Origin of the sequence: Brucella sp. TWI432 (assembly GCF_039674445.1) — a bacterium.
Classification (GTDB): Bacteria; Pseudomonadota; Alphaproteobacteria; order Rhizobiales; family Rhizobiaceae; genus Brucella; species Brucella chromiisoli.
This window is the reverse complement of record NZ_JBDJNL010000017.1, coordinates 1-55971: the sequence shown is the minus strand read 5'-3', so window position 1 is coordinate 55971 and position 55971 is coordinate 1. Positions and strand designations below refer to the sequence as shown.

Below are 55971 nucleotides of genomic sequence, written 5' to 3'. Positions count from 1 at the left end.
CATCCAGAAACGAGCCAAAGGTATAGGCCATCGGATTGGTCAGGAAGAAAACCGCAAGAACAGGCAGGACTGTGTAGCGGGTAAGCGCGATACGACCCGCACTGCGTGCAAGGCCATGAACGCGCTTTTCACCGACCAGCTCCGTGATCGCGTAAAATGCGGTCATCAGCACGACCAGCGTTGGGATGATCCCCGTCACAAAGCCCGAAAAAACCTCGCCACCTTTCTGGAACACACCAATGAAGTGCTTCCCGATTGAAGCCAGCCAGCCAAGCTGTTCTTCCTGTGCAACATTCTGCAAACGCTCTTTGAACTGATCGACTGAAATGCCGCCCGTGCCTGTGGCAGCCCCGGCATCAGCGGGGGCGGTCGTTGTCGCCTGAGCCAGTTGAAGCAGATCATTTCCTGCGTGTTCCGCTGCATGTTTTCCATGCAGGGCGGCATCCGAAATCATGCTTCCGGCCAAATGTATAGATTGCATTGTTGTGTCGGCATGTTGCGCCAACATTGTCACTATCGACATTGTTCCTCCTCGATTGCTTGTTTCAGGCAAGCAACTCCTATGCTCCCACTGCTTTGAGACCCGCGAGTTCGATCCCATCGGACTGATCGCTGATGCGACCGATCTGCTCCATCGCCTGTTTGGTAGCAGCCACCACTTCAGGCTTTCCTTCTCCAATTTCAGAGTTGTCCTGCAACTCGCTCAGGCGCATTCCCTCAAAACCTTCGCGTCGGATAAATTTGGCAAAAACTGTTCGTCCGCTCATTTGCAGAAAGCGCCGGACAATCTGATTACGATCAACAACAATCAAGACGATAACGCCTTTGCCGAAACGCGCGCGTACATGCCCCGCCCCCACAAAGCCGTCCGAATACTTTGAAGTGATCCCTTTCATGACATCGGAATAGTGGCGCATCTGAAACCAGACGCCCAAAGACTGAAAGCCCCAAAGCATAGCCAGGCCCAATAAGGCCCACTGCCAGATTGCCATTTTCTCCTCCTCCCACGAAGAACGAGCGGGATATTTTCCCGCTTCTTCATCCTGCAAATAGAGAACATTTGTTTTCTTGTATGTCAATATGTATAATTATTAGAGGTGACTGAAAGCGAATAGGACCTGACTTTTCAATTGGTTTCGCATAGTATCATTTGCAAACGGGAGGTCGCTCGCGACATGGATTTGCTACTCAGAGAACAAATGGCTTCAATGCCTGATCTTCGGCATCGATTGCGCCAGTTGCGCTGGTTTCGCGCGACATTCCGCAAGCATGCGAGCTTGTTGCATACGCTCTATGACGTTGAATATGAGATTGATGAAAAGAAGCTGACAGAGGCTTTTCTCAACTGGGTTGAGATTGTCGATCAAAACAAGCGCTTTGCCAAAATAGATCGCAATGATTTCATCACTTTTGCGGCGGGGCTGGTGTTGCGGGAGCTTATTCGTCTTTCACCGGCCAAAGTCATTTCACCACCACGCCATGCAACCGGCGATTCTGCCAGGATGTACGAAATTATCAGCTTCTGGCCGGAAGGGTTTCTCTATACAAATTATTGCATCTGCGCGATTGCGGCTGTTCATGAACAGGAATTCGCAACTTTGCCTGATATTGATCAATGTGCAGATGATCTTCGAACATGGTGGTCTTACAAAGAAAACGTGTCGGAAGTCCCCGCTTACGCAATTGCATTTCTGGATAAGTTTCTGGGCAGTGAACCAAATTGGAGCATGCCTGACATGGCTTCGGCACGCGCTGCTGTAAAACGCGCTCTTGGAACGAACGGCACTTTATTTGAAAAGCCTTGAAGGCCATCGTGCTTTGACGTGTTTGTAACACACTCTCAAGCTTAGCACACAAGGCCGTAATGCACGCTCATTTACTCTTGGTTATAAGGGCTAAATGCCATGAATTGATCTTCCTACAAATACGACTTGTGACGCTGACAATCTTTATCTGAAGGCTAAGCGGGAGGCATTCGAAGATGCAACCCGCCTCTGATTGAGGTTTCACAGGCAGCGTTAGCCAGAGTTTTTTTGATAAATAATCACGTCTCCGTCCTCTTTGGTGAAAGACGAAACCGGATGCTCCAATATGTCAAGAACACGCTCTAATGGACGGCAAAGTTTGGTGCCCAATGGCGTTTCCACGATTGGTCGATTGATAAGGATGGGATGCTCCATCATGAAATCGATCAGCGCATCATCCGTCCACTTCAGATCGGACAAACCCAACTCCGCATAAGGCGTGCCTTTTTCTCGAAGCAGTTGTCGTGGCGTCATCTGCATCGACCTTAACAGCTCGATCAGTCGTTCACGCGATGGCGGATTTAACAGATAGTCAATCACGACAGGCTCTTCACCACTGGCACGGATCATTGCCAGAGTATTGCGCGATGTGCCACACTTCGGATTGTGATAGATTAATACGGTCATTCGAATTTTCCTGTTTCGTTGGCGGGCTTTTGATTGGTGCCACGCTCGTACCAGCCTTTGGAACGATTAACGATCCAGACGACGGACAGCATGACGGGCACCTCAACGAGAACGCCCACAACCGTTGCAAGTGCTGCACCAGACGAGAAGCCAAACAGACTGATTGCCGCTGCTACAGCGAGTTCAAAGAAGTTAGAAGCGCCGATCAATGCGGATGGTCCGGCAACGCAGTGCTGCTCTCCCGAAAGCCGGTTCAGAACGTAAGCAAGGCCCGAATTGAAGTAGACCTGAATAAGGATCGGGACGGCCAGCATCGCGATGATCATAGGCTGCGCGATGATCTGCTCTCCCTGAAAACCAAACAGCAGAATGAGTGTGGCGAGAAGTGCAACCAGCGACAAAGGCTGTAATACTTTCAGCATTACATCGAAGGATTGCTGCCCACGCGCAAGAATAATGCGTCGCAGGATTTGCGCAATAATCACCGGAATAACGATATAGAGGAACACCGATAAAATGAGTGTGTCCCAAGGGACGGTAATTGCCGAGAGTCCAAGCAGAAGCCCAACGATGGGAGCGAAGGCCACCACCATAATCGCATCATTCAGAGCGACTTGCGAAAGCGTGAAATGCGGCTCGCCCTTTGTCAGATTGGACCAGACGAACACCATCGCAGTGCAAGGGGCAGCTGCAAGAATAATCAGGCCCGCAATATAAGAATCGATCTGACCCGCAGGCAAGTAAGGGCGAAACAGCCAGCCAATGAATAGCCAGGCGAGAAGCGCCATTGAAAAAGGTTTGACAGCCCAGTTAATGAACAGCGTGACGCCGATTCCTCGCCAATGCTTGGTAACTTGCCTCAAGGCGCTGAAATCAATCTTCAGCAACATTGGGATAATCATGAGCCAGATGAGAACGGCAACCGGAATATTCACGTTTGCGACTTCAGCAGAGCCAAGGAGGTGGAAAATTTCAGGGAATATATGCCCCAGCGCAACACCAGCGACAATGCAAAGCGCTACCCAGACGGTCAGATACCGTTCGAATGTAGACATTATTTCTCCCCTGCGTTCAAGAGTGTCGCACCGAAAATTGAACATGCGAAGTTGTCCGTGCGCAAAAAGTGCACGCTATTAACCCTATCTGTCATTTCATCAGTCCATTTATTCGAAGACCAGATTTGTGGGCTTCGTGTTACTGTTTAACCACCGTCGGTTCGCAACAATGTGTCAGGCTTTTTATGAGAGGTGCGCAGAGTTCGGCACTCCCGCCACAGCAATCCTTGATCATAAACAGCGTCAACTCCCGAAAACGCGCAAGATCAGCGCGATAGATAATTGAACGGCTCTGGCGCTCGCTACTCACCAAACCAGCACGAGACAAGATCGCTAAATGCGCAGACATCGTGTTCTGGGGAACTTCCAGCATGCGCGCAAGCTCTCCTGCAGGAATACCGTCAGGTTCATGCTTCACCAATAAACGGAATGTATCTAAGCGCGTTGACTGAGCCAGAGCGGCGAGAGCCGTTATTGCATCATTATTTTCCATATATCAATATTACTGGATATATGGAATCTGTCAACAGAGGCACTTTCGTTTTCTTTGACAGATATACCGCCTGATATCGCCATTGATATCTATTATAAATGAGGGCTGCAGGAGGCATCTCTATTCACCTTACACCGAGGTAGATTCCAGCAATTTTGAAGCTTCGAGCGGCTCCAACTTTTCCCCACTTTCCAGCATTTTCAGAAGTGCTGCATTCCTCATCTTATTTTTTGGCCTGCCTCTATATTTTTCCACGACTTAGCTTTGTTTATCCCTTGCTTCTGCCTTCGCCTGCGGTCTTCATAATTTGTCCGCGTAATAGCCGCGATTATATCCAGCAACTTGCTATTTATAGTGACGAATGCAGATGCTGCACCCGGATCGACATGACCGACAGAATGCGCCAGAAGTATCGCAAGAAAGGCATGGATAGGATTACCCCGCCCCTAAGCTCGATCCATGCAAAACGGCTCATCGCGATTAACCGCGCATCAGATCAACACTTCCCTTCAGGCCGAGCCGCTCAATCCGGACATAAAGCGTGCTCTTGGCGATGCCGAGGTCACGCGCGGCGGAGGTCAAGTTGCCTTGGTGGCGACGGATGGCGGCAAGGATGGCCTCGCTTTCGGCACGAACCAGCGTTCCTATGGCCGCAATTGGTGAGCCAATGGCAATGTCCTGCCGGTTCGCGCCAGCAAGCTCCGGTGGCAGGTGATCGGCTGCAAGGCTCGCGCCACCGCTTTCGAGCAGCATGCCTTCGAGCACGTTGCGCAACTCGCGGATATTGCCCGGCCAATCATGACGATGGAAGGCTTCCAGAACCTTCCGCTCTATACCTGGCACCGGGATCTCGTATCGGCGTGCGATTTCGGCAAGGAGATACTCCGCCAGCGCAGAAAGGTCACCCACCCGATCGCGCAGGGAAGGCAGCCGCAACGTCGTTACGGCAATCCGGTAGAAAAGGTCGGCGCGAAAACGGCCTGCCTCAACCTCGGCCCTCAAATCGCGATTGGTGGCCGCAATCAGCCGCAGCTTGACCTTGCGCGGATGGTTTTCGCCGATGCGGTAAACCTCTCCGGCTTCGAGCACGCGCAAAAGATGCGGCTGGAGATCAAGTGGCATCTCGCCGATCTCGTCGAGGAATAACGTACCGCCGTCAGCGGCTTCGATCTTACCCGTCATGCCGCCGCGCCGTGCGCCGGTGAAGGCACCCTCGGCATAGCCGAACAGCTCACTGGTCAGAAGTTCACGGGAGAAGCCACCACAATTGATGGCGACAAAGGGGCCAGATCCTTGTGCGCCATCGGCATGCAGAGCCTGCGCGAAGGCATCCTTGCCGACACCGGTTTCACCAAGCAGGAGAACCGGCACTGAACTCTTGGCCAACAGGCGGGCCCGCCGCACCGCCTCCAGATGGGACGTCGAATGGCCGATCAGACGGTCGAAGGGATCGGCACAAGCCGGAGCGCCACGTGGCAAGGCCCGCAGGCCCGCGCGGCGCACGACGGCGCTGCGACCTGGCAGAACCAGCACCGCCCCCAACCGCTCTCCTTCCAGCAGCACCGGTTCGATCCAGTCGTGATCGATCCAGTCTGGCATATTTTCGGGTGCCACGCGCCCCTCGCGCCAAGGCAGCGTCAGATCGCGGATCGCGCTCGTGGGACTGCCCCGCCCCTTGGCCAGTTCTGCCATCAGCGAGGCGGCCCGATCATTGGTTTTAATCGCCCGACCAGAGCGGTCGAAGACAATCAGACCATCGCCACTTGGCGCGCGCAGCCGCTCAAGACAATGATCGAGAAGCCGATAGCGCAGCTTCATCTCCCGCTGCCCCAAGCGGTTCTCAATCCGCCCGGAAGCGGCCACAGCCAGCGCAAGAGTGTGTCGGCTGTAGCTCTCGCTCAGGCCAGAAATATCGATCGCCCCAAGTATCGCACCGCTCACCGGATCGCGGATAACGCTCGCCGAGCAGGACCAACGCTTGATTCCGGAACAATAATGCTCCGCCGAATGAATCTGGATCGGCTGGCCGATCTGCAACGCTGTGCCAATGGCGTTGGTGCCACAGACAGCCTCGCTCCAGTTCGCGCCCGGCATAAGACGAATGCGCTCCGCCGGATCGCGCAAGATGGGATCGCCCTCCACACTCAGAACCACCCCTTCCGCATCAGTCAGCACCATGACCGTGCCGGTTTCAAACAGAAAGTCGCGTGCGGACGCCATGACCGGGGTGCTGGCTTTGACAAGGTCGCGGTTATCGCCGAGTATACCGTGCAGCGTCTCTTCGACCACTGGATCAGGCGCATGCGAACGCCCAGGATCGACAATGCCATGGCAGCGCCGCCAGGAGTCGTCGATCAGCCTTCTAAGCGCATCCGAGGCTGGGTCCTGCCCGCCCATGAAACGCTCCCAGGATGACATGATCTTGCCGTCATTTTCCGGACGTGAAAATGTCCGATGCGAACCTTGGCCGGTCATCGTCGTTATTCCTCCCATTTACAGCGGCCCCAGAGCACTCAAAAACCACCGTTCCTTCCCTGAAACAGTGGTCCCCAGCCGCCTGCTCTCCCAAGCCATGACGCCGCCGATGTGAGAGGTTAACATCAAAAAAGCGCTTATTGCATTCATTTTTTGCGGCCTTTGCCCCCCACCCGGCGCCATCACACCGGCCACTGGCCGCACACCGAACGCCAACCGTCCGATTTCCGGACGGTTCTGAAATGCGGCCTGTCAGCGATGTTCTCGCTAAGCCCTTGTTCCTGCCTCAACCTTTCCGCTGCGCGCAACGTGGCAAGAATCCTGCTTCTCTCTCATTCGGGAGGACTGACAATAATGGACAAAAAAAGCGATTTCTCCGGTGGGAATGCCTGTGGCCGGGTGCCGGTGACGATTCTGACGGGCTTTCTCGGTTCCGGCAAGACGACCCTGCTCAATGCGCTCACGGCGCGCCCGGATATGGCGGGCGTCGCCATATTCATCAATGAGTTCGGGGATGTCGGCATCGATCACCATCTCGTCGAGCGCGTGGACGACACATTGGTCATTCTCGAATCCGGCTGCCTCTGCTGCACCGTTCAGGGCGATTTGATGGGAGCCCTGATGCGGCTGCATGAGCGCATGTCGCGACGCGAGATCGCGCCGGTGAGCCGGGTGCTGATTGAAACCACCGGCCTTGCCGATCCAGCCCCTGTAGTGCGCGCACTGATGGAGGACCGGCAGGTCTCCGCCCGCTTTCGTTGTGATGGCGTGCTGACCGTGGTTGATGCGGAGCGCGCCCGCGCGCAAATTGCCCGCCACAGGGAGGCACGGGTGCAGGTCAGTCTTGCCGACCGGCTGTTGCTGTCGAAATGCGATCTCGCCAGCCGCGCCGAGCGAACCGCGCTGGAGCGGGAACTTGAAGCGCTGAACCCAACGGCACAACGCTTTGCGCTCCATCATGGCGAGGCCAGTCCAGAGGTTCTTTTTGGAGGCGGACTTTATGTTTCCGGCCAGACACCCACCGCCGTAACCGGTTGGCTTTCCGGCCAGCGCAATGCGGTCAAGAGCGTCTTCCACTGCGAGCCGCACTCCGGCAAGGTCTCGAGCTTTGTCGTTACACTGGACGAAGCGGTCGGGTGGCGTGGCTTTGCGGTGACAATGGGTGAAATCCTCACGCGCTGGGCTGGACGGCTGCTCAGGGTGAAGGGCCTCGTCTGCGTCGCCGGTCTCGATCAACCCGTTGCGGTACAATGTGTCGACGAGGCCGCCTATGCGCCAGTGCGGCTCAGCGCCTGGCCCCAATCCGGTGCTTTGGCAGATCAGCGAGGCAGGCTGGTTTTCATCGGTGAGGACCTTGACGCTCACGTCGAGGCGGACATCCGCGCGCGGCTGGCAGCCCTGCCCGGCGACCGCGAGGCGCTTCGCCGAGCCACCGTCGTGGGATTACCGACGCGCATCTGGCTTGGCGAACGCATGCCGCTCACACCCCGACCCGGCCTTGTCTCGGACGCCTTCATAATCCAGCCGCGCATGCTCGGCGAAATGCCGGCGCGGATCTGAGGGATGCGCGGCATAAACGCAATAGCCTTGAGGCAAACCGCTTCGTTGCGCATGACGCAGATCATGCAGCGCGCCATGATTATGCTCCAGATGGACAATGCGGAACTTGCTGGCGCCTTGGCCCAGGAGGCGGCGACCAATCCCTGCCTGCGGATAGAACTCCCCTTTCCCGCGCCGAAGACCGGCAGCGGTCCGCCGCGCTGGCGTCCCTCCCCGTTCAGCGCGGCGGAAGGGGAAAGCGAACGGGTGGCTACGCCAGCCGCCAGCCTCTATGGCCACGTCACCACCCAGATCGGGCTTCTGTTCCGTACCCCGCGGGAACGCACCATCGCCCTCGCCTTCGCCGAGGCACTGGAGCCAAGCGGCTGGCTTGGCATGGAGGTAGAGGGCATAGCAGCACGTGCCATCTGCTCCCCTGCCGAGGCAGCGCAAGTGCTGGCGCGTCTTCAGGAGATGGAGCCGGCCGGGCTCTTCGCCCGCTCTCTCAGCGAATGCCTCGGCCTGCAAATCGCCGATCAGGGTGCGTTGACCGAACCGATGCGAAGACTTCTCGCCCATCTTCCGCTGCTGGCGCGCGGCGACATGGCAGCGCTTGCCGATCAGTGCGGCGTGAATGCCGAGCAGCTCGGCGCGATGGTTACCAAGCTGCGCCGCCTCGATCCCAAGCCGGGCGCACGCTTCGAAACGCCATCGGATTTTCGCCGCCCGCCGGACCTCTTGATAAAACGCGACAAGAGCGGTGGGTGGCAGGTCACGCTCAACCGCGAGAGCCTGCCGAAAATCACGGTCGACCCTGAGGCCGGGCAGCGTGGATCACACGCACTTGCACAGGCGCGCTGGCTGGAACGCACCGTGGAACGCCGCAACCACATGATCCTGGAGGTCGCAGCCTTCGTCATCGACGTCCAGCAAGACTTCCTCGAACACGGCCCAGCGAGGCTTCAGCCACTGACCAATGGTGAGGTGGCCGCAGCCATCGGCTGTCACGAAACAACCGTCAGCCGGATCCGAACCGGCCTGACGGTCGAGACACCCGTGCGGGTTTTGCCGCTCTCGGCCCTCTTCGCGCGCGGCGGCACGGCGCGCCCCGATGGTGGAGGTGTGCCCGGCCCGGCGATCGCGACATTGATCGCACAGCTCATTGCGACGGAACCAAAGGACAGGCCGCTGACAGACACCGACATAACCGAGGCTCTCGATGCCAGGGGCATTCGCATTTCACGCCGGACCGTTGCCAATCGTCGCCGCGAGGCGGGGTTTCCGGGTGCGGCGGATCGTATGAAAGAGAGGAGAAAGACATGACACAACCCGCAAGCGGGAGAAAAATCTATGGCTCGGCAAAGCAGGCGCTTGATGGGCTCTTGTTCGACGGCATGACCATTGCGGCAGGCGGCTTCGGCCTGTGCGGCATTCCGGAAAATCTCATTGATGCGCTGGTCGAAAGCGGCGTGAAGGACATCATTGTTGCCTCCAATAATTGTGGGGTTGATCATTTCGGTCTTGGCAAGCTGCTCGACACCCGGCAGATCCGCCGGATGATTGCCTCCTACGTGGGCGAGAACGCCGAATTCATGCGGCAATATCTCGCTGGCGAACTGGAAATTGAGTTCAACCCACAGGGAACGCTGGCCGAGCGCATGCGCGCTGGCGGTGCCGGTATTCCCGGCTTCTACACGAAAACCGGCGTCGGCACAGTGATCGCCGAAGGCAAGGAGCACAAGCAATTCGACGATGAGACCTATATTCTGGAACGGGGTTTGGTCGCCGATCTCGCCATCGTCAAAGCCTGGAAAGCGGATGAAGCCGGAAACGCCATATTCCGCAAGACAGCGCGCAATTTCAACGCACCAGCGGCGATGTGCGGCAAGGTATGCGTGATGGAGGTCGAGGAAATCGTGCCGACCGGCAGCCTTAATCCCGATTACATCCATTTGCCCGGCGTTTATGTGCACCGCCTCATTCAGGGGGGACACGAAAAGCGCATTGAAAAACGCACGGTTCGTCAGAGGGAGGATGCTTGATGGCCTGGGACCGCAATCAGATGGCGGCACGCGCCGCGCTCGAACTTGTCGATGGGACCTATGTCAATCTCGGCATCGGCATTCCGACCTTGGTGCCGAACTTCATTCCCGAAGGCGTCTCGGTGACGCTGCAATCGGAAAATGGAATGCTTGGCATCGGACCTTTCCCCTATGCGGGCGAGGAGGATGCCGATCTCATCAATGCAGGCAAGCAGACGGTTTCGGAAATGCCGAACACGGCCTATTTCGATTCAGCCACATCCTTTGCCATGATCCGCGGCGGCAAGATCGCCATGGCGATCCTCGGGGCAATGGAGGTCAGCGAAACCGGCGACCTCGCCAACTGGATGATCCCCGGCAAGCTTGCCAAAGGCATGGGCGGGGCGATGGATCTCGTCGCCGGTGTCGGTCGCGTGGTCGTGCTGATGGATCACGCCAACAAGGAAGGCGAACCCAAGGTCCTGAAGGCGTGCACTCTGCCGCTTACAGGCACACAGGTCGTGGACCGGATCATCACCAATCTCGGCGTGCTCGACGTGGTCGAAGGCGGCTTGAAGATCGTCGAGCTTGCAGATGGCATCAGCGAGGCTGAGCTTCGCGCCGCCACTCAAGCAACCATCGTCGACTGACAAGCCGGTGCAAACACAGGAAAGCCGGGACCTTGCGGCCCCGGCTTTCCTATGCGTGTGACGCTTGAGGAAACGTCAGGCGCGCATCCGCACCAGCGCGTCGAGCACGGCTTCTGGCGGATGGCAGGGCGGAATACGGGCATAGCGGAATTGCGTAGCGCCACCTTCCGGCAGATCACCACCGGCAAAGAGCGGATCACTGACGTCCTTACCTTGCACTCCATCGCCGCCGCCGATCACCGCATCGAACAGGGTTTCTTGCCCCGGACGAACGCCGCGCCCAACCACGGCCCAACGATAGTGGCGGGCGGCATTGAACACCGGCGCATAGCGATCCGCCGGACCGGGCTCTGTTTCGGCCTCCTCGATCAGCAGGCCACCAACCGGCCGTGCGGCAACGCAGCGGACGAAATCGGCGATATACATCGCAGCATCCTCTACTGCGTCATCGTCGCGCTCTTCGGGTTCACGCCCGACCATGCGCTGCGCCTCGTCGAGCCAGACAGCAGGCGACGGCATGGCGAGAACCATGGGAACCTGTCCCTGAAGATTGGCCGCCACCGCCTCCGCCACCTCATCCAGAAGCTTGCGCGGCCCCTCCTCCTCCAACATGCGGCGGAGCGGAAAGGTTGCGCGCTTCTTGGCGGCCATCTCCATGGCCAGCCCCGGATGACGCGCAATCCATGACCGGTAAAGATCGCCAACGGGAACAACGGCGACATCATCACGCAAAAGGCCGCGCGCCTGTGAAAAAAAGGAGAGATATTTCGCCGCCCCTTCCGCCCAAGGATCTCCCTCAGGACCCAGAAGGAGCCGCCGGGCATAGCCCGACGACTCCAGCCAGACCCGCAGACGGTTTGCGCCCGGTCCTCCGGGCAGCATATCCGCAAGGCTTGTGCTCATTGCTTTTCGCCCCCCATCGCGCCAAGGGCGGCCAAACGCGACTCCAGCTCGGCAATGCGCACATCCTTAGGATGTGTCATATAGTTCGGCCTCGGCTCATCACCGCGCCGGGTCTTTTCCGGAGAGCCCATATAGAGCGTGCCAACGTCATCGCCCCAGCAACCGAAATACTGGAGATGGGCCGGCGGCTTCGGCTTGTTCCACCCCTTGACGAACTCCGAATACGGTACAGAGCGGGCGATGCGCGCCTTACGCTCGTCGGCTCGCGCTTTCTCCGTTGCATCAAAATCAATAGCCAGCGTCACCGGATCAAAGACTACCTTGTAGATCCGGGCCGCCACCTCCGGCGACATGAGACCTTCCTCGATATCGCGGATGACGCCGACCGGATCGCGCTCAAGCAAGTCGCCATAGCCTGCACCCGCGCCCTGACTGATCATGTAAAGCTCGCCCCGCTTCGAGATGTCGAAGCCCATACCCATATGATGAGTTGTATATTTCGCCCCGTCGAAGGGCCGCTCGTTCATGATCTCCTCAATTGAATGACGGAACTTCTCCGGCTCGTTCAGCAGCACGTCGTAAACGTCAACATCCTGCACTTTGCACAGCGGATAGGTGCCGCAGGCATAACCACCGAACAGACCCTGAAGCGGCGGGATCTTGGCGCCCTCAGCGGTAGTCATGAAGCCCCACTGCTCGCTGTCTTTGGTGGCAACCATCATCGTGTAACCCTGGCCGCCGCGATATTTGCCGGGCGCGATGGCGTCACGCGTCATCTTCTTGGAAACCAGCTGGAGGAAGGGCACTTCCTCCTCGTTCAGCTCCTGTTCGCCGATATCGGCCATGGTGGCAAAGATCGGCGCCAACGCGTGCTCGCCGTCACGGTCCACCCGCGCGCCGCCGCCCATGCCGTTCAGATCAGCGCAGAGATTGCCGAGCGTTTCGCCGTGCTGGCTAACCCCGCCCCAGATGAAGGTGTTGATCATGTTGAAGGTTGGGGCGTGAACCTTGGTGTACTTCGCCGGGCAGGAATACAGAAACTTCGCCACCGCATGCTGGCCAGCGGTGAAGCCGGTGAAGATCGACATCAGCGACTGTGAATTTGGCGCGTCATAGGAGCAATTGACGATCGAATGCGGGTCGGTGATGACCTCAATTGGCGCGAAAGCCGCCTGCCCGCGCGGCAAGTCGGGCCAGACGTAGCACAGGAAGACCTGCGCCAGCATGCCCTTCAGCCCGGCGACGATGGTGTTCGTAGCGCGGTTGGTGAATTCCGGCGACGATCCCCGGAAGTCGAAGATCAGCCGGTCGCCGGTCTTGGTCAGCTTGCAATTGATCTTGACCACGCAGTTTTCACGCAGTGTCGAATCCTGGATGATATAGGTTCTCACCGTCATGTCCGGCCATTCGGAAATGCGGCGTTTTACTTCGGCGCGAACATTTTCCATCGTCAGACGCAGGGTCGAGACCAGCGCTTCCGGCCCGTCGGAGTTGAGCGTCTCTTCAAGGCGCTGCTTGATGCGCAGACAGGCGAAGAGCTTCACCTTCATGTCCTCATATTGCAGCTTTGGTTCACGTACCGAATTTTGTAAGAAGGTGAGAATGTCACGCTTGATCTGATAGTTTTCGACCACCTTGAAAGGTGACATCTTCAGCCCCTCGTCGGACGGGCTTTCAGCCATAGAAGGCATGCCCCCCGGTTCGATGGCGCCGTTTTCGCCTTCGTGCACAGTCGACGCGACCCAGCAGACCAGCTTGCCCTTATGGAAGATCGGCAGGATCATCGACTGGTCGGTGTTGTGGACATTGCCATAACGGCTGTCGTTGTGGATGAAGCCGTCGCCCTCTTTCACTCCCACCGTTGGATCGTTCATCCAGTTCTTGATAATGAACTTGATCGGGTGGTGAACGAGCGCCGAGAAGATCAGCACGCCGCCCGCCGAGGCGATGGCAAGGTCCCCGGACGCAGAATAGACACCCGTGATGACGTCACCCCACTTGGCGCCGGGGGCCGCCCCCATCTGCTCAACCATCTCATAGCCTTCATCGCAGCCAGACTGGATGCGGTCGCGGATCTTGGCGACGATGTGGCTGTCGGAGACCTTTGCGATGGCCTCATTTTCCTGCGCGGTGCGCGGCATCAGGTCGTGGTTCTGCATGATCTCCGGATCGGGTCCGAGGAACAGCGTGGTGTCGTCGAGAAACTTCTTGATGAGGTTCATCTCTTCGAGTGAGGGCGTCTTGGCCCGTATGTCGATCTTGTTCATGGAATTCTCCTCCAGTCGGGTTGGGCGTTAGGCCCGGCGCTCCTCCTGCGCCGGGCTGGCCTTTCAGTGGCGGGTGACGGCGCTTTCGTTGCGCAGAAACCAAGAAGCCCCTTGCTTCGCCGTCACATAGGTCCATCCGGGATTGACGAGGAAAGTCGTGACCTCCGAGGCGACAATCGCCGGACCAGCGATTTCGATGCCGGGTTCCAGATCCTTGCGCGCCCAGACCGGTGTTTCGAATGGCCCGTCATGACCGACAAAATGACAAGTGCGATGACTTGAGGGCGCAGGTGGCGCTTTGCGCTCGGGCTTCGGAACGGGCTTGATGTCCTCGAACTGGACCGTCTCATGGCGGGCATAGGTAGCGACGCGGATCGTATTGATGCGGATGCCCGCTTCCGGTGCCTGCGAGCCTTCGCCGAAACGCTTGCCGTAGTCGGCCGAAAACTGCGAGATGATAGACAGGACATCACCCGGCCCGAACACCTCATGTTTGGGAATAACCGCCGTGGTCTGCACCAGCTGGTTGCCGTAGCGCATGTCCAGTTCCAAATCATGACGGATGTCTTCCAGCGGCACCCCCTGACGCAGCAGGTCCTGACGGCCCTTTTCCTTCAACTCAGCGACTATGGCATTGAAACGATCATAATCGTCGAAGATGTGGCGCGTGTTGCTGTCGTAGAGCACCATGTAGAGCGACTGTTCATGGATATGGAGCTGGTGCATATTGCCAGCGCCAACCGCTGAGAACACCGACGAGAGCGGCGGCGCCAGAATATTGTCGATATTGAGGTTCTGCGCGATACCGCAGCAATGCAGCGGCCCGTTGCCACCATAGGCCAGCATGGTGAAGTCCTTAGGGTCGTACCCCCTGGCTCGCAGCTCAGTGAAGAGGCCGTTTGCCATGTTGTCGTCCACCTTCTCGCGGATCAGCTTCGCTGCCTCAATGACCGAACAATCAAGTTCATCGCACAGCGTATCCTCGATGGCCGCCTTGGCGCGGCGCGGATTGAGCGGGATCGAGCCACCGGCATAATTGGCTGCATCAAGATAGCCGAGCAGAAGGTCGGCATCGGTCACGGTCGGACGCAGACCGCCACGGTCATAGCAGGCGGGGCCTGGATCAGAGCCGGCGCTTTCCGGGCCGCATTTTACCGTCTTATACATGCGATCGTAAGAAGCGATGGAACCACCGCCAGCACCGAGCGTGACGAGATGGACCATCGGCACCGACACCAGCCACCGGTCGATGACCGGATTGAAGTCGTAGTGTTTCACCCCGCCTTCGACGACAATGCCGATGTCGTAGGACGTACCGCCCATATCGGTGGCAATGACATTGCCAAGGCTTGCCTGCAGGGCAATATGCTCGGACGCACCGATGCCCGAGACTGGGCCGGAGTGGATGGTCTGGAGCGCATCGGTGGAGTTGAGCTGGGCCATGCCGCCGGAATTGTGGATGACCAGCATCGGCCTTTCGTATTTGTGTGTGCGCAGGTTCTGCTCCAGCGCCGAAAGCGCGTGGTACATGGTCGAATGCAGATAGCCGTCGACGATGGCAGAGGTGGCGCGCACATATTCGCCCTTTCGCCCAGCCACCTGATGCGACAGGATCACCGGAATGGCGCCAAGCAGATGTGAGGGATATTCCTCAAGCACAATCTCCTCGATGCGCTGCTCGTGCTCCGGGTTCACCACGGCATTGACCAGCGCGACGACGATGATCTGCGCGCCACGATCCACCAGCTCACGGAGTTGGCGGCGCACGTCTTCCTCATCCAGCGGCATGACAAGCTCGCCCTGGAAATCAAGCCGCTCACGGATACCTCGGATCATATGCGGCTCGACCAGCGGATCGGGACGCTGGGCGTTTGGCATGTCCTGCTGGCCGAGATTGTCGAGACCTTCACCATAGCCACGGGCGCGGCTGAGCGGCACAGTTGCCTCGTAACCCGCTGTCACCAGCATGCCGATCTTCGGCCCTTTGTGCTCGATCAGCGCGTTGGTGCCGAGCGTGGTGGCATAGCGCACGCTATCCACTGATTGCAGGATCTGCTCCAGTTCCAGCCCCAGCACCGAGCAGGCCTTGCCGAGAGCCTCGTTGAAACCCATGGCCAGATTGTGATGCGTGGTCAGCGCCTTGGTCTCGATATATTGCTGGCCCCAGACGACAAAGCAGTCGGTGAAGGTGCCGCCGATATCAACGGATACGCGTTTCATTCTCGCTCCCTATCTTTCTCAAGGGGATCGCGCTGCCCTCCCCGGCAAGCGCGCCCTTTAAAATATTCCGGCCCCCCGCACCCCATTGTGCGGGGCGCTGACATCAGTGGCCGTGGCCGCGTCCGGGAACGACGGCGGGGCCGGCGTCCGGCAGCATGTCCGGGCCGCGCTTCGCCCATTGGGCCTTCAGCGCAGGCACATCGACCTGCATGTCGTGCAACGGCGGATGGCCGGGAATAGCGTATTCCGTTTCCACCTGCGTGCCGCAGTTCGGGCAGCAGAATTCAAGGATGCGTACCCATTCCGGGTCCGGGCTGAAGGTGAAACGGTAGCGATCCGGGTCGATGATTGGCGGATGGATCTCGCGCGGATCGCGGTTATGAACCAATAGCCCTTCCTTGTAGTTGCCCTCAGCGGGGGCGATCTCGTGATCGCAGACCCGGCATTCCCATTTCTCCGTCTCAAGGTCGATGCGAAGATATTCGGTCATCGGAATTTTCATATGCTCAGTCCTCCCGTTCCAAAATGATGTCGCCCGCCTCCGAAACGACGAGGCCCCAACCCGCTGGCACGCGGGCGGTAAAATAATCCTCCTCAAGAATGGCGGGACCGGCGGCATAATCGCCCGGCGCCATCGAAGCGAGGCGATAGACCGGCAACTCAATGCGGCCCTTGCCAGCCACCAGAACCTTGCGCTGGCCATCGGCTTTCGCCTCGGCCTTACGCGGGAAGTCGACGTGGCGCGTCTCGTCCTGACGCAGGCTTTTCACCGCAGTCAGTTCCAGTTCGACCGTTGAAGCGCTTGCTAGCGCGGCTGGGAACTCGGGCTTGTCGCCCAGCGGGAAGACCCTCTCGCCCTCCGGCGTCTCGGTGACGAGACGGGCCGAGACCACATAGCTGCCCTCCTCGAAGCCTTCGGCGAACATGTCGCGGGCGGCCTTGCGCTTCAGCGCGTCGAGGGCTGTGGCGAGCCCTGCCGTCGAGCGATCCTCAAGCGTTGCCGCATAGCCCTGCGAAACATCGCAGGAGCCTATACCATACGCGGAAAACACCGCCGCCATGGCTGGCACGGCGACCCGTCGGATGCCTGCCTTCTCGGCCACACCGCAGGCATTGAGCGGTCCAGCACCACCAAAGGCGAGCATCACAGTGTCCGGTCCGATCCGCGTGAAGCGGTGCAGTTCCTCGGCAATCTTCGCCTCAAAGGCATCCGACATGGCAAGGATCGCCGTATCAAGATCGACACCCAGCGGCTCGGCGATATTGCTGAGAACGGCCGCTTCGGCGCGGGCGAGATCCAGCCCCATGCCGCCACCGAAATAGGAAGTCGGATCGAACAGGCCAGCCAGCAGGCTCGCATCGGTGATCGTCGCCTCTTTGCCGCCGCGTCCAAAACAGGCTGGCCCCGGCAGGGCGCCAACGCTTTCAGGACCGATGGCGATCTTGCCGTCCTTGACCTTGAAGATAGAACTGCCGCCCGCGCCCGCGCTCATAATCTCGCAAAGCGGGAAGGAAACACTGATACCCTCGACGTGACCACGCCGGATTTCGGCAACCTTGCCGTCCGTGCACTGGCCAATGTCGGTTGTGGTCCCGCCAACATCAATAGACACAGCATCACGGAAACCGTAGAGCGCGGAAAAAGCCTTAACGCCCTCCATGCCGCCACGTGGACCCGACGAATAGGTCTTGATCGCCACCGTCTTCGCCACGCGCGAGGCATCGCCGTCATTACGGAAGATCAGCAGCGGATTCTTGGTGCGAAACTCCCGCAACCGGTTTTCGGCGTTGTAGAGGAAGGCTTCCATCGAAGGATGCAGAAAGGAATTGATAAGCGCCGACCAGGCGCGGCGCCCCGGATTGCGGTCGGAGGTAAGATCCGACGTATAGAGAACCGGAACGGCCCCCAGAAGATGGCGCGGATATTTACGCAGCACGATCTTCTTCACCCGCTCTTCAGCCTCAAGGAAACCCGCACCACCAAGTGCGATAACCAGGCGGTTCGCGCCCCTCGCCGCGAGCTGGTTGATGACCTTGACGACCTCCACCTCCGCTTCCGGCGCATCAAGCTTGGCAAGATCGATAAAGCTGACGCGGTCGCCCACCAGCGCCTCGAACACCTCGGGATCGTGCGCCTTCAACGCCGCAGGAAGCATCGTCGAACCGCTGTCGAGAATAAGACCCAGCTTCGGCCCCTTACGCTCGCAAATGGCGTTGGTGCCTTGCGTTGTGGAATAGCGGATGAGATCGACCTCTTCGAGAAGCCTCTTTACATCCGCCGCGCCATAAACCACTTCGGATGCCTTTTGCAGCCCTTCGAAGAAGCACTTTGAAAGATCGTAAGGGGTGGTCAGAACCTTGGTTTTCTTTACACCGCCATCCGACATGATGCACACGTCGGTCAGTGTGCCGCCATTATCGATGTTGATTTGCAACGCCATCGCGCATTTCTCCTCCCGTTCCTGTCAGGCCGACCTTGCGGCCCGTTCGGCGCGTTCTTCGCGCCGGGCTTTGCGGTCGCGGCACGCGGCGGGCTCCTCCCCGCGATACCGGACCATCTGTCCCATGTAGCAAGAGAAGCAAGTTCCCTTCCACGCAGCGGCGCAGCCAGAGAAATTCTGTCAACTGATTGAAAGAGTTTGATTAATTTTTAGGTTCGTCTGACAAGACAGGGCGCGCCCGACGTTGGGGCGTCCGGTTTTCGAACACTCGCACGGCGGCGGCGTCCTGAAGATGGAAGGTTAACGTTCGGCGATCATCTGCGCGACCAACCGCGTTGCATGGATCCGACTAGGGCGATATGATTCTATTTACGACCTATTTCATGCGGTGCGCTGGGATTGTGCCGACCAAGTTCAGTCATCCGGTTATAAACACAGACGCCGATCCTTGCTTGTGTTCTCTGGCTATCAAAGATTCTCGTCTAGAATATTTCCAGTTTTGATTAAATCATTGGTAATGTTATATTTGTTTGCTTTCACGCACTATCCCACGCAACACCGCTTCGCACTTTTGCTAGAAATACTCTAGCGCAGAAGCTTCAGACTGCCGGTAAGTGAGCGCACCCACTTTGCAGGACCTGCAAGCCCCAGGCCGTCAATGATTTCTGTCGCAAGCTCCTTTTGCGGCAAAGCGGCTTCATAGTCAGCATAGACATGCAGCGGACGGGCAAAGGCTGGAAAAGCAACCACAGCCTGCCGTTGTTCATTAGTTGCCGCCTTCAACAAAATGGCTCGAATTGTGTCTGTATCAGCCTGAAGAATCGGAACAGGCCGATCTGAACTGATATCAATAGCGATGCCTGTCTTATCGATCAGTTGTCGGGCTGCGATAAACGGTAACCTGGCACCAAGGCCAATAGAGACAGCGCCAACCGTATTGGCCAGCAGGCCCAATGGCAGTTCCGGGTTGATAATGATTGCGATGCGTAAATCTTCTTGCATGAGAACCCCTGTGGCAGATATTTCTCAAAGAGAAATACACCGCATCCACAGGGCAATCCTGTCTATCTATGCTCATGGATTAAAGAATATGGTAGATACTGTCAGAAAAACGTAAAATTTAGGTAGATTATTATGACCGTGCTCGACCCTTCCGATGTCAGGATTCTGGATGCATTGCAGGAGGATGGACGCCTGACCAATCAGGCTCTGGCCGATAAGATTGGCATGTCCACCTCTCCGAGCTGGCGAAAAGTGCGCAAGCTGGAAGAGGATGGCGTGATTGCTGGTTATCGTGCAACGCTTGACCGCAAGTCCATCGGCCTTGGCGTGATGGCTTTTGTACGCATCAAGATAGACAGCCACAGCGAAGCGGAAGCCGAACAGTTTGCTGCCGAGCTGATGGGGATTAATGAAGTCATCGCCTGTTACAGTATCGCCGGCGACGCCGATTTTCTGCTACAGGTTGTGTCACATGATCTCGACACCTATGCCGATTTTGCCATGTCAACGCTACGCCGCCTGCCCCGCATCAAGGAAATGCAGACGACCTTCGTTCTGAAAGAAACCAAGGGGTTTAAAGGCTTCCCGCTGCATTATATCAGCTCAGTGAAATCCGGCAGCTGAAAGTGCGGCGGGCTTTGGTCCACCATAGGCCCAATCAAGCAACTCTATTGTATGCACAATCGGCAACTGGCTGCCGGTGGCGATCTGCGTCATGCAGCCAATATTTCCTGTGGCAATCAAATCGGCACCAGTGGCCTCGATATTTTTGACCTTGCGGTCGCGAAGCTTTGTCGCAATTTCCGGCTGCATGATATTGTAAGTGCCTGCCGAACCACAGCAAAGATGCCCCTCCAAAGGCTCGCGCACCGTGAACCCTGCCTTTAACAGCAGATCTTTTGGCTGACGCACCACCTTTTGACCGTGCTGCATTGAGCAGGCCGAATGATAGGCAACGTTCAAATTCGCAGATTTTGACGGTATTGGCATTTCGATTGACGCCAGATATTCGGTTACGTCTTTTGCCAGTGCAGAAACCTTTGCCGCCCTGTCCTTATAGGCAGGATCAAGCCGCAGCATATAGCCATAATCCTTGATGGTTGTGCCGCAACCTGATGTGGTGACAATGATGGCATCAAGGCCACCGGCATCAATTTCACGCGTCCAGACATCGACATTGTGCCGTGCCTGATCAAGGGCCTGTTCCTCACGTCCCATATGATGCACAAGCGAACCACAGCATCCTTCACCTTTTGGTGTGATGACTTCAATACCAAGCCGGTTAAGCAAACGCAGGGTCGCCGCATGTATGCCGGGGTTGAGGACTGGCTGCGCGCAGCCATTGAGGATTGCAACCCGGCCCCGCTTTTCCCCCTTTGCAGCACTCATCGTTTCAATTTTGCGCTTTGCAGGCAAACGTCTGGGGGCGAGTTCCAGCATGGCAGCGATGGGCTTTAACGTATCGCTTTTGCCAAACAGCGAGGCAAAGGGACGCCCCAGCCTTGCAAGCTGCAAAGCCGCACGAAAACGCGCCGGATAAGGCAAAATCTGCGCAAGAATGCCACGCAGAAGGCGATTCATAAATGGCCGCTGATAGGTCTTTTCGATATGCGCACGCGCGTGATCAATCAGATGCATATAATTGACGCCTGAGGGACAGGTTGTCATGCAGGACAAGCAGGAAAGGCAGCGGTCAACATGGCGCACGACTTCTTCGTCAGCCGGACGATTATTCTCCAGCATATCTTTGATCAGATAGATGCGCCCGCGCGGACTATCGAGTTCATTGCCTAACGTCACATAAGTCGGACACGTCGCTGTACAGAACCCGCAATGGACGCATTTACGCAGGATTTTTTCTGCCTCATTGACACCGGGATCGAGCAATTGCTCTGGCGTGAATTGGGTCTGCATGGTTCACACTCCCGCCTGCTCTGGGTAAATACGTCCCGGATTAAGAATATTCTCCGGGTCAAACTGATGTTTCAGCCGCTGTGAAAGTGCTGCAAGTGCGGCAGGTTGCGGCTCGAATACATCGATATTGGTTCGCAGAAGTTCCGGTGCACGTACCAGCGTTGCATGCCCTCCGCCATGTCTGGCAATCAGCGCCCGCAAAATCTGAGCCTCCGCTTCCGCTTCCATCCGCAACCAGATCAGCCCGCCCTGCCAATCATAATAAGCATCCGCACCCGCATAACGGCGGAACGCATCCACCATTTTCCAGCCTTGCATCGGTGCCATCGACACACGCCAGACTGCGCGTTGATCGCCATCTTTCACAAAAGGCAACACATCGCGTACCTCGCGCCAAAGCTGACGCGACGGACTATCATCCAGCAAATCGATGGTAATGCCACGCCCCAGCAATGCCTGCAATTGGCTGCAACGGTGTTTTACCGATGGTGCAAAGCCTTCAAGGCGCAAGATTGTTGCAGCTTCCCAGCCGAGATTGCCATCAAGAAACCGATTGGCGACAGTGGGCGGCAAATGGGCCGCAGATGCCACCTCCTCGCGTGATCCCATTGCCAGAGCCATCACACGGGTTGCAGCTTCATCATCCAGCCCGCGCACGGCAAGCGTTGCCACAGTTTCAGGCGCTGGCAGCACTTTGAAGGTGACTTCGGTCGCAACGCCGAGCGTTCCCCACGAATTGGCCATGCCCTTTGACAAATCATAACCGGTGACATTCTTGACCACGCGACCGCCGGATTTAAACAACTCTCCGCGCCCTGAAACAACCCGCACGCCCAAGATATGATCGCGCGCGGCTCCCGCCTTCAACCGACGTGGACCCGACAGATTTGCGGCCAACACGCCGCCAATGGTGCCCTGCCCCGCTTGGCCACCAAGCAGGGGGCCATAATCCATCGGCTCAAAGTGAAAGCACTGCTTGTTATCGGCCAAAAGCGTCTCAATCTCGGCTATGGACGTTCCGGCCTTGGCGCTAAGCACCAGTTCGTTGGGTTCATAAAGCGTGACACCGGTTAACCCGGAAACATCCAGCACCGCAGCTGTTGCCATTGGCCGACCGATAGCGCGCTTGCTGCCACGACCAATAATTTCAAGCGAACTGGCCCCAGTCAAAGCCCATTGCACGGCTTCAACGACACCTTTTTCATCCTGTGGTTTGAGTATATTCATGTCATTCATCATCAAAACCACAGCTCAGAAACGGGGAACATCAGGGAAAGCCAGCTCGCCGCGATGCACATGCATACGGCCAAGTTCAGCGCAACGGCGCAATTGCGGAAAGACCTTGCCCGGATTGAGCAAGTGCTTAGCATCAAACGCACATTTGACCCGCATCTGCTGATCAAGATCAATCTCATTGAACATAACCGGCATCAGGTCTCGCTTTTCGATGCCCACGCCATGCTCGCCGGTCAGCACTCCACCAACCTTCACGCAAAGCCGCAAAATATCCGCACCAAAATCTTCCGCAGCCTGCAATTCACCGGGAACATTGGCATCATAAAGGATCAACGGATGCAGATTACCGTCCCCCGCATGAAAAACATTGGCGACCCGAAGCCCATATTTTTCCGACAGATCGCGCATACCGGACAGCACACGCGGCAATTCCTTGCGCGGGATCGTTCCATCCATGCAAAGATAATCCGGCGAGATGCGCCCGACCGCCGGGAACGCTGCCTTGCGCCCGGCCCAGAAAGCCAGCCGTTGCTCCTCTGATTGCGAAAGCGTGCACGTGGTCGAACCATTTTTAAGTGCAATGCTTTCGACTGCGCCAATCAGATGATTAACCTCGACTGGTGGACCATCCAGTTCGACAATCAGCAACGCCTCAACATCCAGCGGATAGCCAACACGGACAAAATCTTCCGCAGCCTGAATGGCAGGACGATCCATCATTTCCATGCCGCCGGGGATGATGCCCGCGCCAATAATATCGGCCACACATTGACCCGCCTGCTCGCTTGAGGGAAAGCCAATCATCACGGCCCGTGCCGTTTCGGGCTTTTGCAGAATGCGAACGCTGATTTCCGTTACAACACCCAGCAGGCCTTCCGACCCCGTCATAAGGCCCAGTAGATCATAGCCCTCACTGTCGAGGTGCTTGCCGCCAAGTCGCAAAACTTCACCTGTGATCAGCACCATTTCAATGCCGAGCAGATTATTGGCCGTAAGCCCATATTTCAGGCAATGCACACCACCCGCATTTTCCGCGACATTGCCGCCGATGGAACAGGCAATCTGCGACGACGGATCAGGCGCATAATAATACCCCTCATGTTCAACGGCCTTTGTAATACCAAGATTGGTCACGCCCGGCTGCACCACGGCCACACGATTGGGATAATCGATTTCCAGAATACGGTTAAAACGCGACATGACCAGAAGAACCGCATCGGCCAGCGGCATCGAACCACCCGACAGCGATGTGCCAGCACCGCGTGGCACAACGCGAATTTCATTCTCATAGCAATAGCGCAGAATCTGCGACACCTGTTCGACCGTCTCAGGCAGAACCACCACAAGCGGCAAGGTACGATGCGCGGTCAGACCATCGGTCTCAAACACCCGCATAGCATTCGTTGCATCGACAACCCCCTCGCCCGGCACGATTCTCCGGAGATCGGCAACAATCTGCTCCCGCCGGCCAAGAACTGCAGCGCTCGGCTTTGGCATAATCAATCCGCTCATGTGATACTCCGCCTCCCCAGTCTTTTTATACTATGCCTTGATGAAGTGGTAATAATATTTTACCAATCAGAAAATAGCGAAACAGTTTTTACGCTGCGGCATAATCGCCTTGCGATCTCTCACGCGCGTCGGCTAGATGAGTCACAAGAATATCTGCCGGGAGGAATTGGAAACTATCATGATGAGCAGTCTGGCCGATATGGAGATTTTCGCACGCGTTGTCGCAACCGGAAGCATGTCGGCAGCCGCACGCGATCTCGGGCTGTCACCAGCGGTTGTTTCCAAACGGCTGGGCCGTCTTGAAGAGCGCCTTGGCACGCGCCTTTTACAAAGAACGACCCGCCAGATTGCATTGACTGAAGCAGGGCACGGTTATCATGAGCGTGTGCTGGCCATTCTGTCCAACATCGAAGAAGCGGAAGCTTTTGTGGCGCGGCGCTCGGCCAATGCGCGCGGCACCTTGAAAATCTCGGCCCCCACCACATTCGGACGCATGCATATTGCCCCCTATCTGGTGCCGTTCATGCGTGCCAATGCAGACCTCACCGTCAATATGCAGCTCTCTGATGAAATGGCGGATATTGTCGGCGATGGCTATGATCTTGCGATTCGTATTGGCGAATTGTCAGATTCGACCCTCGTTGCGCGTCGTCTGGCACCCGTGCGGCGTATATTGGTGGCTTCGCCGCACTATATTGCCGAACGTGGCATGCCCGAAAAAATTGAGGATCTACACGCGCATATCTGCCTCGCTCCGCATAATAATGATCCGTGGCGGCTGGAAGGACCAAAAGGACCGATCACCATTCGCCCGCAAGGCCCGTTACAAACCAATTCGAGCGAATTGGTGCGCGAGGCCGTGCTTGCTGGCCTTGGCATCGCACAGCGTTCAACATGGGACATCGGTCCCGACCTTGCCACGGGTAAGCTGGTGCAAGTGCTGCCAGAATATGCCGCATCGCGCAATGTCGCTGTTCATGCTGTGTACCCCTCCAAGCAATTCCTGCCGGCAAAAGTGAGACTTTTCATCGATTATCTGGCTGACCTTTATGGACCCGTTCCCTATTGGGAAAGCGGCAGTTCTCCACAAGGCCTCTCTAAATAATAGACGGGACAGGCGTGATTGCTTATGAACGCCGTCGGCTTATAGCCGCATCGGCCAAAAAGTTGATGCCATTCGCCTGAAAATATTAAGGAATGAAAATGAACACAGCTCCCCGCCTTATTCTTGCACTCGTCGTGGCCGTTATCGTCGGTTGTGGCTTCATGTTTTACGACAAGTCCCGCGGCGCAGAATGGGTCGTCTCCCCCCAGCAGATCGAACAGGCGAAGGCCGAAGGTAAAGCCGGTTTCGAAAGCCGTCCGGGCACCGTAACCGTTCTTCCAATCCGCAGCGAAACGGCCGACGTGCTGCCATTCAAATGGGCAATGTATGGCCTCGTTGCCGGTCTTGTTGTTTTTGTCTCTGGCCGTAAGCGCAAGAAGGCCTGATAACAATCCAACCGTTTAAGATGCTCGGATATATAGTTTCTGGCCTGTTGGAAAAATTTCAACAAGTTCAATAAAACGTTGTATTCGGACGCAATTGTGCAGCGAGTTCAGATCTGATTGAATCAGATATGAACTCGCTCTGAATCCTTTTACTGGAAGCATAATCTTATCAATACTCGTTTCACTGCGGCAGGACTTATGCTCTGCGGAAACGGCATGCAGTGCCAAAATTTTGCTCTGCCTCCCTTAAAACTGCACCGTTTATGATTAGAGTTTTCCGCGCAATTTTTACTGGCTGGAGCAGGCAGAAGATAGAACATGACGTTCAACCGTGATTTTCTGAGTGTCACAATTTGCGCAAAGCAATAGCACTGCTGAAGACCTGTTTTACACCGTCTTACTTCAGCCTGTGGCTAACAGCTCAACCCACCACGAAACCCAGTAGCTTACAGGAAGCAAAACATCTTTAGCTCACAGATGTTTACCAAATTAACAAATAGCTGAGGCATTTTAAGGTTTCCAATCAATTTGGCAGAAGCCTGTCTAAATCGTCAAACCCTATTTTGAACAAGGTTTGATTACCGTAGAAATTTACTGCTCCGCATCAATTAAAAAGACAAATTTCGACTGTCATCAATACCAAGTTGATTTATACAATCACTATATATAATAAATATTTTCAATATTAAATAAAATTTCAATTTTTAACGGAAGTAATTTTTTTATCACAATATCATATTAATATATATAACATAATATCCGAATGATACTACAAAAAAACAACTAAATAATATATTTTGCATCCAATACAACACTTCGTAAATATACAAAGTAATCCGAAATACAATGGCATTTTAAGAACGCAATACACCTATAATATTAAATAAAAAAATATCACTATTATATATATATTAAAAAAATAAGGCAACCATTATGATGTCATACAGTTTTATAGAAAAAAATAATACAAATAGTTATTTATCTATATCATCCACACAAGGAGCCGCCTGCGTGGATGGGATACATAATATAACACTTGCCAACGATCTTGTTACCGTACGTGGTATTCCGGCGCACTCAATCACAATATATACGGACGGTGATGGCTATATATTAAGCGACCCTCTTAGAAGAAAAATTACCACACTCTCACTTAATGAGCGTGGCTATGGTTTCGCGCAACTCTGTCGAAACAGTGATTCAAGCTATGCACCGCTAAAAGTTACAGCCTATGACACGGTATGGGATAAAGAGCCTGTGTCCGCTTTGGCGTCTTATGACACCTACCGACGGGGACCCGGGCGATTCCATGCTATAAACTATACAAGCGGCGCTTTGACCGTCGACGGTTCATACTGTTCTATATTTCTGTATATCAACAATATAATACCTGGAAAAAAGACAATAATTACCCAGGTTAATGTAAATCCTATGTCTATGGATTTGGAGATATTAAATCCAAACTATAATGGTGCCATTAACCTGGAAAGTGATTCTTCAGTATCTATTGATATATTTAGTCGATCTTCAGGAAAAAAGCGCGTTTATATTTCCTTGGATGAATCCCCTGATGGCGAATTTCTCGTCATTGATCTAATTTTTAATGTAACAATATAATTTATTTATGGAAAACCCAATGGAAAAAATAATATCACTGGACACGAGACTCTTCCCTCCCGAATTACCGCAAAGTGTAAACGGCACAATTGATATAAAAAGTTTACCGCAAGACAATATAGTGGTTATAGTGAAGCCTTATTATAATATAAGCACTGGCGATAATGTAAGAGTGCTATTTGGAGAAATAGCATCCCCACCATACATAGTGCTAGATGGACCAACACAGGGTCCAATGTATTTTAACTTCAGTATAGACAATATACCAAACGGTAATTACAATGTATACTATACAGCGATAGATTATTCAACGAATGCGTCGTACTCTCCATACGTGCCAATTCTGGTTAAGAACTCTAGCTGCAATTATTATCCAGCCCCAGTGTTCCCGGATTATCCATATAATATAATTGGAATTCAATCAGCTATAAAATCCAATGGTGTCACAATGCGCGCATTTTATAGCGAAATGGCAACGGGTGATATAGTTACCTTCTCCTGGAGAGGGACAGATATGTATGGAAACGACGTACCCGCCTCATACTTCACAAAACCGGTAACTGTTGATTCACAAAATGTGGCTGACAAATATGTGGACGTGCAAATACCTTTGAATAATATTATTATTTTAGAGAATTTTGGTACTGGTTATGCGAGCTATAAGGTCAGCTTATGGTCCGGAGGCGGTGAATATGCGTCCAGCATGACCAACGCACAGATCGTCTGGGGCGACATTGATCAATTGCAGATTTCTGTGACTAACGGCGCCCCTCCCAGATCAAGTCAATCATGTCCCTACCTACTTACCATGAACACGGGCACTGTTTTTGGTCCACCCGGCGCTTCATTGAGCATAACAGCTACAAATGGGGCTGTTGTGGCTGACCCTAACGGAACCGATAAGCAGGATTACATACGCCTCGATGAATTCGGTTTAGGCAGGTTTTCTATCTATACAACGTCAGTCAATCCAGAGGACTGGCAGCCTTTTGTAATTGCAGAGTCGACAACAGGTAACTTACCTAAATCTGCGAAAACCAAGACAAACTTTTACCCTTATCGGGTAGGGACAGCAGGAATTAAAGCTTACGGCTTTACGACAATGGCCGCCGCTGACGGTATATCGCCATGTTCTATCTACATATTGGGAGATGGTAGCGTGCAATCTATCGATGCTTTTGGCGAAGGTGATTTTATCATCAATGGGCGCTCTAATAATATTAAAACATCATTAAATGCAGATTATAGCTGTACCATTAACATCGTCTCCGACATTGCACAGAAAATAACGATTACGTTGAGAGGTTCTGATAATTTAAAAGATTTACTAAATATCAATATAGAGTTTATCGAACCGTTATCTTTACTTGGATCAACTCTGCTTACAACCGCAGGATCAGATTTATCCCCAAGTTGATTTCCCCGTTTAGATTTTTAACCCCAGACGTTGATGTTGCCATATTTTCCCAAATATGGAGGGATGGCTATGGAATAGAGTTCTACACAGGAGGCAGCAGAAATCATCTCAATGATGAGTCCGAAGCGGGATCTTTACCGTTTCTGGAATGGTGCTTCATTCGTTCGGGGGAGATGGCGGCCGAGCATAGCGTCGTACGCTTGGTCCTTTCGGCGGCAAATTGATTAGCGATGCGACGGGGCATCTTGAAGCCTTCGGCTTCATCCCAGCTGACGTTCAAGAATGCTTCGAAGCCGCTCCGGCTTAATGGGTATTCAAGCGGCCTTTTAGGTCCTTTAAAGGCCACTTAACAAAAATGAGTGTAGTTTGACACTATCTTTGACAGTAAGCGGGAACAGCCGAAATTAACCGAGAAATGCCGAAATATCGCGCTAAAACAGTACTTTATCTGGCATTTAGCCACCGTATTAGAAACAAGCAATTTGACAAACAGCGCTTTAATATAAAGGCGCACGCGAGACCGTAATAGAAAATTCTGCTGGTCACTTAAAGCACCCCTAAAAACCCTCCAGATTGCCTTTAAACTTCCTCAAATAATTGATTTCATTAAACTAGGCTGGATTTATCCTCCCTGCCAACGCGGTCCGCATGAACCCTCGCAAGCTACGAATATCAAATTTTAAGATGCAATACTCTTGCTTTTGACACAACTTTGTATTTTTTATTTAAAAAACAACAACTTAATATAACTTACTCGCCTTGGTTCTTCGTTCGTAAGATGCAACCAAAAACACCGCTTTAGGGGGCGTATTTCAAAAATTCTTGAGAATTTTGCAAAATTGCTTAATGGAGAATTGGGCTTGAAATTGAGGGGGATATTAGATGAAGAAATCGTTTACCGGTCTGTTCATCTCTTTTGTAGGCTTAATAGCTTGCTCGGGCAGCGGGTTCGCCGATCAAACAGCTTCGGAACCAACAGCGGACAATCAGCCAATCGAATGGGATTTTTCTTGCGTGCCTCTGAGTGACTTCGCTAAAACTCAAGGCGGCAGTGATGAAGTTCGTTTTAATAATTTCATGGTCACTGAAGGAGCGGTTCCGACTGAACCAACCTTGCCAATGGCAACACTTGAAATTGGCTTCACAGTAACTAACCGCACTTCCAATAAGGTTTATTGGAGCGCCGAGTTTTTGGGATTCGCATCCAAGATGATGCCAACTTTTGTGGCGTCAGCGGCTCCCACGTTCGGCTATATATTTCCTAACAAAATTGAGACTATATCGACCAGAATAAGAGTTCCGGACAATACGCTGGCTCGTACAGAGCTGATGTGCCTTCGCATCAATAGTCACTAATTACCCGACATTGGGACCTTTAAAAACTCTGTGCCATTAATGAAAATGGCTACGGAGTATTTGTGCGTGGGTATTAATATTAAGCCGAGCGTTTACCGGTGCCTGGCGCCGAGGCAGCCGTTTTTAACCGCTTTTTTAATCTCACTTCCAGTTGCGGAAGCGTTGCTTCAATTTCGTCGGCATCGGATAAGTCGTCAACGCGCGCACGTAGAATATTGTAAAGTTCAGCCGCTTCGACGGCAATATCTTCTTCTCTAATGATGATTCCAGCGTCCTCATGAAGGCGCTTTGCCATTCGCGCCAAACGTCTCATCAAACCCGATTCGATTGCGGCGTTACGAGGCTCTTCCTTTTCATGCTCTAGCTGATCTCCAAGGCCGGTAAGCAGCCACTCTAACCTACATCCTGTAGCCCGCGAAATTGCGAGGATAGTTGACACTCTAGGCTCGGATTTTCCGCTCACGTAGTCCGTCAGAGTTCGTCTTTTAACGTCATCCAGAAACGGTAGTAGGCGGTCCAAACCGCCGACAGTTTCAGCTGCTTGCTTAATGCGGCTTCCCAAATCATCCATATTTTTTTCGACTAGCAATTTTCTGCTTGTTAATTGGCAGAAATCTGCTATCCCTACTTTGGTCGCCGGAAATGACCGGCAACAATTGCACAAAACAAACCAACAAAAAGCGGACGCACTACCATCCGCTTCTTGAGGAGAAGCCCATGACTGACCCCGTTAAATGGGACCGTCACGAGATACTTTCCCGCCTGCGTCGCGATAAAAAGACGCTTGTGGGTATAGCTAAGGACTATGGACTATCCGTGTCCGGGGTCAAGAACATCTGGACCCGTCCTAACGAACCTGCCGAACGCGCCATTGCAGACGTGCTGGGCTATCCGGTCGAGGTCGTTTTTCGTGACCGCTATCCGAAAACCCGGAATCGCATTCACGTCTCTGAATACAATTCTCAATCATCACGCGGCAAGCTCTCCCCGAAACCTCCGCTAGCGGCGTGATGCGTGGCGCAGCTGCGATAGAGATACTCTAGCCTTTAACGTCAGCACCTCAAACCGAGTGCCGACAGGACGGAAGATTGCCCCCCGTTAAATCCGTCCCGGCTGTTATCTCACTTTGCAGCTGCGCCACACCCCAAACAATCTCAAAACAATACGAGGCGCACAATGCCGAAACTCAATGACAAAATTGCTATCGAAAATTGCTACGGGTTTCGCCTCAACGTCACCCGAATGGTTGCGACTTATCCCATTATCTGGATCACCGTTTCTGCGATTGCAGCAGTTACGATTAGTCTGATCCGGCAGATTGCGGGGTGAGCCATGTTCAACCCCCATTGTGAAGAAGAAAGCCGGTGCACAATGTTGGCCTGCTGCTACGCAGCGGTACAACAGTGCGGTTTCCGACATCTCGCTCTTCGGGACGTCATTGACCCGCCCCATGAGTGGTTTGACGCCGCCCTGGCTCGTCAGATCGCAATACATATTCTCGCGACGCAATTCGGCGTTCCGAAACGGCGCATTGTCACCATGCAAGCACGCCAGCGTACATCGATCGCTTTTGCCATTCACGCCGTAGACCGTCGCCTGGAACATCCAACGTTCGAGGATGCATATCGCCGCATGGCTAAACGAGCGTTGAACCTTTTTGACAGAGAACTTGAGAAGGCAGTAGCATAATGGCCGAGTTTAAGCGTATTGCCATAGCTGATATTGTTGTATCCGATCGACTTCGCGCCGTCGAAGAAGACCACGCCCAGGCGATTGCTCTGTCAATCGCAGAACATGGGCTTTTAAACCCAATTACCGTTCGTTTCACGCCAAATGCCAAGGGTGGGAAATTCACCCTTATTACAGGTGCACACCGTTTACGGGGCGTAATTATTAATGGCGAAACGGAAATAGATGTTCTGATCGTTGAGGCCGACAAAACCGAAGCGGCCTTACAGGAAATAACAGAGAACCTATTCCGCAACGAGCTTTCAGCTATTGATCGCGCCGAGTTCGTGAAGGCTTACCGCGAGCTTTGGGAAGAAAAAAACGGCGCAATCTCGCGTGGCGGCGATCAGGGAGCAAAACGACAACTTGTCGCTTTGCTTGACGGAGAAACGGCGACAGCCAGCTTTTCGGAGCATGTGGCTGACCGCCTCGGCTTGTCGAAGCGATCGGTCGAGCGGCTTCATAAGATTGCACAATACCTTCACCCTGATATGCGTGCAGCTGTACGAGGAACGCCGATCGCCGACAATCAGTCTGCGCTACTCAAACTCGCCAAGTTGGAACCAGCTTTGCAGCGTCGTGCCGCAATTGCGTTTCGTGAGGAAGGCGACATCAGTCGTGCACTTCAGCTTATAGACGACGCGCCTCGCGCGCCTGCACCTGACAAACAGGAAAAGCTATATCTTCATTTCGTTGAGATTTGGAGCAGAGCGAGTTCCAGTACAAGGACGCGTATACGTGCGCATGCAGACTTAATCATTGATCAGGAGAATGCGGCATGAGCAAGCTCCACCCCGATCAGTTTGACTTTTTTGCTTCTGACCACTTTCCTATTCGAACACCTGTGTCACAACTCGACATGCAGCGGTTTCGTTCCAAATTACGCCGCGCCATGTCGGAAGCCATACGTCAGTGCCCCTACGAACGGCCCGTTATTGCCGCGCGCATGGCGCAATATCTTGGTCTTCCAAACATCACCAAGGCCGCGATTGATGCTTACACGGCTGAAAGCCGGGCAACTCATGACATCAGCCTCTTGCGGTTCAAAGCGTTTGTGCGGGCTACCGGAGCGGTATGGCTTTGGGATATGGTGGTTTCGGAAGACGGACTGACACTTCTCGAAGGCGATGAAGTTCGCCTCGCCGAAATTGCAGCACTACAGCAGCAGCAGCGTGAGTTGAAGGCAAAGCTGAAAAAACTCACGTCCGTACCGGTCAATGTTAAGCGCCGGGGGCAGTCATGAAGGAATGGTACACAATTCCCGAACTGGCGGCACAAAAGCTGCCCGGTATCCCGCAGTCTAGGCAAGGCATAGAACTCGTAGCGCAAAACTCACGTTGGAAGCACATTGAAGGAAAAGCCCGGAAAGCTGACCGGCGGGGTGGTGGGTGGGAATATCATGTTGATCTTCTGCCGCAATCAGCGAGAACACGCCTTTTGGTCGTCCATGAAGTACCGGCAAACGACGACTGCGACGTTGAAGCCGAGCAGAAGGTCAAACTTTGGGCACGTTTTGAGGCGCTTTCATCAGAGCATAAAGCCCGGTGTGAACGCCGTCTTGAAACACTTCTTTACGCTGACGACCTGCGACGCGGGGGACGGATTAAAGTCAATACAGCCTTAGAACTTGCGCGTGAGCGGTTCGGAGGTAGCGTGCGATCGCTATATCGCTGGTGGAAACTCGTACAGAATCATGATCGGTCAGATTGGCTAGCCGCTCTCGCGCCTTCTTTTGCCGCAGCTTCCGAGCAATCACCTTGCCATGTCCAAGCTTGGGACTTTCTTACGGCGGACTATCTACGTTCGGAACGCCCGAGCTTTTCTTCATGCTACCGTCGAATGGTGAAGGTGGCGAAGAAGAACGGCTGGTCGCCAGTTCCTTCAGAACGCGCGTTACGCCGCCGACTGGACACTGAAGTTCCGGCTGAAGTGCAGACATTGGCACGCGATGGAAAAGAAAAAGCCAAGATGCTTTATCCTGCGCAACGCCGTCTACGCACGCATCTGCATGCCATGCAGATTGTGAACATGGACGGTCACAAGCTCGACGTGTTTGTCAGAGTGCCGTGGTCTGACGCGCCGATCCGTATGTTTTTGCTTGGTATTCAAGACCTTTATTCGGGCAAGATTGTCGCGTGGCGGCTGTCTGATAGCGAAAACAAGGAAACCGTGCGCCTTGTCATCGGCGATATGGTGGAAGCCTTTGGCATCCCAGACGATATAGTCCTCGACAACGGTCGGGCTTTTGCCTCGCACTGGATTTCAGGTGGTACGGCTAATCGATACCGCTTCAAGGTTAAGGTTGAAGACCCGCAGGGCCTTTTGACAACTCTTGGCGTGCACATTCATTGGGCTAACCCTTACTCCGGTCAGTCAAAGCCGATTGAGCGCGCATGGCGCGATCTTGCGGATAACATTGCCAAGCACCCGTTCTGCGCCGGGGCTTATACGGGCAATAAGCCGGATGCGAAGCCTGAGAACTACGGTAGCCGCGCGATTATGCTGCCCGATTTCCATATGCATGTTGCTTCGCAGATTGCGGATCACAACGCGCAAGCCGGTCGTCGGGCTTTGAACTGCGCTGGCCGTAGTTTCGATGAAACTTTCGCCGCCAGCATGGAAACGTCGATTGTTCGTCAGGCGACAGCCGCACAGCGTTCACTTTGGCTGCTTGCTTCCGAAGTCATTCGCACGCGTAAAGGTAACGGCGAAATCCATTATCAGGGTAACCGTTACTGGAACTCTGCTCTTACGCAACACGCAGGCAAGAAGATCACGATCCGATTTGACCCCGATGATTTGCATGGAAAGATCAAGGTTTATGACCTCAACAATGCGCTGATTTGCGAAGCTGATTGCATCGCAGATACGGGCTTCTTCGATCAGGAGGCTGCCCGCAGTCATGCCCGCGCCCGCCGCGATTATATCAAGGGTGTCAAAGCTACCGCCGACGCACAGCGGAAGCTATCGGCACAGCAGCTCGGCGAACTGATTTACAAGGGCGAGAAAAACCGCACGGAGGAGCCGAAGCCTGTTCGGCCAAAGGTGACCCGCATTGCTCGCGGCAATCTTGCCGTGAAGGAAGACGCCGTCGCAGACGCAATCAGCCAAGAAAATTTTGAGCGTGGTTTTGCCCGCGCGCTCAGCGGGATCGACAGCGACCCCACTGTTATCCAGTTCCCACAGGGAAAGCATGAGCCGGTAAGTAGTGAGTACGGTTCCAAAAAAAAGGGCGGGATCACACCCGCCCGATAATTCCAAACAATCTAGGAACCTTTTAAATGAAAGACGTTAGCACCACAATAGGAAACCGCACGGCCAATGCATGGGACCGCCCGATAACCGGCCCGGAATTGACCGCCAATCGCACACAAAAAGATATTGATGCGTGGTGGGCGCTTATTGACCGCCTTTTGCCGGTAGTGACGGCAAATAGATGGAGCAAGATCGAGACTGCACGCCGGATTAATATGCCGGAAAGCACTTTTAGCGGTTGGTTTTCTGGCCGTTACAATGGGCGTCTCGATGCTCAGAACAAGCTTGTTCAACAGTGGCTTGATGCACTGGAAGACGCCGCAGAACTTAGCGATTTTGCCACCTCCCCTGCATTTTTCAAAACCAGAACCGCAGCGGAAATCGAAGAGGCATTGAAATGGGCGCAATGCGGCCCTGAACTTGTCATGATCACGCAGCCCGCAGGCGTCGGCAAGACCATGACTTGCCGTCATTATCGGGCCACGCGTCCACATGTTTACATGGTCACAATGTCACCGCACACGCGCACTGTGCACGGCATGATGATCGACCTTGCCGCAGAACTGGAGGTTATGCAGCATAACCCGGCCAAGCTTACCCGCGCGATCGGTAGCAGACTTGCGCGCGCCGGTGCGCCCACATTGCTGATCGTCGATGAGGCACAGAACTTACAGGATGAAGCAATCGACCAACTTCGCCACTTTGTTGATGTCTACGGCTGCGGCGTCGCTCTGATTGGCAACGATGAAATTCACAGCCGCTTTATCAGGAGAACGGATAACCTTTCAGGTGGCCCATCTCACTCGCAACTAAAAAGCCGCATCGGAAAGCGTCTTAGCTATGTGAAGCCACACAAGGAAGACTTACTCGCCTTCATAGAAGCGTGGGGCGTGACCGACACAAAGGCAATAGAGTTCTTGCTTGGTATCGGCATGAAGGGCGGTGCGCTTCGTCAGATTGATAAAACCATGAAGCTTGCAAGCATGGTCGCTCAGGGCAACGGCACGGACGTCACATATGAATATATCAAAGCTGCTTGGACCAACCGTGACGTAGAGGGTTTGGTCGGATGAGCATTGAACTTTCCACCACGCTCAAGTCCGTCGCAGATCAAATCGGCCGCTATGATGCTGATGAGCCTTTGACCGGCCATCACCGTGCCGACCTTTACGCCAAGTTGTCGCTTTGCTCCGAGTTGGCTGTTGCCATGGAGCTTGAACTGACAGGCTTTCGGCTTCTGGAAATGGATCGGAAAGGCCGTTCCTTCATGGAGGCCGAAGCAGCCAAAGTACTCAATACGCCGGTCGTTTCACATAACGGAAAGGTCGTTCATCCAGATTTCGGGAGGAAGGCATGATCCTTGATCCATACGAAGTTAGCGATTGCCTGTTTGCTGCCCGTCGCAATCTCATGCGGTTTGAAAGCGGACTGCATTTTACGGCGGAAGACATGCGCAATCTACTTGAATGGCTAGCGATCACTGCCATGCGCGCTCATGAGTTGGGCAATGAGATTTATCGCCTTCAGCACATTGAGCGCGTTCACAATATCAGCGCAGCCAACCGCATCATTTCAAACGAAATCAAAAGACCAGACACCAATGTCGTTTCACTGGTTTCCGTTTGCCTATCATCAGGAGAAATTCAATGACCGAGATAGCAATACCTTACATTCATGATGAACCCGCACTTAAGCCCGAAATCAAGATTTTCGAAGGCAAACCGTACATGGTGGACGCCAAGGGCCAGTTGATCCCTGTCGAAGCAGTTAAGGCGGTCGATAAGCTTGAGGATGAAATGGTTCGCAAGATCATGGGCTTTGCATCCAGTTTATCCGACCAGATCAGCCGTTTTCGTGGTCATACCATGACGGACCTTGGTGAATTCGATGCGCTTCTACAGCAGGAGTACAATGTTACTAAAGGTGGGCCAAAAGGAAACCGCTCCTATCAGACCTTTGATGGGCTTCAAAAGATCAGCGTACAGGTTGCAGATTTTGTTGACTTTGGCCCACAGCTTCAGGTTGCCAAGCGGCTACTGGATGAATGCCTGACAGAGTGGTCGGCAGACAGCCGCCCTGAAATCCGGGCCGTGATCACCCGCGCTTTCAACACGGACAAAGAAGGTCAAGTTAATCGCTCGGAGATTTTCATGTTGCTGCGGCTCGATATCGATGATCCACGTTGGCAGGATGCCATGCGCGCCATCCGTGAAGCCATGCGCATTACCGGCTCCAAGGAATATGTGCGCTTTTATCAGCGCGCCCGCAGAGAAGCGGGCTGGAAAGCCGTCACTATTGATATGGCGAAGGCGTGAGGTTTGAACAACATCATGAATTCTATCGCAGTAATTCACGTTGCAAAAAATCAACTTAGTCTTGACGAAGACACCTATCGCGGCATGTTGCATCGCGTGACCGGCAAGGTTTCGCTGCGTGAAATGACCGAGGATGAAAAGCAGAATGTCATTGAAGACCTCAATCAAAAGGGCTTCAATCCAACCGTTAAACGTCCTTTAAAGGGAAAGAGAAAACGCCTTGAAGGAAAGTTTGCACCCAAGCTTCAGGCGCTCTGGATTGCGGCCTATAATCTCGGTGTAGTGACGAACGGTTATGACGAGGCGCTGATTGCTTTTGTTCATCGCCAGACCGGTCTCGATCATATCCGGTTCCTTCACGATCCGGCTGACGCATACAAGGCGATTGAGACACTTAAAAAGTGGCTGACCCGCGCTGCCGAGGTCAATTGGAAAAAAGATACGTTTCTGCCGGATTGGGCCAATCAGCCTGCCGGGCAGATTGTAACAGCCCAATGGCGCATTCTGACCCGTGAAAGCCGGACCAATGGCAAGGGCTTGGCGGAAACAGTCTGGTCTGTATGTGGCTATAAGGGAAAACCGCAACTCAACGATCTGAAAAAAGAAGAATGGCAGAATGCCATGAATACGCTCGGTAGGCGTGTCAGATTAGCTGTTAAGATAAAGTCTAATTAAAGCGGGAACTATGACCAGATCGCGCATGCCCGAAATTCTCACTGAGATTGCCCAAGTCGCTGGTAAAGAGGCGGCTTGGGAACTTGTGCGTGCACAAGGTGGAGTGACGATCTATCTTCCTGCTGAAATCAAGAAAGATCACTGGCTGGTTGAACTGGTGGGCATAGAAGCCGCCGAGAAAATTTGTAGGCATTTCCGCTCTGGCAGAGGCGGTGTCCGACTTACGATACCAATGGCGAAATATGCAACATCCCGCGAAAGGCTGATCAAGGCTCTTGAGGCCGGAATGACGGCACCACAGGCGGCGCTTGCTGCCGGTATGCACGAGCGTTCAGCCTACAGGGCAAGAAAGCGTATCCTTACAGAAAAGCAAGGAAGCCTATTCTAGGCTTACCGATCAAGCATTTGGTTGACATTCCATGAAGCATTGTGCAACCGCTAATGCCGTGTTGAATTCAAGGGGGAGCATTTTCAATGGCGGAACTTTCGTCGCAGCCTACGTCAATCCAATCAATTTATAGCTGGTTCAGTCAAGATAAGCTTTATGTGAACCGGCGTTATCAGCGTAAATTGGTTTGGACCCTTGAAGAAAAGCAGAAGCTCGTTGAATCTATAATACGAAAGTATCCTGTTCCTGCAATTTTGGTAGCCGAACGTGAAGAGGCTGCTGGCACATTTGAGATCATAGATGGTCTACAAAGGCTTCATGCAATTGTATCTTTTATTGAAGGTGCTTTTGCTACTATCAATGGCGAACTCTTCAATTTGGATTTTTTCCCTACGGCAAAAGCCAGGGCAGACTCAGAAATTTTCCAGCCGATAGATATTCCGGGCCGGATTTCGCAACCTGTTGTTTCCACATTTTTGGATTATTCACTCTCGTTGTCGGTCATGCGAAACGCATCTGACATAGAAGTGGATGATGTATTTGATCGTATCAATACGTATGGACATCGCTTAAGTGACCAAGAGCGTCGTCAAGCAGGTGTGCAAAATGATTTTTCTACAGGTGTGCGCGAATTAGCTTGTACCCTCCGAGGTGATGTCTCTGCCCAGACACTTTTGCTGAGTAAAATGCCGTCAATAAGCATTGACTTACCAATGACGCGACATGGCTACAGCGTTAAAGCCGAAGAGGTGTTTTGGGTAAATCAAGGCATTCTTAGAGCGACTGATTTACGCGACAGCATGGATGAACAATGTGTTGCGGATATAGCGGCTTGCATAGTCGGCGGCCAACTCATTGAGCGATCAAAAGATGCGTTGGATGATATTTACCAACGTGGCAGCCGTGAAGCAGAACGAATTATAGCTGCACTAGAGGTTTATGGTGTAGAGAGACTTAGCGACGAAATAAAATTTTGCATAGATGAAATTCTTAAGGTTTGTTCTAACGGGAAACAGGATAAGCTTCGAGAGATAATTTTCGACAAAAAACAGACGAATGCATTCCCTTCAGTATTTTCTGTTATTCTGATTGCTTTTCATGAGCTTATTGTAACGAATAAGCTCAAAATTAGTGACTATGCAGGGATTAAAAAGGCGATTACCAATCTTGCTAATCGAATAGATAAGGGGAGGAAGGCAACATCCCCTGAGGAGCGGCGGAAGAACATCGATACTGTTAAGGGACTCGTCGCTCAATACTTCGTAAGTGCGGACCCGAGTCCGGTAGTTTATGGAGGGCATTCTACGGCGGACATCGATGCGCTCATCCGCCGATCAGAAATTGAGCTATCTGATTATGAATTAAAGCAAGGTATATTGCGTTTGGCGACTGATCGCACAATGGACGATAACGCCGTTGACAAGGTGCTAAAATCTATTACGGCTATTGCGAATAATGGTCCAAATCGTATTGGTAAATTGCTGGTGGGCGTGACAGACACGCCTGAGCACGCTGAACGCATCGCCAAACTAGACAATATTGAACCGAGGAAAGTTGGTAAACGATTTGTGGTTGGGATCAACCGCGAGGCTGATGTGTTGGGTATCTCAGTTGAAAAGTACGTTGCGATGTGGCGCGACCGTATCAAAAACAGTGGGATTTCAGAACCATTGAAATCCAGTATTCTCACAAATTTAGACTATAATTCCTTTTTTGGTCTAGGGTTTATCACCATAACTATTCCATCACAAATTGATATCTCATATTTTAATGACAAGGTATATTTTCGGAGTGGAGACACTACTGAACAGGCATCAACCGCACAGCAGATCGCTCAAATTGCGAAGCGGTTTTAAGCATAAGCGCATTATCACATGTCGCTGATTACTAATATCCGTAACGAACTTATTTTTTCTTGAAGTAGATCAACGATTAAAGGATTCCCTGACACTGTCAGGGGCGTTCTCATCCATCCCGATTGGCACATTTGATCCAAGTTTTCGCTTCGGATCAAGCTATCGGGACACAAAATGTGAACACGCTCACCGCTCGCACCAATATTGCTTCCCATATCAACCATACAGTTTTGGCCGCACTCGCGCCGCGCGCCCCTGCGTATAAGATCACCGGTCAGCAGGCGATCATTGCGGCCTTCGGGCCTTTGCTGCCTGAATTTCTGGAGCTCTTCGAAGTTACCACGCCGCTGCGGATAGCCCACTTTCTCGCGCAGGTCGCACATGAAAGCGACGGCTTTTGCACACTGCGAGAATATGCAAGCGGCGCTGCCTACGAAGGGCGGCTTGATCTTGGCAACACTAAAACCGGCGATGGTAGGCGGTATCGAGGTCGCGCTCTCATCCAGTTGACCGGTCGCGCCCATGCAAGAAATTTTACTGTATGGATCAGGCGCTTCTTACCAACCGCAACAGATTTTGAGGCCAACCCGGATTTGCTCGAAACGTGGCCTTGGGCCGCGTGGGCGACGTTCTTTTTTTGGTCAACCAACAACCTTAATGCGCTTGCCGATCATGACGATCTTCTTGCTGTCACCAAACGTGTGAACGGTGGCACAAACGGCCTTAATGATCGTGCCGCTTACCTCAAGAAAGCGAAAACAATTATCGCCGAAATCCAAGGTGACATTCTCGGCCGCGATCAGGATTATTCCATTCTGCGCCGTGGCATGCGCGGCCCATCTGTCGCCAACATCCAGCGCGCGCTGCGCGCTGCAGGTTTCTATCACATGTCGATCGATGGGGTTTTTGGTGCGGGAACCGAACAGGCAGTTCGCGCCTTCCAGCGTGACCACCGCCTTGTTGCTGACGGTCTTGTCGGTCGCAAGACAAACGCCGCGCTGGAGCGATTCATGCCGGAGGACGTGGGTTGATGAAAGAACCGTCCTACCGCTCAACGCGCCGTTATCTTTGGGTGAATGCAGGTGCCGCATGGCTTCTGCTTTTCGTTCTTGGCCTTGGCGCGGTGTTCGGCTCTACGCAGGCCGTCGAATACGCCAAGATTGCAATGTTTCCTTTAACGACACTAATTGTCGGTGTTCTTGGTGTGCATCGTGGGTTCGGGTCTATGGATTTTTGGGCGCAAGCGCGTGCCAAGCTTCCTAACCCTGACGGCCCGGATGGCGAAAGGAACAGCTGATGCCAGCGTTTGTTTCTCGTCCCGTATTTCTTGCTCTTTTGATTGCCGGTTTGCTTGCGTGTGCTGGCCTTGGTGTTTGGCGTGCGTCTGTCATGGTCAATCACTGGATCGAGGAAGCCGCCTCCACAGCGACCGCCGCACGCGACGCACATTGGCAGCTTGAGATTGAGAAGGCCAATGCGGCCGCTGCACGGAACATCATCGAGCAGATGCGCGCAGCGCGTGCTGCTGATCTGGTCGCGCAAGCCACAATCGACCATTTGAAAAATCAGATTTCCGAACTGGAGGCACAAAATGAGGGTCTGCCTGACCGTGATGGTAGCGGCATTGACCGTGCTCGTACACGGCTGCTCAACCACGAACCCCTTGCCAACGATCCGCATTGAATTCCAGCGCGGCGAAGTTCCCACCGAAGCGCGTAAGCCTTGCGACAAGCCGGTGACGCTGCCTGATCGTGACTTGACGGCAAAGGAATTGACCCCGCTTTGGGGCAAGGATCGCGCGGCGTTAAGCGCCTGTGAAGCGCGTCGAGCAGCTGCTGTGATCGCGGCTGACGCGGTGCCGGTTCCGCAAGATCGGCCAAATAAATGAAGATCGGTAACTTCGCTCATGAACTTGCTGCCATGCGCACCGAGCAAGAACGCGAAGCCGCGATTGCTGCCGCACGTAAACCGTTAAAGCAAACAGGCACACTGAATTGTGTTGGTTGCGGCCAAGAAATTGAAGCCGATCGGCGGGCGGCGCTGCCGTCTGCACGGCGCTGTGTGGATTGTCAGGAGCGGCTCGAAAAGCTCTGTAAGCAACGGAGATTTAAATAATGGACCTCGCGCCTCTCGTACCGTGGCTCTCTTTGATTGCTCTGCTGATTTCCGTTGGCACATCAATCACGACTTTGCTGACATCAGGCGCAAAGCGCAATGCTTCGACACTCATTGATCATGAGCGTCGATTATTGGCGATCGAGAACGACATGAAACACCTGCCAGACCGTGATGCGCAGCATCGCATGGAACTGGCCCTGACAGAGATGAGTGGGCGATTTGTAGCACTGGAAGAAAAACTGAAGCCCATCGCTCTGACCAGTGAACGTCTCCACGAACTATTATTGGAACAGGCTCGCAAATGAACACTCTGGGAATCGATTACGCTGACAAAATCCGGGAAGAAGCACGTCTTATCATTCTGAAGGCGCTTGCCGAACAGACCAATGAGAGCCTGTCATCGTCTTTGATTGAGCAGGTGCTTGCGCGTTTTGCCATTCATCAGGACCGGCCATGGATACACCAGCAGCTTGAGTATCTGCGCAACATGGATGCGGTGACGGTCATTGATGCCGGGTCTGTCAAGATTGCAACCCTCGCAGATCTTGGACATCGCCACCTTGACCGCCATATTGCAATCGAAGGTGTAAAGCGCCCGTCACGGCCGGGGGCGTGATATGTCACGTCAGCGCGGCAGAGGCCGTCTTTCCTCCATCGATCTATTGCCGCCAGAGTGCGATGAGGTCATTACGTGGGCCGCGCAGCAATTTGCAGACCGTGAGCGCACACTTGTTGATATTTACGGCGAGTTCAAAACTAAGCTGATCGCTGTTCAGGGCGAACTTGGCGTTGCTTTTGATATTCCTGCATTCTCGTCATTTCACCGACATTCGGTGCGCCTTGCGCAGATGACCCGCCGTCTTGAGCAAACCCGCGAAATCGCCGCCACTATGTCCGAGCGTTTCGACCCTGAGACATCCGATGACCTTACCCTGGTTGCGGCGGAAGCCATCAAGACATTGATTTATGAGCTGCTCGAAAGTGCCGGTGACGCCGGTATCAATCCGAAGGGCGCGATGGAACTGGCGAACGCGCTGCGCGCTGCATCAGCTGCGCAAAGTGTCTCGACCGCACGCCGCCAGAAGGTCCAAGCCGAGTTTGAAGCCAAGACCGAAAAAGTCATTGAAACCGTGGCGAAGGAAGCCGGTCTTTCTGCGTCTGCAATCTCGCAGCTTCGTAAAGACTTCCTCGGCGTTCGCGCACCAGAGGAAAAGAAACCTGCAGGCAAAGCATGACCAAGCAACTACCAGACATGAAATGGTCCGATCCGGTATTGCCGCAGTCGCCCGATATGTTGCCGGAAGAATTGCCACGCGGCGCAGACATTCCCGACGACCTTGACCCGTTGGCCGAAGGCGTATTGATGAAGCATCAGGCCGATTGGATTGCCGATCAGTCTGATTTGAAGGTTTCATCCAAGGGGCGACGCACTGGCATCACCTTCGCTGAGGCATTGGATTGCACACTTATTGCTGCGGCGCGGCGATCAGCTGGCGGACAGAATGTCTTTTACATCGGTGACACCAAGGATAAAGGCCGAGAATTTATCGGCTATGTGAAGCACTTCTCGCAAGTCGTTGCGAAGGAGCTTTGTGCAATTAAAGAGTTTATCTATCTCGATCATCGCGACGACGGCACCACCAAGCATATTTCTGGCTATCTTATCCGCTTCGCGTCAGGCTTTCGCGTCGAGGCACTATCGTCCAGACCAGAAAATATTCGTGGCCTTCAGGGCGTCGTGGTCATTGACGAAGCCGCCTATCATAAAGACGTGCGTTCGGTACTGGATGCCGTCAACGCGCTCCTGATTTGGGGCGGTAAAATCCGGGTTATCTCCACGCATAAAGGCGTTCTGAATCCCTTTAACGAGTTGATTAAAGAAGCCTACGCGGGAAAGAACCCTTTCAAGGTTCATGAGGTCACTTTTGGCGATGCTGTAAAGAACGGCCTCTATAAGCGCGTATGCTTCATGAAGGGCGAAGAGTGGACGGAAGAGAAAGAAGCCGCGTGGGAGCATAAAATCCGTGCGGCCTATGGCCCTCGTACCGCCGCCATGAAACAGGAACTGGACGCCATTCCTGCCGAGCAGGAAGGCGCAGCGCTTACCCGCGTCATGATTGAAAACTGCATGGAAAAAGGCATTCCGGTCATTCGGTGGGCTTGCAAGGATGAGTTCAAAAACGAGCCTGACCATATTCGCACCGAAGTCACGCTGGAGTTTTGCGAAACCCGCCTGCTTCCATTCCTGAAGAAACTTGATCTGCGCAGGCAGCATGTCTTCGGTGGCGACTTCGGACGCACTGGCGACGCCTCGGTGTTTATGCCGATGGAAATAGGTCTTGACCTGGTGCGCCGTGCCGTGATGACAATCGAACTGCGCAACGTGCCTTTTGATCAGCAGCGCGAGATCCTTTTCTATATTGTCGATCGGCTACCACGCTTCACTGGCGGCGCACTGGACGCAACTGGCAACGGTGCCTATCTCGCCGAAAAAGCAGCCCAACGATATGGTGCGAGCTTCATTGAAGTAAAGTTGTCCGAAAGCTGGTACCGCACCGAAATGCCCGCTTACACCATGGCGTTTTCTGACAAGACGATTTTGCTGGCGATGGATGCGGACATTCTGGCCGATCATCAGTCTTTGGCCTACGTCAACGGCATCATAAAAATTCCAGACGGCCACACCAGCAAGGGCGCGGACGGTTTCGACCGACACGGTGATAGCGCCATAGCAGGTGCCCTTGCCTATTATGTCAGCCGGGCTGACCTCGAAGAATACGATTATCAAAATGCACAAGACATTGAACAGGGCGGCGGCAACATGTTTGCCCCTGCCACCAGTAGCGGTCTGATGCCAAGCGTAAGAGGAGGTCTGTTCTGATGTCACAGGCGTCAAGGATCATTGACCAGTGGGGAAAGCCGATTTCCACCTCGATGTTGAAACAGGAAATCGCAGGCCCGACCACCGGCAGCGTCCGCAATATCTGGTCAGAGACGATTCTGTCCGGTCTTGATCCGATTTCTATGGCCGAGATTTTGCGGCAAGCAGCCAACGGCTATCCCGATCGCTTCTTTGTACTGGCTGAAGAAATGGAGGAGCGCGACCTTCATTATCGGTCAGTGCTTGGAACCCGCAAACTTGCCATTACCAGCATAGAGCCGATCGTTGTTGCAGCATCAAAAAGCAGGCGCGATGAATTTATAGCTGAAGCTGTTCGCAAGGTTATCAAGCTGCCTGAGTTCATTGATGACTACATTGACAATCTGCAAGACGGTCTTGGCAAAGGTTATTCCGTTGTCGAAACCATCTGGGACCAGCAATCAAAAGAGTGGTGGCCGGAACGTTTCGAATGGCGCGATCCGCGCTTCTTCGTCATTGACCGCCTCGACGGCCGCACGCTTCGCCTCAAGAACCCGGAGAATATCAATGGCACCGATTTGCCTGCGTATAAGTTTTCCATACACCGGCCCAAGCTCAAATCTGGCTTGCCGATCCGCAACGGCCTTGCACGTCTTGCGTCATGGGCATTCATGTTCAAGTCCTATGCGCTTAAAGACTGGATGGCGTTTCTGGAAGTTTATGGCATGCCGCTGCGCGTCGGGCGTTTCGGCAAAGGTGCAAGCCATGATGACCGCCGCGTGTTGCTTCAGGCCGTGCGCGATATTTCGACGGATGCGGCCGCGATCATCCCGAAGGAAATGGAGATCGAATTTATTGAGGTGAATGGTTCGTCCGGTAACGGGCTATTCTCAGGCAAGGCGGAATATCTTGACAAGCAGATTTCCAAAGGCGTTCTCGGCCAGACTATGAGCAGCGATGACGGCTCGTCTATGGCACAAGCCAAGGTGCATGAAAATGTACGCCACGATATTGGCAAGGCAGATGCGCGGCAGATTTCCGTCACCATCAATCGCGATCTCGTACGCCCGTTTGTAGACCTCAATTATGGACCACAGGAATATTATCCAACGGTCGTAATGCCGTTTGCGGAAAACGAGGACATCAAGGCATTGGCCGAAGTTATCTCGAAACTTGTTCCGCTTGGCCTTGAAGTAAGCATGCCGAAGGTTCGCCAGCGCATCGGCTTTGATGAACCTGAAGACCGCGAGAAAATCATGCATGCCGTCAAGAATCCGGTGAAGCAGGAGCAAGCACCGCCTGCGGTATTGCCATCACCTGACCCTGATATTGACGACGAAGAGGAAGAAACTGCAAAGGCGCAAGCTTTAAGTCGAGCTTGCCCGCATTGTGGCGGCTATCATGCCTTGGCATCTGACGAGCGCGACGAGTTGGACATAATCGCCGATACTGGCCTTGAAAATTGGGAAGCGCAGCTTGAGCCACTTTTGAAGCCAATTAAGGCTCTTTTTGCGCGGGCTAAATCCTATGCCGAGATTGAGGCCGGGCTTGAAGACCTCGCCGCCAAAATGGACGGTGGGCCAATGGCCGATCGGCTGGCCAAGGTTACAATGATCGCCCGCGGTCTCGGCGATAGCGGCGCGGAGATTTAATCCGTGGCTGATAACTTCGACTTGTTCAAAACCGCACCTGCCGAAGTTATCCGGTATTTCGACGCCAAGAAGTCAAAGCCAACATTTGACTGGCGCGATATTGCCCCGCAGGAACATGCCTATTCATGGACGGTCGCGAAGTCTGCCGGGTTCGACATTCTGGAAGATATTCGCGCCGCCATGTCCGACGCTATTCGCGACCGGCTGCCGTTTGAAGAGTTTCAGGCAAGGCTCACGCCGGTCCTTCAGCAAAAAGGTTGGTGGGGAAAAAAGATCGCGGTCGATCCGAAGGACGGCACGCCGAAAGTCGCGCAGCTTGGAAGCCCTCGCCGCCTGCGCACAATCTATTGGTCAAATGTCAGATCAGCACATGCGGCTGGTGAATGGGAAAAAACGCAACGCAATAAGCGCTTCCTCCCCTTTCTGGTCTATCTGCTCTCAGTTGCTGAAAAGCGCCGCGAAGAACATGAAACATGGGTCGGCATTGTTCTGCCGGTCGATCATCCATTTTGGGAAACGCATTATCCGCCGAACGGTTGGGGCTGCAAATGCCGGATTCGGCAAATCACGCAACGCGAGGCCGAGCGCCTTGGCTGGAAGGAAGATCAAGAGCCGCCGCTTGTCGTCATGAAAGAATGGCGCAACAAGCGCACGGGTCAAACCACAATGGTGCCTGAAGGGATTGATCCGGGTTGGGACACAAACCCCGGAATGTCACGCGGTCGCAACGTGAGCGATTTCCTATATGGCAAAGTTGATGCCATGCCAGCCGGAAAGCAAGATATTGCTGTCAGGGATATCGTCGGCTCGCCCGTTATGGATGCGCTTGCGAAAGGCCATCTTCAGCAAGGAGCGGCTTTGCCCGTCGCACAGATCGCGCCGAAGGTGGTCGAGGCGTTCAATGCAAAGACCCGGCTTGTCAAACTTTCTGACCATAGTGTGAAGCACATCATTGAAGAACACGCGGCCCGCAATCTTGCGACTGATGATTTCCGTGCAGCGATAGGTGTATTGCGCGATCCCGCCGCAGTCATCCAGCGCGGCCGGTCGGCAGCCTTCATCGGGGCAGCTGGTGGTGCTTGGTGGCGCACGGTCATCAAGTCAGCGAATAACGGTCTGGAGTGGTGGCTTGTCAGCTTCCATCGTAAGAGCGAGAAAGAAGCACTCAAGGTTATTGAGCGTGCGCGGCGGGCTGATACTGTAATTGATTGATCGAGCGCGGAGGGGCGTCATACCCTCTCAGGTCCGGCAAGCCGTCCTGGTTAAACTGGCTCGCGCTCTTTTGTTAATATGCGCTATAAGATGCCTAATTTCAACTGAGAGTACGACAATGACAGATCACATGGATGCGTGGGAACAAATGCAGGAAATGGAGCTGAAGTATGGAACAAATCTCGGTGCATTTCTTTTGGCTTTCAACTACGTGGAATCTACGCTTTACCAATTGGTCCGCGAAATTCTGATTTCTCAAAAGCTGGAGCGTTTTGCAGAAGTGTGCGCACCCAGAAAAGTTGACGACGCTATACGGCAACTTCGTGCTTTAAATGAAGACTTGTTCCCGTCCCACGAAATTAATTTGGAAGCAGCTCAGCAACTTGCACAATTTCGAAACCGAGTCGCCCATGGGAAATACCAAGACCACGTCCGAGTCAATTTCGACACCCACAAATTAGAATGCGGCTTCGAAATTCAGTCGACACGCAACAGAAATTCTACCAACGTAACTATTGAGGCTCTTGAGGAAAATACGCTAATTGCGGAAAAGCTACTAAACCAATTAATCGCCGTGAGTATTCTTCTCAAAGAAGCCTCCACGATTGAGAGTGTATAAGTTCGCTCCACCAATGTGCCCCCAACTAGAAAAAGCGCGTCAGTGGGCTTTTAAGATGCCTCAAAAACGGTTCTATGTTTATATGTAAGAGTGTGATTGCGGGTTCGGACCTGTAATCATTTCACCTGACACTGTCAGGGGCGCTTGAGCGCGGCGAACACGCCACTTTGTTGCTCATGACGAACGCAACCGCAACAGCTATTTTTCAGACCGATCTTGCAAGCGCTGGCAACACCGCACCGGAGTGGATCGAGCTTTTTCCGGCCGGGCCAAAGATCAAGGCTCGCGACGGCCGCGAGTGGACGCTTGAGCCAAGCCGCGTCCTTGCAGCGTTTGAAGCCAACCGTGGCCCGCTCGCCATCGACTATGAACATGCACAGGCTCACAAAGCCCCAAAAGGCGAAGAAGCCCCTGCCGCTGGCTGGATTGTCGGCTTGGAAGAACGCGCAGGCGGCATATGGGGCCATGTGGAATGGGTAGCGAAAGCTGCCCGGCAGATTGTTGATCGCGAATACCGATTCATTTCCCCCGATTTCAATCACGACCGCAACGGTCTGATTTCTCGCCTGAACGGCGCTGGCCTCGTCAATCGGCCTGCGCTCGTGCTTTCGGCGCTCGCTCACGAACAACCTCAACAATTGGAGAAAACCATGCTGAAGGCTATTGCCCAAGCGTTGGGTCTCGCAGAAACGGCTGACGAAGCTGCTATTCTTTCTGCGATTTCCGCGCATGACGGCGAGCGTAAGGCTTTATGCCAGTCGCTCAAGATCGATGAAAAAGGCGGTCACGTCGAAATCACCGCCGCTATTGCCAAGCTTCAGGACGTCACGGCGACAGCGCTTGCATCGGTTCAGGGTGGCGCATCGGCTACGGAAGTCGCCGAACTTCGCACCGCGTTGGCGCAGCTTCAGCAGAAGGACACTGATCGCGAAATCGATCTGGCACTTGATGCGGCCAGTGCTGCCGGAAAAATCACCCCGGCATCGCGCGAAACCTATCGCGCCATGTGTTCAGTCGAAGGCGGTCTCAATCGCTTCAACGATCTTGTGAAAACCCTCCCCGCTATCGCCGGAATGTCCGGTCTTGATGGCCAACAGGTCGCGACCACGGCGCAGGATGATCTTGATCCGGTTGCGCTCGCAGCTGAAGCCCGCGTTTATGTGAACGAACAGGCCGGTCTAGGCATCACCGTTTCAATCACTGACGCGGTCGCTCATGTAAAGGAGAAGCGCCAGTGACCCCGACTTTCATCAAAGGTTTTCGCACCCTCACGGCTGTTGATGGGTATTCGATCGTCAAGGCTGGCGTTGATGGCGTCACAACCGCTGCCGCCAGCACCGATCCGCTTATCGGCACGGCTGATAGCATGGGTGCACATGCTGATGCCATGCTCGACGTCATTCAGGGCGGTCATGGCGAAGTTCGCGCAGGCGGTACTTTCGCATTTGGTGATCCGCTGACGTCTGACGCACAGAGCCGCGCCGTCAAAGCCGTAGCGGTAGAGGGTAGCGTCGTTCGCATCATCGGCTTTGCCATGCAGGATGCAGACGAAAACGACATCGTCCCATACCTCGCAGCGCCCGGCTGCATCTGACCTTAACCACACCAGCGTCTCGCGGCGCTGGCCGTCCATAACTATTTTGAGGAAATCACTATGTCGGCCAAGCGCCCGTTTCCTATTGACCCCACGCTGACCGCAATTGCGATCGGTTATCGCAATCCAGCGCACACGCTGATCGGGCGTCGTGTTTTACCACCGCTTGAAGTCCTTTCGGAACAATTCAAGTGGAATGTCTTCCCTCTTTCTGAAGGCTTCACCGTTCCTGAAACCCGCGTAAGCCGCAAGGGGCGTGTCAATCAGGTTGAATTCTCAGCCTCTGAAGAGTCAGAATCTGTCGCGGACTTCGGCTTGGATGACGCAATCCCGAATTCTGATATTACAGCAGCTGCTCGCGCTCGCGCAGAAAAGCGCTCTAGCTTTGATCCTCGCAGCTCGGCAGTTGAAGGTCTGACCAATCTGATTGAGCTTGATCGCGAAGTCCGCGTCGCAAAGCTCCTTCAGAACCCAAACAACTACGCCGCCGATAAGCGTATTGCGCTTGCTGGAAATTCCAAGCTCTCGGACTTCGCGAACTCCGATCCATATGGCGTTATTGATGACGCTATGAGCAAGACGCTGGTTTATCGCCCCAACCGCATTTCGATGGGCTTTGCTGTTTGGAACAAGATCAAGCGTCACCCGAAATTGATCAAAGCTATCAAGGGCGGTTTGACGGAAGACGGCGCAATCACCAAAGCACAGTTTGCAGAGCTTTTCGAGCTTTCAGCAGAAAACGTCCTCGTCGGTGAAGCGCTGCTGAACACCACACGCAAGGGTCAAGACCCTCGCCTTGAACGTGTTTGGGGCAACTCCATCCAGCTTAACTTCGTGGATACAGCGAAGCGTTCCAGCACAGACTACAACGTTACCTTTGGCTTTACTGCGGAATACGGCAATCGCATTTCCGGTTCTATTCAAGACCCGGATATTGGCCTTGAAGGCGGCGAACGCGTGCGTGTTGGCGAGCGCGTCAAGGAACTGATCTGCGCGAAGGACGTCGGTGTCATTATCACCAACGCCATCTGATCAGGGTTTCTGATCGTAAGTTTCAATCAGTCGGCCTCTCAGGCCGACTATCTTTGAAGGTGCAACGACCATGAACAATCAGAACGATTCCGCTGCGAAGGCGAAGGCTAAAGCAGACGCCGACGCCGACGCCGACGAAAAGGCGCGGTTAGAAGCCGAGGCAAAAGCCAAGGCTCAAGCTGAGGCCGACGAAAAAGCGAAGCTGGAAGCCAAGGTAAAGGCCAAAGCTCAAGCCGAGGCCGACGAAAAGGCAAGGCAGGAAGCTGAGGCAAAGGCGCAGACTGAGGCAGCCGCAAAAGTGGTGCAGGAATTGGCCTTAGAAAACCAAGGTGCTGAAGAAGGCCCGTTGGCGCTCTGTGAGATTCGTTTGGACGGCAAGACCTACGCGCCGGGCGATCATTTGCCAGCTGACCTCGACTTCGACCTAGAAGACGAGCTGGAAGAAATCGGCGCGATTTGAGTTTCATCCTCCCAAGGATTGGTCGCAGGGGGCGGCCAGCATTACGCAAAGTGCATTCACCCCCACCAATTTGAGAGTAGGCAGATGATTTACGCAACGCAGGCAGACATTGAGGAGCTTTGGGGCGTCGAGTTCGTTGGCGATATTTTGCCAGAAGATGTTGACGCCTCTGCCTCAATCGCGTCTGCGCTTGACGTTGCCAGCAAGGAAGTTGACGCCTACCTGTCGGCGCGTTACCCGCTGCCGCTGCCATCCGCTCCCGGTGTGCTGAAATCCCCTACCGCCGACATTGCCGTCTATAAGCTGGCAAACCGCCATTCTGCGCTGACCACGACAATCGAAGACCGCTACAAGTTTGCGATCGAGTTGCTCAAGCGCATTGCTGACGGCAAAGCTGGTCTCGGCGCTGATGAGCCGCGCGTTTCAACCGATCCCGGCAGTTCTGCCGGTGGCGCTGCATTTTCAGCAAATACCCGCATATTTTCACGGCGGACATTGCCATGAGCGTCGGCTTAGAAATCACTGAAACCGGCCTTGAAGCGGCTTTAAGCCTCGTTCAAGGGTTGGAAAATGCACCAAAGCAAGAGCTTGCCGAAGGTATCGGCCGTTTGGTGCAGGAGCAGACGCGAAGCCGCATTGAGGAAGAAAAGCGCTCACCGCAAGGTGTAGCTTGGAAACCGAACATCACCCGCACCAGCATTCTTTACCGTTCAGGCGCACTCTCGCGCTCGATCGACTACGTTGCGTCGCCTGCAAGTGTGATGATCGGCTCTGCTTTGGTCTACGCGCGCATTCACCAGCTGGGCGAGACCATTCGCCCGAATACTGCCAAGGCACTTGCGTTCATGATTGGTAACATGATGCGCCTTGTGCAGAGCGTGACTATTCCGGCTCGTCCCTATCTTGGCCTTTCATCTGCCAATCAGACCGAGATTGTTGATGCCGCTGAAGACTGGTTGAAGAGGCTTGTCCAATGAGCAAGCCGCAATCCCGTATTAATGAGTTTCGTGAAGCTGTCGTCCGCACGATTCATAAGGCTCTGCCCGAACTGCGCGAGTGTGTGTCTCAGTTCGGCCGCTTCAATCTGGATGAGCTCGAAACAACTAGTGTTCGCGCACCAGCTGTTCGTGTCGGCATTTTGCAGGTGAAATTGAAGCCCGTCGCCAGTGGTCAATCTGAAGGCACGTTGTCGGCCGCCGCCTTTGTTGTCACAGACGGCAAGGAGCGCGACGCAGAAGCATGGACAATTGCTGAAGCGGTGGCTGTTTCTCTTCATACCAGCCAAATGTTTAATCTGGTCAAGCTTGGAGCACCCAGCACGGTATCAATACAGCCGGTGATTTCTGCCGCGATCAAATCAAAAGGCGTGTCCATTATTGCCGTCGAGTGGACGCAAGAGCTTCGCCAGCTCGGCCAGAACATCTTTGATGCAAATGGCGTCGCAATTTCGGAGCTTTACATCAACGACGAGAAAAGCGAGGCGCAGCCATGAACAGCGCCTTGCGAGCCCTCAATACTGCTTTTCGTGATCTGGTTACGGTTCAAAAGTCGGTCGATGATCTCGAACGCCGCCTGTCAGCGTCTCACATGACCGGCAAGGTGGTTGCTGTAGATGGTGACCGCGTTCGACTTGAGCTTCAGCCAGAAGATAGCCGCACCGGCAAAGCTTTCCTTTCGCCGTGGGTACAGGTGCAGGAAGCTGCTGGTTCGACCGGCACACATTTTCCCGTCGCGATCGGTGATCCGTTCCGACTGTTTTCGCCCAACGGCGAACTTGGCAGCCAGTCGATCGCAATTCGCAATGGCTACACAGACGATGCAAAGAACCCCGCCAATAATGGCGAACTGGCGATTGTTCATGGCGGCTGCGGCATTCGTTTCGCGGGCGGCGTTGTCATGATCGAAGCCTCCGAGGTCGTCATGAAAAGCAACAGCCTGAAGCACAATGACAAGAATGTCGGCGACACACACAAACATGATGGCGTCGAACGCGGCGGCGATACCACCAACGATCCGATTTGAAAGGGCTTTTAAATGGGCAATAAATCCACCTTCGAAGTGACTGAAAAGGCGTCTGGCCCCTTTGTGGCTGGCGTCCGCAATCCGGGTGTCGGCAAAACATTGCAGCTTACCGAAGACCAGGCGCAATACGCGCTCATATCGGGTGAACTGCGCCGCCCGGAGATTAAAACCACCGAACCTGCTTTGGCGAAGACAAAGAAAGACTAACGCCGTGCGGACAGGCATCAACGCAGAGACGGGAAAACTGCTGACCGGCTGGGCGCATTGCGTTCAGTCCATCGGCAAATGCCTGACGACGCGTTTTGAAACCCGTATGCTGCGCCGCCACCTTGGCAGCCTGGTCCCCGAACTTCAGGACCAGAATGCCGACCCTATGACGATTTTCAAGGTCTACATGGCTATTGCCGAGGCTCTGAACGATCCTGATAGCGGCGAACCTGGCTTCAGTCTTCAGACAATCGAAATGGTTGAATTTGGCCGGTCAGGCCGGTTCGTTTTCATCCTTGACGGAACCTATTACCCGCGTGGTCACCTTGGCGATTATTCGCTTCAGGAGAACAAGCAGGCGCGGTTTGATGCGGGGGGAGCCATCCTATGAACGCATATGATGTTTTTGACGATCTGCCGAAGCCGGAAATGATCGAGACGCTTGATGCGGAGAAGATCGTTGATGATACGATCTCCGATTACAAAGAGCGGTCGCATGCTTTTGGCATCGATTATGATGTGGATCGCACGAATTATGACCCGGCGCTCATCCAGCATCAGGTCAATGCCGGGCGGGAAGTTGCCCTGCGCGCTCGTATCAATGATGCAACCGCCTCCAATCTCCTGCTTTTCGCCAGAGGATCGGATTTAGATCATCTAGCAGCTTTTTATGATGTGAAGCGTCTCGACAGCGAACTGGATGAAGCCCTGCGTGCACGCACGATACTCGCCATCAAGGCGCGTTCGACCGGCGGCTCGGCCTTTTGGTATGCGGCGGCGGCACGGCGTGCCGATGTACGTATCCGCGACGTTGCGGTCTATCGCGAAGAATTCTGGCCAATCATCCATATAACGGTCTTTTCCAGCCAGAATGGTGGCATACCAGATCAGGCTATGCTGGATGCGGTTGAGGCAGAAGTGCAAAGTGACACCGTGCGCCTGCTCAACGATAAGCTGATTGTCGAAGCCGCTGTGACCCAGGTAGTTTCCATCAAGGCAAAATACTGGCTTCTGCCTTCGGCGTCGTCTGTTGTCACCGAGATGCGGCTTGAAGAGCAGTTGCGCGCGGCGTGGAACAAGGAAACCGGAATCGGTTTTGACCTTGAGCGATCATGGATCGAAGCAAAGTTGCACGCATCGGGTGTGAAAAAGATAGAGCTTTTAGAGCCTGCTGCCTCGATAATTGCCGCACCAGGTACAGCTATCGCAATCGATAGCGTGTCTCTTAGCTATGAGGGACGCGACTATTGATTGAGCGCCGTCATCACCAGCCCATCAATTCAACCCGCTACGAACGGGCTATGTCCGAATCTCTGGACAGGCAACCAGAGTTTCTACCGGCTATTGAGGCTTTGCATTCATTCAAATTCAATCCGCCCGATCAGATCGTACCGTATCTGATTGCCGAATACGGTTTGACCGAAATTGAGGACTTCATTGCCAATCCGCGTGAAATCCTACGTGAAGGTATTCTCTGGCAGCGCCTGATCGGCACACCGGCAGCCCTTCATCGCGCGCTGCGCTGGATCAACCACGATGGTGACATTGAGGAATTTCCAGCCACCAAGCGCAAATGGTGGTGGTTTCAGGTGCACCTGCCTTTTGAAGTCAGGAGTACTGATTTCGTCAGGCCCATGACGCAGCTGGTCAAGGCATCCAAGCCTCTGCGATCAGAGTTTGCGCGCGTCACAAGCGGATGGGATGTCCGGGCCTTTCAGTTGAACAAGCATCGGCTCAATGGGCATGCTTTCCTCAATGACTGGTCAGGCATTCGCCGCTCCGCGCATGAGCCGGTTCTTTCGCTGCGCGTCAATCGCAGGCAACGCGTCATTGTGCCGACAGGTGGTCGCGTTGTTGTCCATCATACGCAGCACATTCTTATGGTGCGAAGCGTTGTCCTCAACATACCGCGCAATCAGCCTGCCACGCGCTTTGCT

The 55971-nt window shown here is 53.9% G+C and carries 64 protein-coding genes (1 of these 64 only partly in view); 48 read left to right on the top strand and 16 right to left on the bottom strand.

The window, feature by feature from the left end:
- Together srlA and ABE527_RS17655 are read right to left on the bottom strand one after the other, a co-directional pair.
- On the bottom strand, positions 1-523 hold the 5' portion of the coding sequence (gene srlA / locus ABE527_RS17660; protein WP_265985899.1) for a PTS glucitol/sorbitol transporter subunit IIC. The gene continues 275 nt to the left of window position 1, outside the view; the window shows 523 of its 798 coding nt (coding positions 1-523); its start codon is at positions 521-523; the stop codon falls past the left edge of the window.
- 37 nt (positions 524-560) lie between these two features.
- Positions 561-992: a transcriptional regulator GutM gene (locus ABE527_RS17655; RefSeq protein ID WP_499697740.1), complete on the bottom strand. Its 432-nt coding sequence runs from the start codon at positions 990-992 to the stop codon at positions 561-563.
- A 183-nt stretch (positions 993-1175) separates the two neighbouring features.
- Between ABE527_RS17655 and ABE527_RS17650 the strand changes: the two genes are divergently transcribed.
- Complete coding sequence (locus ABE527_RS17650) at positions 1176-1805, top strand: hypothetical protein (protein WP_499697739.1); 630 nt, start codon at positions 1176-1178, stop codon at positions 1803-1805.
- A 213-nt stretch (positions 1806-2018) separates the two neighbouring features.
- Here ABE527_RS17650 and arsC read toward each other — a convergent pair whose 3' ends face one another.
- The 4 genes from arsC to ABE527_RS17630 all read right to left on the bottom strand — a co-directional run bounded on the left by arsC (position 2019) and on the right by ABE527_RS17630 (position 6455).
- Complete coding sequence (gene arsC / locus ABE527_RS17645; protein ID WP_499697738.1) at positions 2019-2432, bottom strand: arsenate reductase (glutaredoxin); 414 nt, start codon at positions 2430-2432, stop codon at positions 2019-2021.
- Positions 2429-3487 (bottom strand): ACR3 family arsenite efflux transporter, encoded by a 1059-nt coding sequence (gene arsB / locus ABE527_RS17640; protein ID WP_265985903.1) that lies wholly within the window; start codon positions 3485-3487, stop codon positions 2429-2431. The genes arsC and arsB overlap by 4 nt, the downstream gene beginning before the upstream one ends.
- 139 nt (positions 3488-3626) lie before the next feature.
- The gene (locus ABE527_RS17635) at positions 3627-3980 is read right to left on the bottom strand and encodes an ArsR/SmtB family transcription factor (protein ID WP_499697737.1); all 354 of its coding nucleotides are present in this window, start codon (positions 3978-3980) and stop codon (positions 3627-3629) included.
- 480 nt (positions 3981-4460) lie between these two features.
- Positions 4461-6455 carry a sigma-54-dependent Fis family transcriptional regulator gene (locus ABE527_RS17630; RefSeq protein WP_499697736.1) on the bottom strand — a complete coding sequence of 665 codons (1995 nt, stop codon included), beginning with the start codon at positions 6453-6455 and terminating at the stop codon, positions 4461-4463.
- A gap of 354 nt (positions 6456-6809) precedes the next feature.
- Between ABE527_RS17630 and ABE527_RS17625 the strand changes: the two genes are divergently transcribed.
- From ABE527_RS17625 to ABE527_RS17610, 4 genes are read left to right on the top strand one after another with little or no spacing between them, the layout of a single operon-like run.
- Positions 6810-8015 (top strand): CobW family GTP-binding protein, encoded by a 1206-nt coding sequence (locus ABE527_RS17625; protein ID WP_499697735.1) that lies wholly within the window; start codon positions 6810-6812, stop codon positions 8013-8015.
- Between the two features lie 3 nt (positions 8016-8018).
- The gene (locus ABE527_RS17620; RefSeq protein ID WP_499697734.1) at positions 8019-9317 is read left to right on the top strand and encodes an RNA polymerase factor sigma-54; all 1299 of its coding nucleotides are present in this window, start codon (positions 8019-8021) and stop codon (positions 9315-9317) included.
- Positions 9314-10036 (top strand): CoA transferase subunit A, encoded by a 723-nt coding sequence (locus ABE527_RS17615; RefSeq protein WP_499697733.1) that lies wholly within the window; start codon positions 9314-9316, stop codon positions 10034-10036. Before ABE527_RS17620 ends, ABE527_RS17615 begins: the two co-directional genes overlap by 4 nt.
- A complete protein-coding gene (locus ABE527_RS17610; protein ID WP_499694947.1) occupies positions 10036-10665 on the top strand; it encodes a 3-oxoacid CoA-transferase subunit B in 630 nt (209 codons plus the stop codon). The genes ABE527_RS17615 and ABE527_RS17610 overlap by 1 nt, the downstream gene beginning before the upstream one ends.
- A gap of 75 nt (positions 10666-10740) precedes the next feature.
- On the opposite strand, the gene ABE527_RS17605 is transcribed toward ABE527_RS17610, so the two are convergent.
- From ABE527_RS17605 to ABE527_RS17580, 6 genes are all read right to left on the bottom strand, one after another.
- Positions 10741-11568 (bottom strand): hypothetical protein, encoded by an 828-nt coding sequence (locus ABE527_RS17605; protein WP_499697732.1) that lies wholly within the window; start codon positions 11566-11568, stop codon positions 10741-10743.
- Complete coding sequence (locus ABE527_RS17600; RefSeq protein WP_265986279.1) at positions 11565-13835, bottom strand: hydantoinase B/oxoprolinase family protein; 2271 nt, start codon at positions 13833-13835, stop codon at positions 11565-11567. Before ABE527_RS17600 ends, ABE527_RS17605 begins: the two co-directional genes overlap by 4 nt.
- Before the next feature lie 63 nt (positions 13836-13898).
- Positions 13899-16055, bottom strand: a complete 2157-nt coding sequence (locus ABE527_RS17595; protein ID WP_499697731.1) for a hydantoinase/oxoprolinase family protein — start codon at positions 16053-16055, stop codon at positions 13899-13901.
- 103 nt (positions 16056-16158) lie between these two features.
- Positions 16159-16557: an acetone carboxylase subunit gamma gene (locus tag ABE527_RS17590; RefSeq protein WP_147179462.1), complete on the bottom strand. Its 399-nt coding sequence runs from the start codon at positions 16555-16557 to the stop codon at positions 16159-16161.
- 4 nt (positions 16558-16561) lie between these two features.
- The gene (locus ABE527_RS17585; RefSeq protein ID WP_499697730.1) at positions 16562-18496 is read right to left on the bottom strand and encodes a hydantoinase/oxoprolinase family protein; all 1935 of its coding nucleotides are present in this window, start codon (positions 18494-18496) and stop codon (positions 16562-16564) included.
- A gap of 585 nt (positions 18497-19081) precedes the next feature.
- Positions 19082-19498 (bottom strand): DUF2000 domain-containing protein, encoded by a 417-nt coding sequence (locus ABE527_RS17580; RefSeq protein ID WP_499697729.1) that lies wholly within the window; start codon positions 19496-19498, stop codon positions 19082-19084.
- A 132-nt stretch (positions 19499-19630) separates the two neighbouring features.
- On the opposite strand from ABE527_RS17580, the gene ABE527_RS17575 reads away from it, so the two are divergent.
- Entirely contained in the window at positions 19631-20122 is a 492-nt protein-coding gene (locus ABE527_RS17575; protein ID WP_499694921.1) for an Lrp/AsnC family transcriptional regulator, read from the top strand.
- Here ABE527_RS17575 and glcF read toward each other — a convergent pair.
- The 3 genes from glcF to ABE527_RS17560 are packed head-to-tail and all read right to left on the bottom strand — an operon-like array spanning position 20102 to position 24160.
- Positions 20102-21412, bottom strand: coding sequence for a glycolate oxidase subunit GlcF (gene glcF, locus ABE527_RS17570; RefSeq protein ID WP_499697728.1), 1311 nt, complete (start codon positions 21410-21412; stop codon positions 20102-20104). The two genes, ABE527_RS17575 and glcF, sit on opposite strands and share 21 nt — an antisense overlap.
- Positions 21413-21415: 3 nt before the next feature.
- On the bottom strand, positions 21416-22648 hold the full coding sequence (glcE, locus tag ABE527_RS17565) for a glycolate oxidase subunit GlcE (protein WP_499697751.1): 1233 nt from the start codon (positions 22646-22648) through the stop codon (positions 21416-21418).
- Positions 22649-22663: 15 nt separating this feature from the next.
- Positions 22664-24160, bottom strand: coding sequence for an FAD-linked oxidase C-terminal domain-containing protein (locus ABE527_RS17560; RefSeq protein ID WP_499694919.1), 1497 nt, complete (start codon positions 24158-24160; stop codon positions 22664-22666).
- Positions 24161-24338: 178 nt separating this feature from the next.
- On the opposite strand from ABE527_RS17560, the gene ABE527_RS17555 reads away from it, so the two are divergent.
- The 5 genes from ABE527_RS17555 to ABE527_RS17535 all read left to right on the top strand — a co-directional run bounded on the left by ABE527_RS17555 (position 24339) and on the right by ABE527_RS17535 (position 30041).
- A complete protein-coding gene (locus tag ABE527_RS17555; protein WP_499694918.1) occupies positions 24339-25265 on the top strand; it encodes a LysR family transcriptional regulator in 927 nt (308 codons plus the stop codon).
- A gap of 98 nt (positions 25266-25363) precedes the next feature.
- Positions 25364-25651, top strand: a complete 288-nt coding sequence (locus tag ABE527_RS17550; protein ID WP_499697727.1) for a hypothetical protein — start codon at positions 25364-25366, stop codon at positions 25649-25651.
- A gap of 933 nt (positions 25652-26584) precedes the next feature.
- Positions 26585-27268, top strand: coding sequence for a hypothetical protein (locus tag ABE527_RS17545; protein WP_499697726.1), 684 nt, complete (start codon positions 26585-26587; stop codon positions 27266-27268).
- 19 nt (positions 27269-27287) lie between these two features.
- Positions 27288-28685, top strand: a complete 1398-nt coding sequence (locus tag ABE527_RS17540) for a hypothetical protein (RefSeq protein WP_499697725.1) — start codon at positions 27288-27290, stop codon at positions 28683-28685.
- An 882-nt stretch (positions 28686-29567) separates the two neighbouring features.
- Entirely contained in the window at positions 29568-30041 is a 474-nt protein-coding gene (locus ABE527_RS17535; protein WP_499697724.1) for a hypothetical protein, read from the top strand.
- Between the two features lie 79 nt (positions 30042-30120).
- Here ABE527_RS17535 and ABE527_RS17530 read toward each other — a convergent pair whose 3' ends face one another.
- Positions 30121-30612, bottom strand: a complete 492-nt coding sequence (locus ABE527_RS17530; RefSeq protein ID WP_499697723.1) for a helix-turn-helix domain-containing protein — start codon at positions 30610-30612, stop codon at positions 30121-30123.
- Between the two features lie 146 nt (positions 30613-30758).
- Between ABE527_RS17530 and ABE527_RS17525 the strand changes: the two genes are divergently transcribed.
- From ABE527_RS17525 to ABE527_RS17345, 37 genes are all read left to right on the top strand, one after another.
- Positions 30759-31052, top strand: coding sequence for a helix-turn-helix domain-containing protein (locus ABE527_RS17525; protein WP_499697722.1), 294 nt, complete (start codon positions 30759-30761; stop codon positions 31050-31052).
- Between the two features lie 165 nt (positions 31053-31217).
- On the top strand, positions 31218-31370 hold the full coding sequence (locus tag ABE527_RS17520) for a hypothetical protein (protein WP_499697721.1): 153 nt from the start codon (positions 31218-31220) through the stop codon (positions 31368-31370).
- Positions 31371-31373: 3 nt separating this feature from the next.
- A complete protein-coding gene (locus tag ABE527_RS17515; protein WP_499697720.1) occupies positions 31374-31730 on the top strand; it encodes a hypothetical protein in 357 nt (118 codons plus the stop codon).
- Positions 31730-32551, top strand: a complete 822-nt coding sequence (locus ABE527_RS17510) for a ParB N-terminal domain-containing protein (protein ID WP_499697719.1) — start codon at positions 31730-31732, stop codon at positions 32549-32551. Before ABE527_RS17515 ends, ABE527_RS17510 begins: the two co-directional genes overlap by 1 nt.
- Positions 32548-33012, top strand: a complete 465-nt coding sequence (locus tag ABE527_RS17505; RefSeq protein ID WP_499697718.1) for a hypothetical protein — start codon at positions 32548-32550, stop codon at positions 33010-33012. The genes ABE527_RS17510 and ABE527_RS17505 overlap by 4 nt, the downstream gene beginning before the upstream one ends.
- Positions 33009-35024 carry a transposase domain-containing protein gene (locus ABE527_RS17500; RefSeq protein WP_499697717.1) on the top strand — a complete coding sequence of 672 codons (2016 nt, stop codon included), beginning with the start codon at positions 33009-33011 and terminating at the stop codon, positions 35022-35024. The genes ABE527_RS17505 and ABE527_RS17500 overlap by 4 nt, the downstream gene beginning before the upstream one ends.
- A 26-nt stretch (positions 35025-35050) precedes the next feature.
- A complete protein-coding gene (locus tag ABE527_RS17495) occupies positions 35051-36097 on the top strand; it encodes an AAA family ATPase (protein WP_499697716.1) in 1047 nt (348 codons plus the stop codon).
- Positions 36094-36381: a hypothetical protein gene (locus tag ABE527_RS17490; protein WP_499697715.1), complete on the top strand. Its 288-nt coding sequence runs from the start codon at positions 36094-36096 to the stop codon at positions 36379-36381. Before ABE527_RS17495 ends, ABE527_RS17490 begins: the two co-directional genes overlap by 4 nt.
- Positions 36378-36674, top strand: a complete 297-nt coding sequence (locus ABE527_RS17485) for a hypothetical protein (RefSeq protein WP_499697714.1) — start codon at positions 36378-36380, stop codon at positions 36672-36674. Before ABE527_RS17490 ends, ABE527_RS17485 begins: the two co-directional genes overlap by 4 nt.
- Positions 36671-37339, top strand: coding sequence for a DUF3164 family protein (locus tag ABE527_RS17480; RefSeq protein ID WP_499697713.1), 669 nt, complete (start codon positions 36671-36673; stop codon positions 37337-37339). Before ABE527_RS17485 ends, ABE527_RS17480 begins: the two co-directional genes overlap by 4 nt.
- 15 nt (positions 37340-37354) lie before the next feature.
- A complete protein-coding gene (locus tag ABE527_RS17475; RefSeq protein ID WP_499697712.1) occupies positions 37355-38014 on the top strand; it encodes a gp16 family protein in 660 nt (219 codons plus the stop codon).
- 10 nt (positions 38015-38024) lie between these two features.
- Positions 38025-38402, top strand: coding sequence for a helix-turn-helix domain-containing protein (locus ABE527_RS17470; protein WP_499697711.1), 378 nt, complete (start codon positions 38025-38027; stop codon positions 38400-38402).
- 86 nt (positions 38403-38488) lie between these two features.
- Positions 38489-40258 carry a GmrSD restriction endonuclease domain-containing protein gene (locus ABE527_RS17465; protein WP_499697710.1) on the top strand — a complete coding sequence of 590 codons (1770 nt, stop codon included), beginning with the start codon at positions 38489-38491 and terminating at the stop codon, positions 40256-40258.
- Between the two features lie 176 nt (positions 40259-40434).
- A complete protein-coding gene (locus tag ABE527_RS17460; protein ID WP_499697709.1) occupies positions 40435-41289 on the top strand; it encodes a peptidoglycan-binding protein in 855 nt (284 codons plus the stop codon).
- Entirely contained in the window at positions 41289-41555 is a 267-nt protein-coding gene (locus tag ABE527_RS17455; protein ID WP_499697708.1) for an NAD(P)+ transhydrogenase beta chain, read from the top strand. The genes ABE527_RS17460 and ABE527_RS17455 overlap by 1 nt, the downstream gene beginning before the upstream one ends.
- On the top strand, positions 41555-41941 hold the full coding sequence (locus tag ABE527_RS17450; RefSeq protein ID WP_499697707.1) for a hypothetical protein: 387 nt from the start codon (positions 41555-41557) through the stop codon (positions 41939-41941). The genes ABE527_RS17455 and ABE527_RS17450 overlap by 1 nt, the downstream gene beginning before the upstream one ends.
- Entirely contained in the window at positions 41922-42146 is a 225-nt protein-coding gene (locus tag ABE527_RS17445) for a hypothetical protein (protein ID WP_499697706.1), read from the top strand. Before ABE527_RS17450 ends, ABE527_RS17445 begins: the two co-directional genes overlap by 20 nt.
- Positions 42143-42373 (top strand): TraR/DksA C4-type zinc finger protein, encoded by a 231-nt coding sequence (locus tag ABE527_RS17440; RefSeq protein WP_499697705.1) that lies wholly within the window; start codon positions 42143-42145, stop codon positions 42371-42373. The genes ABE527_RS17445 and ABE527_RS17440 overlap by 4 nt, the downstream gene beginning before the upstream one ends.
- The gene (locus tag ABE527_RS17435) at positions 42373-42681 is read left to right on the top strand and encodes a DUF2730 family protein (protein ID WP_499697704.1); all 309 of its coding nucleotides are present in this window, start codon (positions 42373-42375) and stop codon (positions 42679-42681) included. The genes ABE527_RS17440 and ABE527_RS17435 overlap by 1 nt, the downstream gene beginning before the upstream one ends.
- On the top strand, positions 42678-42992 hold the full coding sequence (locus tag ABE527_RS17430) for a VpaChn25_0724 family phage protein (protein ID WP_499697703.1): 315 nt from the start codon (positions 42678-42680) through the stop codon (positions 42990-42992). The genes ABE527_RS17435 and ABE527_RS17430 overlap by 4 nt, the downstream gene beginning before the upstream one ends.
- A gap of 1 nt (position 42993) precedes the next feature.
- Positions 42994-43611, top strand: coding sequence for a DUF3486 family protein (locus ABE527_RS17425; RefSeq protein ID WP_499697702.1), 618 nt, complete (start codon positions 42994-42996; stop codon positions 43609-43611).
- The gene (locus ABE527_RS17420) at positions 43608-45257 is read left to right on the top strand and encodes a hypothetical protein (RefSeq protein ID WP_499697701.1); all 1650 of its coding nucleotides are present in this window, start codon (positions 43608-43610) and stop codon (positions 45255-45257) included. Before ABE527_RS17425 ends, ABE527_RS17420 begins: the two co-directional genes overlap by 4 nt.
- Positions 45257-46888, top strand: coding sequence for a DUF935 domain-containing protein (locus ABE527_RS17415; RefSeq protein ID WP_499697700.1), 1632 nt, complete (start codon positions 45257-45259; stop codon positions 46886-46888). The genes ABE527_RS17420 and ABE527_RS17415 overlap by 1 nt, the downstream gene beginning before the upstream one ends.
- A 3-nt stretch (positions 46889-46891) precedes the next feature.
- Entirely contained in the window at positions 46892-48100 is a 1209-nt protein-coding gene (locus ABE527_RS17410) for a phage head morphogenesis protein (RefSeq protein WP_499697699.1), read from the top strand.
- 118 nt (positions 48101-48218) lie between these two features.
- Positions 48219-48719 carry a hypothetical protein gene (locus tag ABE527_RS17405; protein ID WP_499697698.1) on the top strand — a complete coding sequence of 167 codons (501 nt, stop codon included), beginning with the start codon at positions 48219-48221 and terminating at the stop codon, positions 48717-48719.
- A gap of 176 nt (positions 48720-48895) precedes the next feature.
- Positions 48896-49957 (top strand): phage protease, encoded by a 1062-nt coding sequence (locus tag ABE527_RS17400; protein WP_499697697.1) that lies wholly within the window; start codon positions 48896-48898, stop codon positions 49955-49957.
- Complete coding sequence (locus ABE527_RS17395) at positions 49954-50313, top strand: hypothetical protein (RefSeq protein ID WP_499697696.1); 360 nt, start codon at positions 49954-49956, stop codon at positions 50311-50313. Before ABE527_RS17400 ends, ABE527_RS17395 begins: the two co-directional genes overlap by 4 nt.
- Positions 50314-50373: 60 nt before the next feature.
- Entirely contained in the window at positions 50374-51345 is a 972-nt protein-coding gene (locus ABE527_RS17390; protein WP_499697695.1) for a capsid protein, read from the top strand.
- A gap of 70 nt (positions 51346-51415) precedes the next feature.
- Entirely contained in the window at positions 51416-51805 is a 390-nt protein-coding gene (locus ABE527_RS17385; protein ID WP_499697694.1) for a hypothetical protein, read from the top strand.
- Positions 51806-51889: 84 nt separating this feature from the next.
- On the top strand, positions 51890-52309 hold the full coding sequence (locus tag ABE527_RS17380) for a gp436 family protein (RefSeq protein WP_499697693.1): 420 nt from the start codon (positions 51890-51892) through the stop codon (positions 52307-52309).
- Entirely contained in the window at positions 52300-52782 is a 483-nt protein-coding gene (locus tag ABE527_RS17375; protein WP_499697750.1) for a phage virion morphogenesis protein, read from the top strand. The genes ABE527_RS17380 and ABE527_RS17375 overlap by 10 nt, the downstream gene beginning before the upstream one ends.
- Positions 52779-53297 (top strand): hypothetical protein, encoded by a 519-nt coding sequence (locus tag ABE527_RS17370; RefSeq protein ID WP_499697692.1) that lies wholly within the window; start codon positions 52779-52781, stop codon positions 53295-53297. The genes ABE527_RS17375 and ABE527_RS17370 overlap by 4 nt, the downstream gene beginning before the upstream one ends.
- Positions 53294-53827, top strand: a complete 534-nt coding sequence (locus ABE527_RS17365) for a phage baseplate protein (RefSeq protein ID WP_499697691.1) — start codon at positions 53294-53296, stop codon at positions 53825-53827. The genes ABE527_RS17370 and ABE527_RS17365 overlap by 4 nt, the downstream gene beginning before the upstream one ends.
- Before the next feature lie 12 nt (positions 53828-53839).
- A complete protein-coding gene (locus tag ABE527_RS17360; RefSeq protein WP_499697690.1) occupies positions 53840-54034 on the top strand; it encodes a hypothetical protein in 195 nt (64 codons plus the stop codon).
- 4 nt (positions 54035-54038) lie between these two features.
- Positions 54039-54425: a GPW/gp25 family protein gene (locus tag ABE527_RS17355; RefSeq protein WP_499697689.1), complete on the top strand. Its 387-nt coding sequence runs from the start codon at positions 54039-54041 to the stop codon at positions 54423-54425.
- Positions 54422-55285, top strand: a complete 864-nt coding sequence (locus ABE527_RS17350) for a baseplate J protein (RefSeq protein ID WP_499697688.1) — start codon at positions 54422-54424, stop codon at positions 55283-55285. The genes ABE527_RS17355 and ABE527_RS17350 overlap by 4 nt, the downstream gene beginning before the upstream one ends.
- Positions 55286-55335: 50 nt before the next feature.
- Positions 55336-55971: phage tail protein (locus ABE527_RS17345; protein WP_499697687.1), on the top strand; the 636-nt coding region annotated here is incomplete at its 3' end.

Excerpts from the sequence above, each read along its gene's own strand:
- ABE527_RS17590 (WP_147179462.1), bottom strand. The coding sequence starts at position 16,557 with ATGAAAATTCCGATGACCGAATATCTTCGCATCGACCTTGAGACGGAG.
- ABE527_RS17390 (WP_499697695.1), top strand. The coding sequence starts at position 50,374 with ATGTCGGCCAAGCGCCCGTTTCCTATTGACCCCACGCTGACCGCAATT.
- ABE527_RS17600 (WP_265986279.1), bottom strand. The coding sequence starts at position 13,835 with ATGAACAAGATCGACATACGGGCCAAGACGCCCTCACTCGAAGAGATG.
- ABE527_RS17615 (WP_499697733.1), top strand. The coding sequence starts at position 9,314 with ATGACACAACCCGCAAGCGGGAGAAAAATCTATGGCTCGGCAAAGCAG.
- ABE527_RS17475 (WP_499697712.1), top strand. The coding sequence starts at position 37,355 with ATGAATTCTATCGCAGTAATTCACGTTGCAAAAAATCAACTTAGTCTT.
- ABE527_RS17365 (WP_499697691.1), top strand. The coding sequence starts at position 53,294 with ATGAACAGCGCCTTGCGAGCCCTCAATACTGCTTTTCGTGATCTGGTT.
- ABE527_RS17505 (WP_499697718.1), top strand. The coding sequence starts at position 32,548 with ATGAGCAAGCTCCACCCCGATCAGTTTGACTTTTTTGCTTCTGACCAC.
- ABE527_RS17420 (WP_499697701.1), top strand. The coding sequence starts at position 43,608 with ATGACCAAGCAACTACCAGACATGAAATGGTCCGATCCGGTATTGCCG.
- ABE527_RS17610 (WP_499694947.1), top strand. The coding sequence starts at position 10,036 with ATGGCCTGGGACCGCAATCAGATGGCGGCACGCGCCGCGCTCGAACTT.
- ABE527_RS17480 (WP_499697713.1), top strand. The coding sequence starts at position 36,671 with ATGACCGAGATAGCAATACCTTACATTCATGATGAACCCGCACTTAAG.
- ABE527_RS17620 (WP_499697734.1), top strand. The coding sequence starts at position 8,019 with ATGCGCGGCATAAACGCAATAGCCTTGAGGCAAACCGCTTCGTTGCGC.
- ABE527_RS17455 (WP_499697708.1), top strand. The coding sequence starts at position 41,289 with ATGAAAGAACCGTCCTACCGCTCAACGCGCCGTTATCTTTGGGTGAAT.
- arsB (WP_265985903.1), bottom strand. The coding sequence starts at position 3,487 with ATGTCTACATTCGAACGGTATCTGACCGTCTGGGTAGCGCTTTGCATT.
- ABE527_RS17630 (WP_499697736.1), bottom strand. The coding sequence starts at position 6,455 with ATGACCGGCCAAGGTTCGCATCGGACATTTTCACGTCCGGAAAATGAC.
- ABE527_RS17540 (WP_499697725.1), top strand. The coding sequence starts at position 27,288 with ATGGAAAAAATAATATCACTGGACACGAGACTCTTCCCTCCCGAATTA.
- ABE527_RS17605 (WP_499697732.1), bottom strand. The coding sequence starts at position 11,568 with ATGAGCACAAGCCTTGCGGATATGCTGCCCGGAGGACCGGGCGCAAAC.
- ABE527_RS17595 (WP_499697731.1), bottom strand. The coding sequence starts at position 16,055 with ATGAAACGCGTATCCGTTGATATCGGCGGCACCTTCACCGACTGCTTT.
- ABE527_RS17450 (WP_499697707.1), top strand. The coding sequence starts at position 41,555 with ATGCCAGCGTTTGTTTCTCGTCCCGTATTTCTTGCTCTTTTGATTGCC.
- ABE527_RS17490 (WP_499697715.1), top strand. The coding sequence starts at position 36,094 with ATGAGCATTGAACTTTCCACCACGCTCAAGTCCGTCGCAGATCAAATC.
- ABE527_RS17435 (WP_499697704.1), top strand. The coding sequence starts at position 42,373 with ATGGACCTCGCGCCTCTCGTACCGTGGCTCTCTTTGATTGCTCTGCTG.
- ABE527_RS17500 (WP_499697717.1), top strand. The coding sequence starts at position 33,009 with ATGAAGGAATGGTACACAATTCCCGAACTGGCGGCACAAAAGCTGCCC.
- ABE527_RS17575 (WP_499694921.1), top strand. The coding sequence starts at position 19,631 with ATGACCGTGCTCGACCCTTCCGATGTCAGGATTCTGGATGCATTGCAG.
- glcE (WP_499697751.1), bottom strand. The coding sequence starts at position 22,648 with ATGAATGACATGAATATACTCAAACCACAGGATGAAAAAGGTGTCGTT.
- ABE527_RS17555 (WP_499694918.1), top strand. The coding sequence starts at position 24,339 with ATGATGAGCAGTCTGGCCGATATGGAGATTTTCGCACGCGTTGTCGCA.
- ABE527_RS17525 (WP_499697722.1), top strand. The coding sequence starts at position 30,759 with ATGACTGACCCCGTTAAATGGGACCGTCACGAGATACTTTCCCGCCTG.
- ABE527_RS17650 (WP_499697739.1), top strand. The coding sequence starts at position 1,176 with ATGGATTTGCTACTCAGAGAACAAATGGCTTCAATGCCTGATCTTCGG.
- ABE527_RS17520 (WP_499697721.1), top strand. The coding sequence starts at position 31,218 with ATGCCGAAACTCAATGACAAAATTGCTATCGAAAATTGCTACGGGTTT.
- ABE527_RS17585 (WP_499697730.1), bottom strand. The coding sequence starts at position 18,496 with ATGGCGTTGCAAATCAACATCGATAATGGCGGCACACTGACCGACGTG.
- ABE527_RS17440 (WP_499697705.1), top strand. The coding sequence starts at position 42,143 with ATGAAGATCGGTAACTTCGCTCATGAACTTGCTGCCATGCGCACCGAG.
- ABE527_RS17400 (WP_499697697.1), top strand. The coding sequence starts at position 48,896 with ATGACGAACGCAACCGCAACAGCTATTTTTCAGACCGATCTTGCAAGC.
- ABE527_RS17405 (WP_499697698.1), top strand. The coding sequence starts at position 48,219 with ATGACAGATCACATGGATGCGTGGGAACAAATGCAGGAAATGGAGCTG.
- ABE527_RS17425 (WP_499697702.1), top strand. The coding sequence starts at position 42,994 with ATGTCACGTCAGCGCGGCAGAGGCCGTCTTTCCTCCATCGATCTATTG.
- ABE527_RS17495 (WP_499697716.1), top strand. The coding sequence starts at position 35,051 with ATGAAAGACGTTAGCACCACAATAGGAAACCGCACGGCCAATGCATGG.
- ABE527_RS17350 (WP_499697688.1), top strand. The coding sequence starts at position 54,422 with ATGAACGCATATGATGTTTTTGACGATCTGCCGAAGCCGGAAATGATC.
- ABE527_RS17370 (WP_499697692.1), top strand. The coding sequence starts at position 52,779 with ATGAGCAAGCCGCAATCCCGTATTAATGAGTTTCGTGAAGCTGTCGTC.
- ABE527_RS17515 (WP_499697720.1), top strand. The coding sequence starts at position 31,374 with ATGTTCAACCCCCATTGTGAAGAAGAAAGCCGGTGCACAATGTTGGCC.
- ABE527_RS17550 (WP_499697727.1), top strand. The coding sequence starts at position 25,364 with ATGAACACAGCTCCCCGCCTTATTCTTGCACTCGTCGTGGCCGTTATC.
- ABE527_RS17560 (WP_499694919.1), bottom strand. The coding sequence starts at position 24,160 with ATGAGCGGATTGATTATGCCAAAGCCGAGCGCTGCAGTTCTTGGCCGG.
- ABE527_RS17635 (WP_499697737.1), bottom strand. The coding sequence starts at position 3,980 with ATGGAAAATAATGATGCAATAACGGCTCTCGCCGCTCTGGCTCAGTCA.
- ABE527_RS17530 (WP_499697723.1), bottom strand. The coding sequence starts at position 30,612 with ATGGATGATTTGGGAAGCCGCATTAAGCAAGCAGCTGAAACTGTCGGC.
- ABE527_RS17545 (WP_499697726.1), top strand. The coding sequence starts at position 26,585 with ATGATGTCATACAGTTTTATAGAAAAAAATAATACAAATAGTTATTTA.
- ABE527_RS17465 (WP_499697710.1), top strand. The coding sequence starts at position 38,489 with ATGGCGGAACTTTCGTCGCAGCCTACGTCAATCCAATCAATTTATAGC.
- glcF (WP_499697728.1), bottom strand. The coding sequence starts at position 21,412 with ATGCAGACCCAATTCACGCCAGAGCAATTGCTCGATCCCGGTGTCAAT.
- ABE527_RS17470 (WP_499697711.1), top strand. The coding sequence starts at position 38,025 with ATGACCAGATCGCGCATGCCCGAAATTCTCACTGAGATTGCCCAAGTC.
- ABE527_RS17415 (WP_499697700.1), top strand. The coding sequence starts at position 45,257 with ATGTCACAGGCGTCAAGGATCATTGACCAGTGGGGAAAGCCGATTTCC.
- ABE527_RS17625 (WP_499697735.1), top strand. The coding sequence starts at position 6,810 with ATGGACAAAAAAAGCGATTTCTCCGGTGGGAATGCCTGTGGCCGGGTG.
- ABE527_RS17430 (WP_499697703.1), top strand. The coding sequence starts at position 42,678 with ATGAACACTCTGGGAATCGATTACGCTGACAAAATCCGGGAAGAAGCA.
- ABE527_RS17360 (WP_499697690.1), top strand. The coding sequence starts at position 53,840 with ATGGGCAATAAATCCACCTTCGAAGTGACTGAAAAGGCGTCTGGCCCC.
- ABE527_RS17655 (WP_499697740.1), bottom strand. The coding sequence starts at position 992 with ATGGCAATCTGGCAGTGGGCCTTATTGGGCCTGGCTATGCTTTGGGGC.
- ABE527_RS17535 (WP_499697724.1), top strand. The coding sequence starts at position 29,568 with ATGAAGAAATCGTTTACCGGTCTGTTCATCTCTTTTGTAGGCTTAATA.
- ABE527_RS17580 (WP_499697729.1), bottom strand. The coding sequence starts at position 19,498 with ATGCAAGAAGATTTACGCATCGCAATCATTATCAACCCGGAACTGCCA.
- arsC (WP_499697738.1), bottom strand. The coding sequence starts at position 2,432 with ATGACCGTATTAATCTATCACAATCCGAAGTGTGGCACATCGCGCAAT.
- ABE527_RS17510 (WP_499697719.1), top strand. The coding sequence starts at position 31,730 with ATGGCCGAGTTTAAGCGTATTGCCATAGCTGATATTGTTGTATCCGAT.
- ABE527_RS17485 (WP_499697714.1), top strand. The coding sequence starts at position 36,378 with ATGATCCTTGATCCATACGAAGTTAGCGATTGCCTGTTTGCTGCCCGT.
- ABE527_RS17380 (WP_499697693.1), top strand. The coding sequence starts at position 51,890 with ATGATTTACGCAACGCAGGCAGACATTGAGGAGCTTTGGGGCGTCGAG.
- ABE527_RS17385 (WP_499697694.1), top strand. The coding sequence starts at position 51,416 with ATGAACAATCAGAACGATTCCGCTGCGAAGGCGAAGGCTAAAGCAGAC.